We start from the raw sequence: 57671 nt of genomic DNA, 5'->3' as shown, positions 1-57671 counted from the left end.
AACTGGCCGTCTTGCAGCAGGGGCGACGAAGCCAGCAGGAAATACCATTCGAACTGATGTCCCGGCTCAAACCAGTTATCCACAGCCTTGAGCGGTTTCTCCATTATCACGCCCAGCTTCGGCTCAATGAAGTGCTTGGACATCCCGTCACACAGACTCAGCAATGCCTGGCGAACGTTGGCATCGTCGCGGACCGCGAGGGTGGCGAGGAAGGCTTCTGCCAAGTGCATCAGGGGGTTCTGCAACGGGCCGGTTCCGAGCGTTGACCAATCGCGCTTGAGGCTGGCCTCGTAGAGACCGTCGCCGGTGGCAAAGCGCCGGGCAATGACTTCCAGCGCAGCGTTGAGCACCGATTCCACCAGTGGCTCGCGAACCTTGTCCCAGTAATGGGCGCAGGCGAACAGGATGAAGGCGTGGGTGTAGAGGTCTTTGCCGGTGTCCAGCGGGGCGCCTTGCGGGTCGATGCTGTAGAACCAGCCGCCGTGTTCGCCATCGTGAAAGTGGCGCTGTAGCGAACGGAACAGCGCCGCGGCCCGTTCTTCGGCCCCTGTTACTTCGCCGATCAGGCTGGCGAACACATACAGTTGTCTTGCGCAGGCCATCGCCCGGTAGCGTTGGGGTGGCAACGGCGTGTGGGCCGCATCCAGGGATTCGTAGGGCAGTGCCAGTTCGGCATTCCAGCCCGGGCCTTGCCACATGGGCACGATCACCTCGTGAAAATGCTGGCGCACTGTTGCGAACAGGGCGATCAATTCAGGTGAAGGAACGGGGCGGGAAGCATCGGGCATGGGCGGACGTCGTCACGGCAAGGGGCGATTGCGCGACATGGTAGCAGAGTGGCAGGGGCGAGAGATGCAGTGCCTTCTAGAGCCCCTTCGCGGGCAAGTCCGCTCCCACAGGTCCGGTTTACGCCGATCAAATTGTGGGAGCGGGCTTGCTCGCGAAGGCGGTCTTGAAAGCGCCGAAAATCAACCTGCCAACAACCAGATCCCAACCCCCGCCGAAGCCGCCCCCGCCAGCCGTACCAAGGGCGCAGCTGCCCGTGGCAGCGCGCGAACCAGGACGAAACCTGCGCCATGCAGCGCCGCCGTCGCAGCGACGAACCCGGCTGCATAAGCCCACGGGCTCGACATGTCCGGTAGTTCCAGCCCATGGGCCACACCATGGAACAGCGCAAACAGTGCAGTCGCAGCAACCGCCAGACTCAATGGCGGACGGACTGCCAGCGCCACCGCCAGGCCCAGGGCCAGCACCGAGGCGGCAATCCCGCTCTCCAGCGCCGGCAACTGCAGACCTTCGAAACCGAGCAGACCGCCGATCAGCATCGTACCGATGAACGTGCAGGGCAGCGCCCAGCGCGCAGTGCCTTGTTGCTGTGCCGCCCACAAGCCGACCGCGAGCATGGCGAGCAGGTGGTCCAGGCCGCCGATGGGATGCCCGAGGCCGGCGATCAGGCCGTTATCGCCGTGGCCGGGGTGGGCGAAGGCCAGGGTTGGGGCCAGCAGCAGGGCGAGGGTGCCGAGGATGCGTTTGAGTGTCATGAGAGGCTTCCTTGTTGAGAGTTCGAAAAATCAGGCAGCAGTCAGCAGACCCTGGCGCTCGATGAAAGCGATGATCTCCTCCAGGCCCTGGCCGGTTTTCTGGTTGCTGAAGACGAACGGCTTGCCGTTGCGCATTCGCCGGGTGTCGCTGTCCATCATCTCCAGGGAAGCACCTACCAGCGGTGCCAGGTCGATCTTGTTGATGACCAGCAAGTCGGACTTGCAGATGCCCGGCCCACCCTTTCGCGGCAACTTGTCCCCGGCCGAGACATCGATCACGTAGAGGGTCAGGTCCGACAGCTCCGGGCTGAAGGTCGCCGAAAGGTTGTCGCCCCCGGACTCCACCAGGATCAGGTCCAGCCCCGGGAAGCGCCGGTTCAACTGGTCTACCGCTTCGAGGTTGATCGAGGCGTCTTCGCGAATGGCTGTGTGCGGGCAACCACCGGTTTCGACACCAATGATCCGCTCCGGCGCCAGGGCTTCGTTGCGGACCAGGAAGTCGGCGTCTTCGCGGGTGTAGATATCGTTGGTGACCACCGCGAGGTTGTAGCGCTCGCGCAGGGCCAGGCACAGGGCCAGGGTCAGGGCGGTCTTGCCGGAGCCCACCGGACCGCCGATGCCGACGCGCAGGGGTTGTGTGTTCATGTTTGTCTCCTAGGAACGGAACAGACGGCTGTACTGGCGCTCATGGGCCATACACGCCAGGGACAGGCCAAACGCGGCGCTGCCGTAATGCTTGGGGTCGATGTTCGAGGCGTTGTGCTGGGCCTGTTGCAACAGCGGCAGCAGCTCGCTGGTCAGGCGCTGGGCGGCTTGCTGGCCGAGGGGAAGGGTTTTCATCAGCACCGCCAGCTGGTTCTCCAGCCAGCTCCACAACCAGGCTGCGAGGGCGTCCTGGGGGCTGATGTTCCATGCGCGGGCGGCCAGGGCCCAGCCCAGGGCCAGATGTGGTTCGCTGCGTTGTTCGAGAAAATGCCGTGCGGCGCCGTCGAGTTCCGGCAGGCCGCCAAGCAGTTGTTGCAACGAATAGCCCATTTGCCGGCTCTCCTGGTACAACTCGCGGGTTTCCCGGCTGGCGCGGTGTGCTTCGCAGTGTTGCCCCAGGGCGCTCCAATCGTCGGCCGCAGCGGCGCTGCAATGAGCGAGCAGCAGGGGAGCTTCGAAGCACGCCAGGTTTAGCAGCAATTGATCGCTGATCCATCGACGGGCGTCGTCGGATGTCTTGATCTGGCCGTTATCCACCGCCATCTCCAGTCCTTGGGAATAGCTGTAGCCGCCGATTGGCAACTGCGGGCTGGCCAGACGCAACAGCGCCCAGGCCGGGTTCATGTACGCAAGCCGAACTGATGCAGGCGCGGTGCATAGTTGAAGTCTTCGTCGCCGTGCCGAGAATGATGATGGCCGCCGCCATAGGCGCCATGTTCGGGTTGAAATGGGGCTTCGATGGGGGCGACGGTCGCGCCCAGTTGTTCGAGCATCGCCTTGAGCACGTAATCGTCCAGCAGGCGCAGCCAGCCATCGCCCACTTGCAGCGCAACATGGCGATTGCCCAGGTGATAGGCTGCACGCGTCAGCTCGAACCCATTGGCGCAGGTGACATGCAGCAGTTGCTCGGGGCGGGCACAGACACGCACGATACGTCCGTCTTCGGCCTGGAGGTATTCGCCGTCATGAAGCGGCGGCTGGCCCCGCTCCAGAAACAATCCCACGTCTTCATCCTCGGCACTGAAACAGCGCAGGCGACTTTTGCTGCGGGCATCGAAAGTCAGATGGAGTTCGGCGTCCCAGCGGGGTTGAGTGTCGATTCTGCGATGAATCACCAGCATCGGAGTGCTTCCAGCAATGAGCGATGCTGTGTTTAGAGCAAGGGGCTTGCCAATCGAAGATGGCGTAGGAAATAGGCGTGGGATGCTTGGCGCAGCCTTTTAGGTCGCTCCGAACCAGTGCGCGCAACGAGAGGGGCGCACTGTTTTGTGGCGTTCGGCGAACCTGTGGGAGCCTGCTCGCTCCCACAGGGGGATTACTCGGTGCTGCCCAAGCCTTGCCAATGTTTGAGGCCGATAAAGATAAACCGCAGTTGCTGGGTGATCTTCGCCTGGGGCGTGAGGTGATCGGGGGGCGCTTCGGCGGGAGGGTCGATGATGTCGGGCAGGGTGGCGAACACGCTCTTGACGATGAGGTCGGCCATCACGCTCAGCCCGGCAAGGTCCAGATGCTGCAGTTTCGGCATCAATGCCAGGTCGGCGGCCAGGTCCGAACTGATGGCTTCGCGCAGTTGTGCGATGGCTTGGCGTACCGGCAGGGAGCCGCCGTATTGTTCGCGGGCAAGGAACAGGAACTGCGACCGGTTGACTTGCACTACATCAAGAAAGATCCGCACCGATGCATCAATGATGCCGCCCATGACGAATTCATTGTGACGCACCAACCGGATGGTTTCGCGGAAGGTCTGGCCTACTTCGCTGACCAGCGCCAGGCCCAGTTGATCCATGTCGTCGAAATGCCGGTAGAAGCCGGTGGGTACGATGCCCGCCGTCTTGGCAACTTCGCGCAGGCTCAGGCTGCCGAATCCCCGTCCGCACTCCATCAAATGACGGGCCGCGTCCATCAGGGCATTTCGGGTCTGTTGTTTCTGTTCGGCGCGGGGCAACATCGCAGGACTGACTTCCGAGTCATGGGAGCGACGCACTTTAGCAAATCGGCTTTGTCGACGTCGAACGGTAGCAGGGGATCAAATGGGAAAACGCAATGCCTGAAAAGTCAAAAGCCCGATTGTGATAATCGGGCTTTTTTTCCAGGACCATGGGCTCAGCTCACAGCGCTGTTGCGTTGGATCACCCGGTCACTACCATCGGCTGCCAGGGTCTGGCCTTGTGTGGTGCGATCGTAGCCGTTCTCAACCAGGCCTTTATCTTCCAGGCGATCACGGCCGCCTTCAGCGACTTCGCGGCCTTGGAAAGTGCGTTCCGAACCGCCTTCAGCGACTTCGCGGCCCTGGAAAGTGCGTTCCGAACCGCCTTCAGCGACTTCGCGGCCCTGGAAAGTGCGTTCCGAACCGTCCTCAGCGACTTCGCGACCCTGGAGAGTGCGTGCCGAACCGTTTTCGGTGACTTCGCGACCTTGAAGGGTACGTTTGGTACCGTCTTCAGCAACAGTCTGGCTGTAGACCGAGTGGCTGTCCTTGACCTGTGGTGTAGCCTGTTCGGAAGCTGGCAGGGCGAAAGCAGTGGAGGCCAGCAGTGAAAGGGAAAGGCTCATCAGTAATTGGCGTTTCATGATCGTTGCTCCTCGGGAGGGCTAAAAAGTGGGTACGAGGGCAATGCTACTCTCGATAAGTCGATATAAAAGTTCATAAACGCAATGGTAATAATCAACGGAATTGATTGTTCGCTGGGAAGGCTCTAGAACGGGCGTTTCCGAGGTGCGGTTTCGCACCATGGTGGGTATTTTGTACCCACTCACGCCACGCAAATGTGCGCGGGCGGTAACAGCTTGCTGGCGGATTGGTCAGGTTTTTCACCCTGGAGGGTAAACCTGTTGGTCGTTTCACCAGTCTCATTCATACAACGAGCCGGCTACAGGTTCGGTTTTTCAGGTGTTGCGGTACGGACGCCGATTTGTCATCAGGAGCCTTGCGCATGACTCGCACTTCAAAAATCCTTGCCTGGAGCTTGGCCAGCCTTGCTGTTCTGTTGGCCGTGTTGGTGTTGGTCATCGTGTTCTTCGATTGGAACCGGATCAAGCCGACGCTCAACGCCAAGGTGTCCGAGGAACTGCATCGCCCGTTCGCCATCAACGGCAACCTGGCCGTGGTCTGGCAACGTGAGTCCGAAGAGGGCGGCTGGCGGGCCTGGGTGCCCTGGCCCCACGTGATGGCCGAGGATCTGAGCCTGGGCAACCCCGAGTGGTCGAAAAAACCGCAGATGGCCACGCTCAAGCGTGTCGAGTTGCGCATCTCCCCCCTTGCCTTGCTGGCTCGGCGTGTGACGATTCCCAGAATCGACCTGACCGAACCCGACGCCAACCTGCAGCGCCTGGCTGATGGACGCGCCAACTGGACCTTCCAGGTCGATCCGAAGGACCCGGACGCCAAACCGTCGAGCTGGGTCGTGGACATCGGGGCCATCGGCTTCGACAAGGGGCACGTCACGCTTGACGACCAGACCTTGAAGACTCGACTCGACCTGCTGATCGACCCGCTGGGGAAGTCCATTCCGTTCAAGGATATCGTCGGCGAAAAGGCCGCGAAAAAGGTCCAGGATCAAGGCGCAACGGCTCAGGACTATGGGTTCGCCTTCAAGGTCGACGGGCAGTATCACGGACAGAATCTCAATGGTTCCGGTAAGGTCGGCGGCCTGCTGGCCTTGCAGAATGCATCGCAACCCTTTCCGTTGCAGGCTCAGGTAAAGACCGCCGATACCCGTGTCGAACTGGCTGGTACGCTCACCGACCCGATGAATCTCGGCGCCCTTGATCTGCGCCTGAAACTGGCCGGCACCAGCCTCGCTCATCTGTATCCACTGACCGGGGTGACCTTGCCGGATTCGCCGCCCTATGAAACCGACGGTCATCTGATTGCCAAACTCCATGAGCCGGATGGGGCGCTGTTTCGCTATGAGGCGTTCAACGGAAAGATCGGCGACAGCGACATCCATGGTGACCTGGCCTATGTCGCCAGCCAGCCACGGCCAAAACTCAGCGGCACGCTGGTGTCCGACCAACTGTTGTTCAGCGATCTGGCACCGCTGATCGGCGCCGATTCCAGCACCGAGCAGCAGGCCCGTGGCAGCGCCAGCAAGCAGCCGTCAGACAAGGTGCTGCCCGTGGAAGAATTCCGCACCGAGCGCTGGAGCGCGATGGACGCCGACGTGGAGTTCACCGGCAAACGCATCGTCCACAATGCGCAATTGCCGTTCACCGACCTCTACACGCACCTGGTGCTCAACGACGGACAACTGAGCCTCGAGCCCCTGCGTTTCGGCGTCGCCGGTGGCCGACTCGATGCGCAGATCCGTCTCAACGGGCAGGCCCATCCCCTGGAGGGCCAAGCGAAGTTGACGGCGCGAGGATTCAAGCTCAAGCAGCTGTTCCCCGGCTTCGAACCGATGAAAACCAGTTTCGGCGAGCTCAACGGCGACGCCGACATCAGCGGTCGTGGCAATTCAGTCGCGGCGTTGCTGGGCACCTCCAACGGCACCTTGAAAATGCTCATCAACGACGGCGCCATCAGTCGCGAGTTGATGGAGTTGGCGGGGTTGAACGTGGGTAACTACGTGATGGGGAAAATCTTTGGCGACAAGGAAGTGAAGATCAACTGTGCAGCGGCGGACTTCGACATCAAGGCCGGCCTGGCAACCACTCGCCTGTTCGTATTCGATACTGAAAACGCAATCATCTACATCGACGGCACGGCAAACATGGCTACCGAACAACTGGACCTGACCATTTCGCCGGAATCCAAGGGCTGGCGGCTGATTTCCCTGCGCTCGCCCTTGTACGTACGGGGCAAGTTCGCCAAGCCCTCCGCCGGGGTCAAGGCCGTGCCACTGATGTTGCGCGGTGCCGGGATGGTGGCGCTGGGTGTGATCGCCGCGCCGGCGGCAGGCTTGCTGGCCCTGGTGGCGCCCAGCGGTGGCGAGCCGAACCAGTGTGCGCCGCTGCTGGAGCAGATGAAGGCGGGCAAGGCGCCGGTGACGGTCAAGCCGACACGGTGATTCGGGGATTTGCGGTGAGGCGGCTGGCCTCATCGCGAGCAGGCTCGCTCCCACATTGAGGGTGTACACCTATCGAATGTGGGAGCGAGCCTGCTCGCGATGGGGTCTTACAAATCGGCCAGGATATCGGCCATGTCATCGGCGTGCTCTTCTTCCTGGGCCAGGATGTCCTCGAAGATGCGTCGGGTGGTCGGGTCTTTATCGCCAATGTACTGGATGATTTCCCGGTAGCTGTCGATGGCTATCCGCTCGGCCACCAGGTCTTCGTAGACCATTTCCTTGAGGGTGGCGCCTGCCACGTATTGGGCGTGGGAGTTGCGGCTCAACAGGTCGGGGTTGAACTCCGGCTCACCGCCCAGTTGCACGATGCGCTCGGCCAGTCTGTCGGCATGTTCGGCTTCCTGGTTGGCATGTTCGAGGAACTCACTGGCCGCCACGCTGGCTTTGAGGCCGGTGGCCATGAAGTAATGGCGCTTGTAGCGCAGCACGCATACCAGCTCGGTGGCCAGTGCTTCGTTGAGCAGGCGCACGATTTCCTGTCGATCCGCATTGTAGCCCTCGGTCACTGCGCCGTTTTGTACGTTCTGCCGCGCACGTTCGCGCAGGGTCGTCACATCGGATAAGTGCATGTCGCTCATCTCGTTCTCCTGGAGGCTGATCCGGTTGGGGGCGTCACGCTCTCGAGGCGCGATCGCTTACAAGGTTGGGAGTGATGAGCGAGGCAAAAGTTTTATGGGATGTGCAGCCCCTACAATGACGACCAGGCGTCATGAAGCGCGCCTAGACTGCTCTTCAACCCCATCATCGATCACAAGGACGTCCATATATGTCGCAACGCTGCGCCACTCGCTACCCGCTGGTGCTGGTCCCTGGCATGCTCGGGTTCATCCGCCTGGTGTTGTATCCGTACTGGTATGGGATCGTTTCGGCGTTGCGCCGCGGTGGTGCGGTGGTGGTGGCGGTGAAGGTTTCGCCGCTGCATTCGTCCGAGGTGCGCGGCGAACAATTGCTGGCGCGGATCGAGGAGGTCCTGCGGCAAACCGGCGCGGCCAAGGTCAACCTGATCGGCCACAGCCAGGGCGCCCTCAGTGCCCGCTATGCGGCGGCCCGGCGCCCGGACCTGGTGGCCTCCGTCACGTCGGTGGCCGGTCCCAACCACGGTTCCGAACTGGCCGACTACCTGCTGGCCCACTATCCGTCGAACAGTGCCAAGGGGCGCATGCTCAGCGCGGTGCTGCGGTTGATCAACGCGGTGATGAACCTGCTCGAAACCGGCTATCGCGGGCCGAAGCTGCCGGTGGACCTCCATGCTTCCCATGAATCCCTCACCACTGCCGGGGTGGCGCACTTCAATGAGCGTTATCCACAGGGGCTGCCTGAAACCTGGGGCGGGCAGGGGGCTGAAGAAGTCGACGGCGTGCGTTATTACTCCTGGTCCGGGATCCTGCAACCCGGCAAGACGGACAAGGGGCGCAACCTCTTCGATGGCACGAATCGCAGTTGCCGCCTGTTCGCCCGGACATTCGTGCGTGAGGCGGGGCAGTGCGACGGCATGGTCGGACGCTTCAGCTCGCACCTGGGTACGGTCATCGGCGATGACTATCCACTCGACCACTTCGACATCGTCAACCAGTCCCTGGGGTTGGTGGGCAAGGGAGCCGAGCCGATCCGGTTGTTTGTCGAGCATGCAGAGCGCTTGAAAGCGGCGGGTGTATAGGGCTGCGTTGTCTACACTGGATTCATCGCCGTCACGCTCGTGCGGCATTCAGGAGAAGACGTCATGATGATGCTGCGTGTCCCTTTGTTGATGATCGGTTTGCTGCTGTGTTCCCAAGGCTTCGCTGCGACGGCCCAACAGACCAGGATGACCACCTGCAACGCCGATGCCACCGCCAAGGCGCTCAAGGGCGATGAGCGCAAGGCCTTCATGAGCACCTGCCTGAAGACCAAGCCGCCTGAAGTACGGGGAGGAACGCCGCAGGAGCGCATGAAAACCTGCAACGCCGACGCGACCACCAAGGCGCTCAAGGGCGACGAGCGTAAAGCGTTCATGAGCAATTGCCTGAAGAACAAGTAACGCAGTGCCTGTCGCGAGTTTCTGTGGGAGCATGGCTTGCCCGCGATGCAGGCGCCTCGGTTTACGTTGAGACCGAGGTGACCCTGTCGCGGGCAAGCCATGCTCCCACAGGGCCCTCACAGGCACTGCAAAACTCTCTTGAACCCCGACCAACGTCGGCCGATACAATTCCTAGTGCTGCCAGCGGAAGGCTGGCAGACTGCCGATCCTTTCACGCCGTTTTTGTTCTGAGGCTGTATGCCAACGTTTTCTCAGCGTCATGTGTTGTTGGTGATCAGTTGGGTGATCATTTTTGGTGGGTTGTTGCTGGTGTTGCCGCTGCGCCTGTTGCCAAGCCTTATGGCCGGGCTGCTGGTGTTCGAGCTGGTCAACATGCTCACCCCGCAATTGCAGCGGTTGATCGAAGGCCGGCGTGCCCGCTGGCTCGCGGTGGCGTTGCTGGGCACCCTGGTGGTGACTGCCCTGTCGTTGATCTTCGCCGGCGCAATCAGTTTCCTGCTGCATGAAGTGGAAAACCCCGGTGCATCCCTGGACAAGTTCATGGCCGTGGTCGACCGCGCCCGTGGACAGTTGCCACCCTTCATCGACGCCTACCTGCCGGCCAGCGCCGCCGAGTTCCGGGTGGCAATCAGCGACTGGATGGGCAAGCACCTGAGTGACCTGCAATTGGTGGGCAAGGACGCGGCCCACATGTTCGTGACATTGCTGATCGGCATGGTGCTGGGAGCGATCATTGCCTTGCAGCGCGTCCCCGACCTGACCAAGCGCAAGCCCCTGGCCGCGGCACTGTTCGATCGCCTGAACCTGTTGGTCAAGGCGTTCCGCAACATTGTCTTTGCCCAGATCAAGATTTCCCTGCTCAACACTTTTTTCACCGGGATTTTCCTGGCAGTGGTGCTGCCGTTGTTCGGCATCAAGCTGCCGCTGACCAAAACCCTGATCGTGATGACCTTCCTGCTGGGGTTGCTGCCGGTCATCGGCAATCTGATGTCCAACACCTTGATCACCATCGTCGGCCTGTCACTGTCGGTCTGGGTTGCCGTGGCGGCGCTGGGTTACCTGATCGTGATCCACAAGCTCGAATACTTCCTCAACGCCCGCATCGTGGGTGGACAGATCAGTGCCAAATCCTGGGAGCTGCTCATGGCGATGCTGGTGTTCGAAGCGGCGTTCGGCCTGCCGGGGGTGGTGGCGGGGCCGATTTACTATGCATATCTCAAGAGCGAGTTGAAGCAGTTGGGGATGGTTTGATTCTGGCGGATTTGTAGCCTGATCCGGCGCCTTCGCGAGCAAGCCCGCTCCCACATTTGATCGCATTGCTCCTGAGAGACCCGGTCAACTGTGGGAGCGGGCTTGCTCGCGAAGGGCGCGCCGCTGTGCTGCTCAGCCTTGGGTCCCGTAGCGCTTCATCGCCTCGATCGCCAACCCGCTGCCGATGCTCCCGAAGATGTTCCCTTCCACGTGCCGCGCCTTGGGCAGCATGGCCGAGACGCTGTTGCGCAGGGCCGGGATGCCACTGGAGCCGCCGGTGAAGAACACCGTGTCCACCTGATCGACGCCGACATTGGCGTCATTGAGCAGTTGCGTGACGCTGGCGCGAACCCGTTCCAACAGGCCGTCGATAGCCGATTCGAACAGCGCCCGGCTCAGGTCCACGCTCAAGCCCGGCTCGATCCGGTCCAGGGCCACATGGCGCTGGTCGGCGTGGGTCAGCTGGATCTTGGTTTCTTCCACTTCCATCGCCAGCCAATGCCCGGCGCGCTGTTCGATCAACTTGAACAGCCGGTCGATGCCGCCGGTGTCTTCGATGTCGTAGCGCATGCTGTTCAGGGCCAGAGTGGATTTCTGCGCATACACTGCGTTGATGGTGTGCCAGGTCGCCAGGTTCATGTGGTGGCTGGTGGGCATGTAGGCGCCGCTTTTCATTCGGCTGCCATAGCCGAACAGCGGCATCAGGCCCTGCAAGCTCAGTTGCTTGTCGAAGTCGGTCCCGCCGATGTGCACGCCGCCGGTGGCGAGGATATCGGCGTGGCGGTTGTCGTGGGTACGGCGTTCAGGGGACAGGCGCACCAGGGAGAAGTCCGACGTACCGCCGCCGATGTCGACGATCAGCACCAGCTCTTCTTTTTCGATGGTCGATTCATAATCGAATGCCGCCGCGATGGGTTCGTACTGGAACGAGACTTCCTTGAAGCCGATGGCGCGGGCCACATCCACCAAGGTATTTTCGGCCTCCTGGTCCGCCAGCTCATCGTCATCGACGAAAAACACCGGGCGACCCAGCACCACTTCCTCGAACTCCCGACCGGCGGTGGCCTCGGCGCGTTTTTTCAACTGGCCGATGAACAGGCCGAGCAAGTCCTTGAACGGCATCGCTGTGCCCAGCACGCTGGTGTCGTGTTTGATCAGCTTGGAACCCAGCAGGCTCTTGAGCGAGCGCATCAGCCGGCCTTCGTAGCCTTCCAGGTACTCATGCAGCGCCAGCCGGCCGTAGACCGGACGGCGTTCCTCCAGATTGAAAAACACCACCGAGGGCAGGGTGATCTTGTCGTCCTCCAGCGCGATCAGCGTTTCCATGCCGGGGCGCAGCCAGCCGACGGTGGAGTTGGACGTGCCGAAGTCGATGCCGCAGGCACGGGCCGGGGATGCGTTTTTCATGTCTTTCAGGTTCCGGTTGAAAAAACGGCCGCGCAGTGTATGCCAGTGCGGCGCGGATTCGAAGGCCGGTTATCCGCTAATTCGCACTCTCAGCCTTGAAAGACAGCGTTGGACCCCCAAACTTGTCGGCATGAGACTGGCAGCCACAGGGCGGACACAAGAACCGCCACCGGTTGCCGATAAACTTCTGAAGCGCCGCCAGGTCCCAATCTTGAGATGGATCAACCCGGTGCCCGCTGATCCGGGCATGCTGTGGACGGTGGTGCGACATCGATAACGGGTGGTGATGCTTAGATGGACTTCAAAGACTATTACAAGATCCTGGGTGTGGAACCAACGGCTGACGACAGCACGATCAAGGCTGCCTATCGCAAACTCGCGCGCAAATACCACCCGGATGTCAGCAAGGAAAAAGACGCCGAGACCAAATTCAAGGATGTCTCCGAAGCCTATGAAGCGCTGAAAAGCGCCGACAAACGCGCCGAATACGACGATCTGCGTCGATATGGCCAGCATGGCCAGCCGTTCCAGGGCCCCCCGGGCTGGCAGAGCCGCGGTGGTTTCGGGGGGCAGGATACCGGGGATTTTTCAGACTTCTTCAGTTCGATCTTCGGCAATCGCGGGCCAGGATTCGGGGGCGCACAGTCAGGTCGCAGCGCCGGCCGTCGGGGGCAGGACGTGGAAATGGAATTACCGATTTTCCTGGAAGAAGCCCTGTCGAATGAGTCGAAAAAGGTCAGCTTCCAGGTGCCGCAGTACAACGCGGCGGGCCAGCACGTCAGCAACACCAGCAAAAGCCTGAACGTGAAGATCCCGTCAGGCGTGACCGACGGCGAGCGGATCCGCCTCAAGGGCCAAGGCGCGCCGGGTATTGGTGGCGGGGCCAATGGCGACTTGTACCTGACCATTCGCTTTGCCCCGCACCCCAAATTCGATGTCGAAGGCCAGGACCTGATCATCACCCTGCCGCTGGCGCCCTGGGAGTTGGCGCTGGGCACCGAGGTGGCCGTCCCGACCCTCACCGGCAAGATCAACCTCAAGGTCCCGGCCGGCAGCCAGAACGGCCAGCGCATGCGTGCCAAGGGTCATGGCCTGCGCAACAAGGCCGGTGAGCGCGGCTACTTGTTCATCCAGCTCAAGGCCGTGATGCCCAAGTCCAACGACGAAACGGTCAAGGCTTTGTGGGCAGAGCTGGCGAAGAAAGCCGCGTTTGATCCACGGGAGAATTTCTGACGGCGGGGCCTTTGCCAGCCCTGCCCTGTCAAGGTATTGGGAGAAGCACACCATGAGCAACCCGATCATTGAACTGAGCCTGACGGAGTTCTGCGAGGCCGCCGCGTTGCAGGATGTCCATGTGATAGAAATCGTCGCCCATGGCATCCTCGAACCCCACGGGTCGGCCCCGACGGACTGGCGTTTCACCGACTACGAGCTGGTCCTGGCCCGTCGTGCCGCCAAGCTGCGCCGCGAGTTGGAGCTGGAATGGGAAGGCGTCGCCCTGGCGTTGGATCTGTTGGAGGAGGTGCAGCAACTGCGCACCGAGAACCGCATGCTCAAGCAGCGGTTGGGGCGGTTGGTGGAGTGATGCAGTTCATTGGGCGAAGGGAGCAGGCTTTGTGTGGGAGCAAGGCCTGGTGTTGGAGCAAGGCTTGGTGTGGGAGCAAGGCTTGCCCGCGATAAATACAACGCGGTTTCCCTGATGTTGAGCTGCTTGTATCGCGAGCAAGCTATGCTCCCACGGAGTTTCTTCGCCACTCAATCAAAACAGAAAATACCGCTGCGCCATCGGCAGCGACTCGGCCGGCTCGCACCACAGCAACACGCCGTCGGCCTTGACCTGATAGGTCTGTGGATCGACGTCGATGTCCGGCAGGTAGTCGTTGTGGATCAGGTCGGTTTTCTGCACATTCCGGCAACCCTTGACCACGGCGATTCTTTTCTTCAGGCCCAACTGTTCCGGCAGACCGGCATCGGCGGCCGCCTGGCTGATGAAGGTCAGGCTGGTGGCATGTCGCGAGCCGCCGAAGCTTGCGAACATCGGTCGGTAGTGCACCGGTTGCGGTGTCGGGATCGAGGCGTTGGCGTCGCCCATCAGGCTCGCGGCAATCGCTCCGCCTTTAAGAATCAGCGTCGGCTTGACGCCGAAGAACGCCGGGCGCCACAGCACTAGGTCAGCCCACTTGCCCACCTCGATTGAGCCCACTTCATGGCTGATGCCATGGGTGATCGCCGGGTTGATGGTGTATTTGGCGATGTAGCGCTTGATACGGAAGTTGTCGTTGCCTTCGCCGTCGCCGGGCAGGGCGCCACGCTGTTTCTTCATTTTGTCCGCCGTCTGCCAGGTGCGGAGGATGACTTCGCCGACGCGGCCCATGGCCTGGCTGTCGGAGCTGATCATCGAGAACGCTCCGAGGTCATGGAGGATGTCTTCGGCGGCGATGGTTTCGCGGCGGATACGGCTTTCGGCGAACGCCACGTCTTCGGCGATGCTCGGGTCCAGGTGGTGACAGACCATCAGCATGTCCAGGTGTTCGTCGATGGTGTTGCGGGTGAACGGTCGTGTCGGATTGGTGGAGCTGGGCAACACGTTAGGGAAACCACAGGCCTTGATGATGTCCGGCGCATGACCGCCGCCGGCGCCTTCGGTGTGGTAGGTGTGGATGGTGCGCCCCTTGAAGGCGCCCAGGGTGGTTTCCACGAAGCCGGACTCGTTGAGGGTGTCGGTGTGGATCGCCACCTGCACGTCGTACTGGTCGGCCACGTTCAGGCAGTTGTCGATGGCTGCCGGGGTGGTGCCCCAGTCTTCGTGCAGCTTCAGGCCGATTGCACCGGCCTTGACCTGCTCGATCAATGGCTCCGGCAGGCTTGCGTTACCCTTGCCGGTGAGGCCGAAGTTCATCGGGAAAGCGTCGGCGGCCTGGAGCATGCGCGCCAGGTGCCATGGGCCGGAGGTGCAGGTGGTGGCGTTGGTCCCGGTCGCCGGGCCAGTGCCGCCGCCGATCATGGTGGTGACGCCGCTCATCAAGGCCTCTTCGATCTGCTGCGGGCAGATGAAGTGGATGTGGGTGTCGACGCCGCCGGCCGTGAGGATCATGCCTTCGCCGGCAATCACTTCGGTGCTGGCGCCGATGGCGATGGTCACATCGGGCTGGATGTCCGGGTTGCCGGCCTTGCCGATGGCCGCGATGCGCCCGTCCTTGAGGCCGACGTCGGCCTTGACGATGCCCCAGTGGTCGATGATCAGCGCGTTGGTGATCAACGTGTCCACCACCTCCGCGGCCAGCAGCTGGCCCTGGCCCATGCCGTCGCGAATCACCTTGCCGCCGCCAAACTTCACTTCTTCACCGTAGGTGGTGAAATCCTTTTCCACTTCGATCCACAGCTCGGTATCGGCCAGGCGGACCTTGTCACCGACGGTGGGGCCGAACATGTCGGCGTAGGCTTGTCTCGAGATCTTCATGTGCTTGCCTTGGAATTCAATGTCGGAATATGAAGCTAAACCTGTGGGAGCACCGCTTGCTGGCGATGAACGATGCCGCGGCCTGACAGGACACTGCGGCGCCTATATCGCGGGCAAGCCTTGCTCCCACAGGTTACAGATCACCCATGACCCGCCCGGCAAACCCGAACACCCGGCGATGCCCGGCCAGGTCCACCAGTTCCACCTCGCGGCTCTGCCCCGGCTCGAAGCGCACGGCAGTGCCGGCCGGGATGTTCAGGCGCATGCCGCGGCTGGCGGCGCGGTCGAAGGTCAGGGCGTCGTTGGTTTCGAAGAAGTGATAGTGCGAGCCGACCTGGATCGGCCGGTCACCGCTGTTGGCGACGGTCAGTTTCAGGGTGCGGCGACCGACGTTGAGTTCGATGTCGCCGGGCTGGACCTGGTATTGGCCTGGAATCATTGCGGTTGTCCCAAAAGCTTGTAGTAGATGGCGGTCGGGGTGTACGTCCCGTCCGGGCTCTGGCAGTAGTCGGGCAGTTCACCGACACGGGTGTAGCCCATGGCGCGGTAGAACGCCTCGGCCTCGGAGCCGGCCTCGGTGTCGAGGTACAACAGACCACGCTTGTGCTGGCGGGCGCCGAGCTCCAGGGCACTCATCAACTGCTGGCCCAGGCCCCGCCGGCGGGCCTCGCCCCGGACCAGCAGTTTCTGCACTTCGGCGCGGTTCAGGCCGTTGGGCTTCTGGCAGAGGGCGAGCTGGACGCTGGCCTGCACCTGTTCGTCCTTGACCACGACCCACAGCAACAGGCTGCCCTGGTTGAGACTGGCCTGGACTTCATCGAAGTAGGCGCGGGCCTGGACCCCATCGAGGTCGGCCATGAATCCGACACTGGCGCCGTACCCCACGGCGTCGAGCAACAGATCGATCAGGCCCTGGCGGTAATGCGCAAAGCTTTCGGCGTGGACTCGACGCAACTGGGCGGCGTTCATCTGATGTCACTCCTTGTTGGAAACAGGTGCAGGCGCCCCTGGATTGAGGATCAACTGCATGAAAGTCAGGTCCAGCCAGCGACCGAACTTGGTCCCCACCTGGGGCATCTGCCCGGTGATGACGAAACCGGCCCGCTCGTGCAAGCGAATCGAAGCCGCATTGCCGCTTTCGATGGCGGCGACCATGACGTGTTTGCCACACGCCTTTGCGCGCTCGATCAACGCCGTCATCAACCGTGGACCGAGGCCATTGCCACGCTGGTCGCTGCGCACGTACACCGAATGCTCCACGGTGTGCCGGAAGCCGTCGAAGGGGCGCCAGTCGCCGAAGGCAGCATAGCCGAGTACATGTTCTTCGCCGTCGACGATCACCAGCACCGGGTAGCCCTGGACCTGCCGCGCATCGAACCAGGCCTGGCGGTTGCCCAGGTCCACGGCCTGTTCGTTCCAGATCGCCGTGGTGTTGAGCACGGCGTCGTTGTAGATGTCGCGGATGGCGGGCAGGTCCGCCGGGTGCGCGTCACGAATCCGATACGTCATGGCACGTTCCTCAGGCGATCGGCTGGTGGACGGTGACCAGCTTGGTGCCGTCGGGAAAGGTTGCCTCGACCTGGATCTCCGGGATCATTTCCGGGATGCCTTCCATCACCTGTTCGCGGCTCAGCAGGGTGGTGCCGTAATGCATCAGCTCGGCCACGGTCTGGCCGTCGCGGGCGCCTTCGAGCAGGGCCGCGGAAATGTAGGCCATGGCCTCCGGGTAATTGAGTTTCAAACCACGGGCCAGCCGTCGCTCGGCGACGAGGCCGGCGGTGAAGATCAGCAGCTTGTCTTTTTCGCGTGGGGTCAGGTCCATGTGCAGTCCATAAAAGGCAGATAAATAATTCGCGCTGAGCTCAACCCTTGGATGGGAACCCGTGGGAGCAAAGCTTGCTCGCGATAAACAATAACGCGGTCTTCTTCTGTGTCGAGGCGCCTGCATCGCGAGCAAGCTTTGCTCCCACAGAACTCACTACTCCCACAGAAAAGCAATTCATGTGCTCCAGATTCTCGGTGGCACGGCTTCTCGACCCAGCAACGCCGGGCGCAGCAGTCGCCACAACTCAACCAGCCATCCCCGCGCCAGCAAGGCCTCGCTCGCCAGGCACCGCGCCACCACCAGCCCAGGCAATTGTGTCAGGTCGCCACGCACGGCGTGGGCCAGGGATCGGCACCGGTCCAGCAGTTCGCCGTCGATCTCTCCGGTCACCAGCAACGTCGCAAACACCGGGTCGCCGTCCAGCCCGATAGGTGAGTCCAGCAAACCGTCGCCACCGACGATGCGCTGGCGCTCATGCCACAACAACTGCCCGTCGCGGCGAATGTCCAGCCGCGATTGAAAGTGTCCCAGGTCGAAGCGCTCGCCGCTGGCGGGGCGGCCGAGGGCAACCATGTCCCAATAAAACAGGCGCCCGTCGCCCTGCAGATCAATGGAGGTGTCGAGTTCGGCCTGGGCGGCGCTGAATACAATGGTTTCCTGGGGCAGCCACTCCAGTGTTGCCCCGGCTGCGACGCTCAGCCTCAGTTGCTGATAGGCAGGCGCCGTGGCGCGGTACCACTTGGCGGCGCCGGGGCTGGTCAACTGTGCCCAGGCGCCGGAACCGACGCGAGCCGAGATATCCAATCGGTCACCGCCAGCAATGCCCCCGGGCGGGTGGACGATGATGTGTTGGCACACCTCGGGCCCTTCGGCATACAAATGTTTTTGCACCCGCAGCGGACCTGTATGGCGGCGCTGGACCGGGCGCGTGCTGTCGCCGAAGCGGGCATAAGCCAACTCCAGCTCGGCGTGCCAGCAGGGCGTGAACAGGGCAGGTGCAGAGAGAGGTAGATTCATGATTTCTGATTATTGTCCGGACGCTACAGACTAGATGGTAACCAGCCCGCGCACACCTTCGGCTTCCATGTTTTCTCCGCGCCCCTGCTGCACGATCTCGCCCCGGGACATCACCAGGTACTGATCGGCCAGCTCGGCGGCGAAGTCGTAGAACTGCTCCACCAGCAAAATCGCCATGTCGCCCCGGGCCGCGAGTTTCTTGATGACCGCGCCAATTTCCTTGATGACCGACGGTTGGATGCCTTCGGTGGGCTCGTCGAGGATCATCAGTCGTGGACGGCTGGCCAACGCCCGGCCAATGGCGAGCTGCTGTTGCTGGCCGCCGGACAGGTCACCGCCACGGCGCTGTTTCATCTGCTGCAATACCGGGAACAATTCGTAGATGAACGCCGGCACCTCCCGCGCCTCGGAAGCGGGAAAACGCGACAGGCCCATCAGCAGGTTTTCCTCCACGGTCAGCCGCCCGAAAATCTCCCGCCCCTGGGGCACATAGGCGATGCCTGCGTGGACCCGCTGGTGCGGCTTGAAGGTGGTGATCGGCTGGCCCTCCCAATTCACCGCTCCCTCCCTGGCCGGCAGCAGCCCCATCAGGCATTTGAGCAGGGTGGTCTTGCCCACGCCGTTACGGCCCAGCAGGCACGTCACTTCGCCGACCTTAACGTCAAACGACAGGCCCCGCAGGATGTGGCTACCGCCGTAGTATTGGTGGAGCTTGTCGACTTGCAGCATGGTTTGAATTCCCCTCAGATCCTCTGTGGAGCAATGGCTTTCTGTGGGAGCAAAGCTTGCTCGCGATAGCAGCACCTCGGTCTAGCAGAAGACCGCGTTATCGTTCGTCGCGAGCAAACTTTGCTCCCACAGGCCCTCTTCCATAGAGGTAATGTGTTCACAGCTCTACCGACCGAGGTACACCTCGATCACCCGCTCATTGTCCTGGACCTGTTCCAGCGACCCTTCGGCCAACACGCTGCCCTGATGCAGGACGGTGACGTGGTCGGCGATGGTGCCGACGAAACCCATGTCATGTTCCACCACCATCAGCGAATGCTTGCCCGCCAGGGATTTGAACAGCTCGGCGGTGAAGTCGGTTTCGGCGTCGGTCATGCCCGCCACGGGTTCGTCGAGCAACAGCAATTGCGGGTCCTGGACCAGCAGCATGCCGATCTCCAGGAACTGCTTCTGTCCGTGGGACAGCAGCCCGGCCGGGCGATTGACCGATGGCACGAGGCGGATGGTCTCCAGTACTTCACCGATGCGGTCATGCTGCTCGCCGGTCAGTTTCGCCCGCAGGCTGGCCCACACCGACTTGTCGGTTTTCAATGCCAGTTCCAGGTTCTCGAACACGCTCAGGGCTTCGAACACCGTGGGCTTCTGGAACTTGCGGCCGATGCCGGCCTGGGCGATCTGCACTTCGCTCATGCCGGTCAGGTCGAGGGTCTCGCCGAACCAGGCCTTGCCGTGGCTGGGGCGGGTCTTGCCGGTGATCACGTCCATCAGTGTGGTCTTGCCCGCGCCGTTGGGGCCGATGATGCAACGCAGCTCGCCGACACCGATGTACAGGTTCAGATCGTTCAGGGCCTTGAAGCCGTCGAAGCTGACGCTGATGTCTTCCAGGGTCAGAATCGTGCCATGACGGGTATTCAGGCCAGCGCCGGCAGCCCGGCCGAGGCCTATGGCGTCGCGGCTGCTGCCGGCGTCCTTGTTGGGTTCGGTGGGGAAAAAAGCCGGCTCGAGCATGAATTCGGCACTCGCTGTGATTCTCATTGTTCGCCTCGTTTCTTCAGCAGACCCACCACGCCCTTGGGCAGGTACAAGGTCACCACGATGAACAGCGCGCCCAGGAAAAACAGCCAGTATTCCGGGAAAGCCACGGTGAACCAGCTCTTCATGCCGTTGACCACGCCGGCGCCCAGCAGGGGGCCGATCAGGGTGCCGCGTCCGCCGAGCGCTACCCAGACGGCAGCCTCGATGGAGTTGGTCGGCGACATCTCGCTGGGGTTGATGATGCCCACCTGAGGCACATACAACGCCCCGGCCAGCCCGCACAGGACCGCGCTCAATACCCAGACGAACAGTTTGAAGCCCCGTGGATCGTAGCCGCAGAACATCAGACGGTTCTCCGCGTCCCGCAGAGCGGTCAGCACCCGGCCGAACTTGCTGCGCGCCAGCCGCCAGCCGATGAACAGGCTCGTCACCAGCAACAGCACGGTGAGCAGGAACAGCACGGCGCGGGTGCCGGGTTCAGTGATGCCGAAGCCCAGGATCGAGCGGAAGTTGGTGAAACCGTTGTTGCCGCCGAAACCGGTTTCGTTGCGGAAAAACAGCAGCATTGCGGCGAATGTCAGGGCCTGGGTCATGATCGAGAAATACACACCCTTGATCCGCGAGCGAAAGGCGAAGAAACCGAACATCAATGCCAACAGCCCTGGCGCCAGGACCACCAGGCACAAGGCCCAGAGGAAACTGTCGGTGCCGCTCCAGTACCAGGGCAATTCGGTCCACGACAGGAATGTCATGAACGCCGGCAAACCATCACCGGCCGCCTGGCGCATCAGGTACATGCCCATGGCGTAGCCGCCCAGGGCGAAGAACAGGCCGTGGCCCAGGGACAGCAAACCGGCGTAACCCCAGACCAGGTCCAGCGCAAGGGCAACGATGGCATAGCAGAGAATCTTGCCCACCAAGGTCAAGGTATAGGCCGAGACGTGCAGTGGATGGTCCGCCGCCAGCAACGACAGCACTGGCAGGCTCAGCAGTACGGCCAGGATCAGCACGCCGACGGCGAGGGTGACTTTAGGCCCGGCCTTTTGCGTGGCCGTGAGCATCAGGGGCTGGTTCATCAGTCGATTATCCGTCCTTTGAGCGCGAAGAGGCCTTGCGGACGCTTCTGGATGAACAGAATGATCAGCGCGAGGATGAGGATCTTGCCGAGCACGGCGCCTATCTGCGGTTCGAGAATCTTGTTGGCAATGCCCAGGCCGAACGCGGCGGATACGCTACCGGCCAACTGACCGACGCCGCCAAGCACTACCACCAGAAACGAATCGATGATGTAGCTCTGGCCCAGGTCCGGGCCGACGTTGCCGATCTGGCTCAGGGCCACGCCGCCCAGCCCGGCGATGCCTGAGCCGAGGCCGAATGCGAGCATGTCCACGCGCCCGGTGGGCACCCCGCAGCAGGCCGCCATGTTGCGGTTCTGGGTCACGGCGCGCACGTTCAGGCCCAGACGGGTCTTGTTCAGCAACAACCAGGTCAGCAGCACCACGAACAGTGCGAAGGCGATGATGACGATGCGGTTGTACGGCAGCACCAGATTCGGCAGCACCTGGATCCCACCCGACAGCCAGGCCGGGTTGGCCACTTCGACGTTCTGCGCGCCGAATACCAGGCGCACCAGTTGGATCAGCATCAGGCTGATGCCCCAGGTGGCGAGCAGGGTTTCCAGTGGCCGTCCGTAGAGATGGCGGATCACCGTGCGTTCCAGGGCCATGCCGATGGCGGCGGTGATGAAGAATGCCACCGGCAGGGCGATCAGCGGGTAGAACTCGATGGCATTCGGCGCGAAGCGCTGGAACAGCATCTGCACGACGTAGGTGGAATAGGCGCCGAGCATCAGCATCTCGCCGTGGGCCATGTTGATCACCCCCAGCAGGCCGAAGGTGATGGCCAGGCCAAGGGCCGCGAGCAGCAGGATCGAGCCCAGGGACATGCCACTGAACGCCTGGCCCAACAACTCGCCCACCAGCAATTTGCGTTTGACTTGGGCGAGACTGGTTTCGGCGGCGGTGCGTACGCCCGTATCGGGTTCGGCGCCTGGTTCGAGCATGCCTTCGAGACGGGTACGAGCCAGCGGGTCGCCGGTTTCCCCCAGCAACCGGACGGCCGCCAGGCGCACGCTTGGATTGGCGTCCACCAGTTGCAGGTTTGCCAGGGCCAGGCTCAGGGCAGCGTGGACATCTTCGTCTTGCTCGCCAGCCAGTTGCCGGTCGAGAAAAGCCAGTTGCGCCGGACGCGCGCTTCTTTGCAACTGCTGCGCTGCACCCAGGCGCATGCCGGGATCGCTGGCAAGCAGTTGATGACTGGCGAGCGCAGTTTCGATCAGCCCACGCAAGCGGTTGTTCAAGCGCAGGGTCTTGGGCTGGCCGTCGACGGTCAACTGGCCTTGCTGCAAGGCGTTGAGCAGTTCGACACGTGCGGGCTCGGGCTGCGCGGCCCAGGTTTGCAGCAGTTTGGCCTGCTGGGTCGGGTTGGCGGCGACGAAGTCTTCGGCGTCGCCCGCGTGGGCGCCCAGTGGCAGTAACAACACTAGGGCGAGAATCAGACGGTAAAGGGCGGTGGGCATATGCTCGGCCTTGCGCAGTGCTTTTTGTGGGAGCGAGCCTGCTCGCGATAGCGGCGTACCCGTCACGTTTGCGCTGACTGATCCAGCGCTATCGCGAGCAGGCTCGCTCCCACAGGAGTCGTGTGTCGGTCCCGGGATCCGGGGCCGACACCCATGGGCTCAGTTACCCTTCACCGCATAGTCGGGCTTCTTGTCGTTGCCGGCGATGAACGGACTCCACGGCTGGGCACGGACCGGCCCCTCGGTCTGCCAGACCACGTTGAACTGGCCATCGGCCTGGATCTCGCCGATCATCACCGGCTTGTGCAGGTGGTGGTTGGTCTTGTCCATGGTCAGGGTGTAGCCCGACGGCGCGGCGAAGGTCTGGCCGGCGAGGGCTTCGCGGACCTTGTCGACGTCGGTGGACTTGGCCTTTTCTGCCGCTTGGGCCCACATGTGGATACCGACGTAGGTGGCTTCCATCGGGTCGTTGGTAACGGCCTTGTCGGCGCCCGGCAGGTTCTTGGCCTTGGCGTAGGCTTTCCAGGCATCGACGAATTTCTTGTTCGCCGGGTTATCCACCGATTCGAAGTAGTTCCATGCCGCCAGGTTGCCCACCAGCGGTTTGGTGTCGATGCCGCGCAGTTCTTCTTCGCCTACCGAGAATGCCACCACCGGTACGTCGGTGGCTTTCAGGCCCTGGTTGGCCAGTTCCTTGTAGAACGGCACGTTGGAGTCGCCGTTGACCGTGGAGATGACCGCAGTCTTGCCGCCGGCCGAGAACTTCTTGATGCTCGCCACGATGGTCTGGTAGTCGCTATGGCCGAACGGGGTATAGACCTCTTCGATGTCCTTGTCCGCCACACCTTTGGAATGCAGGAACGCCCGCAGGATCTTGTTGGTGGTGCGCGGGTAGACGTAGTCGGTGCCCAGCAGGAAATAGCGCTTGGCGCTGCCGCCTTCTTCGCTCATCAGGTATTCCACCGCCGGAATCGCCTGCTGGTTCGGTGCGGCGCCGGTGTAGAACACGTTCGGCGACATCTCTTCGCCTTCGTATTGCACCGGATAGAACAGCAGGCCGTTGAGTTCTTCGAACACCGGCAGCACCGATTTGCGCGACACCGACGTCCAGCAGCCGAACACCACGGCGACCTTGTCCTGGGTCAGCAACTGCCGGCCTTTTTCCGCAAACAGTGGCCAGTTCGAGGCCGGGTCCACGACCACCGCTTCGAGCTGCTTGCCGTTCACTCCGCCCTTGGCATTGATTTCGTCGATGGTCATCAGCGCCATGTCCTTGAGGGACGTCTCGGAAATCGCCATGGTCCCGGACAGCGAATGCAGGATGCCGACCTTAATGGTTTCGGCAGCCTGGACAGTCCAGGCCATGCCCATCGCGGCAATGCTGGCCGAGAGTGTAAAAGCCTTGATCAAGCTACGACGTTTCATGGTGCGATCTCCGTGAATTGGTGTTTTTTTCGAGGGCAGATGCAGACGCTGAAAAGAGCTTTTGCAAGGGGTGTGCCCGGTCGTGGAAAGGCCGGGAAATGTGGGGGGCGGCGCGCTGGGGACGACGGGGTGACGCACCACGAGCGACCGTCGCTTGTGCGCTGGTGCGATCAGATGCGCCACATCGGTGCGCAGAAATCGCAGGCCTCGAATGCCTTGATGTGGGAGCGAGCCTGCTCGCGATAGCGGTGGGTCAGCCAGAGACGATGGGACTGATCCACCGCTATCGCGAGCAGGCTCGCTCCCACAAGGAGGCTACTGTGGACAGAGGATTCGGGGGCTCAGCGCCGGCGCATCAGGCCGATGAAAAACAGCCCGCCAATGGCTGCCGTCGCCACGCCAATCGGCAGGTCCTCCGGTGCGATCAGGGTTCGGGCGGCCACGTCCACCCACACCAGGAACAGGCTGCCCAGCAGTACGCATGCCGGCAGCAAGCGACGATGCTCGGCGCCCACCAGGCGCCGGGCGATGTGCGGCACCATCAGCCCGACGAAACCGATCGAACCGCTGATGGACACCAGCACGCCGGTCATCAGCGACGCGATCAGGAAGATCCACAGCCGCACCTTCGCCGCGTTCAGGCCCAGGGTCACGGCGGTCTGTTCGCCCGCCATCAGGGCGTTCAGCGGTCGAGCCATGCCCAGCAGCAGGACCAGTCCCAGCAGGACACTGGCGGCGGGTACTGCCAGCAGTTCCCAGCGCGCCAGGCCCAGGCCGCCGAGCATCCAGAACATCACTGCGGAGCTGGCGCGATGGTCACCCAGGAACAGCAGCAGGTTGGCCGCCGCCATCATCACGAATGACACCGCCACGCCGCACAGCAACAGACGATCACTTTCCAGGCGACCCTGGCGGCTGGCAATCGCCAGCACCAGCAGCATGCTCAGCAACGCGCCGATGAACGCGGCGAGGGGCAGGGTCAGCAGGCCGATGATCTCACCGACATGCAGCACCACGATGACCGCCCCGAGGGTCGCGCCCGAGGTGACTCCGAGCAGGTGCGGATCGGCCAGCGGATTGCGGGTGACCGCTTGCAGCACTGCGCCGATCAGCGCCAGCCCCGCGCCTACCAGCGCCCCGAGCAGCAGGCGCGGCACGCGGATCAGCCAGACGATGTGTTCCTGGCCGGGCGTCCAATAGACCTCCCCCATGCCGAAGGCCTTGTTCAGCAGAATGTCCCAGACCACGGCCACTGGCACCCGCGCCGGCCCGAAGCCCAGGGACACCACGCACGAGATCAGCATCAGCGCACCGAGGAAGGCCAGCAGTCCGGCATAGCGACGAGGGTTCATCGGTCGTGAAAACCCTTCGCCAGGGTCTGTACCGCCACCACATTATCGATACCTGGCGTGGCCTGGACGTAGGGAATCACGATGAAGCGCCGGTCTCTGATCGCATCCACCGATTGCAAGGCCGGGTTGTCCAGCAGGAACTGCTGTTTCTGCTCGGCGCTGACTTCGCCGTAATCGACGATCACGATGACCTCCGGGTTGCGCTCAACCACGTTTTCCCAGTTCACCCGGGTCCAGCTGGTTTCCACGTCATCCAGGATGTTGCGCCCGCCCGCCGCGTCGATCAGGGCTTGGGGCATGCCCAGCCGACCGGAAGTCATGGCCCGGTCTTCACCGCTGTCATAGAGGAACACCCGGGGCCGATCGGCCGGCAGGTGTTTGCGGACTTCGGTCACCTGGGCCTGCATCGTGGCGATCAGTGCATTGGCGCGGTCCTGGACGTCGAAAATCTTCCCGAGATTGCGCAGGTCGTTGTAGGTGTCCTCCAGCGAAGCCGCCGGGCGTTTCATCACGAACGCGCAGGATTCAGTCAGTTCGTAAACAGGGATACCCAGCGGTTGCAGGGTCTGTGGCGTCAGGTCACCGCCCACCCGCATGCCGTAGTCCCAGCCGGCGAAGAAGAAGTCCACGTTGGCGTTGAGCAGGGTTTCCACCGAGGGGTATTTGGCCGCCAGTTCCGGCAGTCCATCGAGAATCTTCGCCATCTCCGGCGTCACCGATTTCCAGCCGCTGATGCCGCTGTAGCCGACCATGCGTGATTTGAGCCCGAGGGCGAGCATCATCTGGGTCATGTTGATGTCGTGGCTGACGGCATGCCGGGGGGCGTTGTTGAACACCACCTGACGGTTGCAGCTCTGGATCGTCAGAGGATAACGGGTGGCTTCGGCCAGGGCGTGGGCGCTGCACAGCAGCAGCGGCAGGAGCAGCAAGGAACGCAGGGTCATGGTTGGGTTATCCAGGTGATTCGTGGGTAGCCGGCGAGGGGATGTTCATCCACCAGGGCTTCGACGCCGAAGACTTCATGCAGCAGCGCGGCCGTCAGCACATCCTTGGGGGGGCCACTGGCGACGATGCGGCCGTGTTCGATGACGTAGAGCCGGTCACAGAAGGCGGCCGCCAGGTTCAGGTCGTGGATGCTGGCGAGGGTACCGATCCCCAGGCGCTTGATCAGTTGCAGCAGTTCGAGTTGATAGCGCGGGTCGAGGTGATTGGTCGGCTCGTCGAGGATCAGCAGTTGCGGTTGCTGGGCCAGGGCGCGGGCCAGGATCACCCGCTGTTTTTCACCGCCCGAGAGGGTAGCGAAGGCATGTTCGCCAAAACCTTGCAGCCCTGCCGCTTCCAGGGCCTGGATGACCAGGCGCCGGTCCTCGTGGTTATCGCCATCGAACAGGCCCTTGTGGGGCGTGCGGCCCATGGCGACCACTTCCTCGACCGTCAGGCCAAAGGCGTCGGGAAACTCCTGCAGTACCACGGCGATACGTTGTGCGCACCAGCGCGATGACTGACGCCAGACGTTGTGGTGGTCGAGTTTCACCTCACCGCTCTCCGGCGGGTTGAACCGATAGGCGCAACGCAGCAGGCTGGTCTTGCCACTGCCGTTGGGCCCGATCAACCCGACGAACTCCCCGGCCGCCACCTGCAACGAGGCGTCACGCAGTTGGAACTGGTGATGGCAGTGACCGTGGCCCAGGGGTGTCCAGGCGAGGTGGGAGAGGGTCAGCGAGGTCATGCGTGTACTCAAATGATCGGGTTAAGACACAATCCCTGTGGGTTATGTCTACAGTTCGGCAGCGGGCGCGATTGTAGAGGTTTCGCGCCGCCTTCCGTTAACGCACTGTCTTCAGCATGAAAATGAAACCTCCTCAGGCCGGTGTGTCCAACAACTCCCCAGGCAAGCCAACCGAATGGACGCAGACCTGTCAGACCTGACAGTAGCCCCAGGGGGCGACGCAGGTTAGCCTGCTTGTTCCCACTAAAGGGAAGAAACTCAATGACCACGACCCAGCTTGTGACTTCTATTGGCGCACTGGTCTTTGGGTGTATTGCCATTCGCTTGGCCGGCGCTTCCGGGCCTCCCTGTGAGCAAGCATGGAGGGATAACCCGATCAGCTCCAGTTGCAAGGCAACGGTGAGTGCGATGGACGCCGGACGCCCGCCCCGGGCGATGAGCGAGCCTCAGGGCAACGGGCGGTGCCGGATCACGGTGACCTGCAGGAATGCCTACGGCGGAGGCACGCCCAACGAGATCGAAGACGCCAGTGTTGACGACGTGAAACATTTTCACGTCTGCAATGGCGTCCTCCAGTCGCAGTCCTGTGGCGATCTGTTCCGACCTTGACCGTCGAAGCCTCGCGACCCAGTCGCCCCATTACTCAGGACATTGCATCGCCGCGAATGCCTTGGGCCCTGCGCGAAATCAACAGGCGGTCGATCATCCATACCACCGCCAGCGACGCCCCCACCAACGGAAACACCACCGCCAGGATCAGCATGATGAAGACCCCGGTCTTCCACGTCGGCAGGTCGTGACGCATGGGCGGTACACCGAGCCTGCCTTGTGGCCGGCGCTTCCACCAGATCACCACGCCGCTCACAGCGCTGAGAAGGATCATCAGGCAGATCAGCAGCACGATGATCTGATTCGCCGGGCCGAACATCTTGCCTTCGTGCAACATGACGCCGGTTTCGGTGGCGCGGGCGACGACGCTGTAATCGGCCCAGCGCACATCGGCCAGGACCTTGCCGGTGTACTGGTCCACGTGGAGGGTGGCGTCATTGCGCGGATCGTCGGCGAACACGGCAATGGTGAACACTCCCGTGGCTGTGGTCGGCAGGGTGATGCTGTAGCCCGGCGTGACCTTGTGTCCGGCGGCGATGTCCTGCACCGCTTGCAGGCTGATGGTCGGCGCCGCGGGGCCCTCATGCATGCCACCGTGGGCCATGTGCTCGGCGTGATCGCCGGACATCGGCATCGGCGTATTCTCCATGGCCCAGGGCACGGTCTGGCGGTGGGCACTGTTGAGGCTGCCGGCGTCGACGTCGGACTTGGGCACGTCGTTCCACATTGCGGCCGGGAAGCGATTCCAGAGCTCGGCGTATTGTTTGCCCCAGAAGCCGGTCCAGGTCATGCCGCTGAGCAGCATCACCAGCAGCAACGCCGCGCCCCAGAAGCCGATGACCACATGCAAATCGCGCCAGAACAGCCGACCGCGAGCGCTCCAGCGCGGCCACAGGACCCCGGCCGAGGATTGCCCGCGAGGCCACCACAGGTACAGCCCCGACACCACCAGCACCACGCCCCAGCCGGCGGCCATTTCCACCAGCCGATCACCGACGGTGCCGATCAGCAGTTCGCCGTGGATCGCCCTGGCCATGGCTTGCAAGTTGTTCTTGGCGTCCTGTTCGCCGAGGACGTCACCGTGATAGGGATCGATGAAGACGTTCAGCTCCCGACCTTTGTCGATCACCACGAACTGTGCGCTGCGCTCGGCGTCTGCCGGTGGCAGGTACTGTTTGACCCGCGCTTCGGGGTAGGCCTGGCGAACCTTCTGGAGCAAGTCGTCCGCGGCCATCGTGTGATGACCGGGCGGTACGTTCAGCAGGCTGCCGTACATCAGTGGATCGAGTTGCGGTTTGAATAGGTAAATGATGCCGGTCAAGGCCAGCATCACCATGAACGGCGCGACGAACAGCCCGGCATAGAAATGCCAGCGCCAGGCCAGGTTGTAGAAATTCGGTTTCGGTTGGCTCATCGAAAAGCGCTCCGCTTGGCAAATGTGTTTGTTATGTAGTCGCTGTGCGACCGAGCGCGGGCAAGCCTTGCTCCCACAGGGTTGGGTAGTGCCTGTGGGAGCGAGGCTTGCCCGCGATGTTGTCAGAAACTCATGTCCACCTTGGTCCAGAGCGTGCGCCCCGGTTCGTTGATGGCTTGGGGATCACTGGCCGGATAGCCGAATCCGGCGTTGCCGGCCAGGTTCAAGTGTTCCGTGTAGGCTTTGCCGAACAGGTTGTCGACGCCGCTGCTGACCTTCCAATGCGTGTTGATGCGATAGGCGCCGTTGAGGGAGAAGACCCCGAAGCCCGAGCTCGTGCCGTAGTCCTTGCCCACCACGTTGCCCCTGTTCTCATCGACCCGGTGCTGCGCCGCCACCACGCGCCACAAGGCTCCGGCGCTCCAGCGGTCGGCGCTGTAGGTCAGGCCCAGGCGCGCATCCAGCGGCGGCATCTGTGCCAGGGCACTGCCGTCGCTGCTGTTCTTGCCCCAGGCATAGGCCAGGGTGGCGTCGGCCTTCCAGCGTTCAGTCAGTTGGTAGGCCGCCCCCAATTCGCCGCCCATGATCCGTGCGTCGATGTTTTCGGCCCGGGAGGTACTGCCCATCATGCCGGGCGTGTAGTCGAACAGGATGTAGTCGCGCACCTGCCCGACATAACCCGAGGCCCAGGCTTCGAGGGTTTCGGTCTCGTACTGCAGGCCGAAGTCGAGCTGGGTGGTTTTTTCCGGCTTGATCGAATCGAAGGCATTCAGCGAGCTGGTGGGTCCGTCATCCGGCGAGAACAGCTCCCAGTAGTCAGGGAAGCGTTGCGCGTGGCCCAGGCCGGCATAAACCGTCGTGGGGCTGTCGGCCAGGTCGTGTTCGTAGCGGACGAAACCGCTGGGCAGGGTATCGGCGCGGGTCTCGTCGGCAGTGGGGTTGGGCTGAACCATCATGCCGGAGCCTATGCTCTGCCGGTAATCCTTGGCCGAAGCCCGGTCGAGACGGGCGCCGGTGACCAGCCTGTCGCGGTCGGCTGCGTACCAGGTCAGTTCACCGAAAACACCGTAGTTGTGAAAGTCGGCATCCTTGGTGCGCGGCAGTTCCTTGTAGGTGTCGACGCCCATGCTGCTGCGTTGGCGATGTTCGTTGGTCTGGGCATCCAGGCCGCTGATCAACTGCACATCGGCCCAGCGCCAGGTGGCCTTGATACGCGCGCCGAGTGTGCGTCGGTCGACGTTGGACGCCATGGGCCCGGCCATCATCCCGGTGCCCGAGGGGGTGCGCAGCGTGTAGTTGTCCATCACATGGTCGGCGTAGTTGTAGTAGACCTGTGCCTCGATCTTATCCAGCACCTCGCCGAGATTCGACCGTTCGAAACGCAGCCCTAGGCTTTCACGCTTGAACTGTGCGCCGTCCATGCCTCGCCCGGCATAGCGCGCCTCGCCGTCGCCCTTGCCGGCGGTCAGCTCCAGCAGCGTATCGGTATCCGGCGTCCAGCCAAGGGTGACGTCACCGTTCCACTTGTCGTAGCGCGACGGCACCGTGTCGTTGTTGCCATCGCGGTAATCGTCCGAATGAGCGGTGTTGCCGATCACTCGTACGTAGCCCAACGACCCGCCCGCAGCAGCGTCCAGCACTTTGTCGAAACGACCGTTGGAGCCGGCCAGCACACTGGCGTTGACCCTTGTGCCCAACTCGCCGAACTGTTCCGGCTTGCGGTCGAACAGGATGGTTCCGGCCGACGCTCCCGGGCCCCACAGCACGGTTTGCGGGCCCTTGATCACCGTGAGCTGATCGTAGGTTTCCGGTGAGATGTAGGAGGTGGGCGCATCCATCCGGCCGGGGCAGGCGCCCAGCAGCGTGCTGCCGTTGGTGAGGATATTCAGTCGCGAGCCGAACATGCCTCGCAGCACCGGATCGCCATTGGTGCCGCCGTTGCGCACCAGGGCGAAGCCGGGAATGGTCTTGAGGTAGTCACCGCCGTCACTGGCCGGGACCGGTTGGCGCGGGTCCTTGGGGTTGGTGACCACGGTCAGAGGGGAGCTGGGCGCGATGGCGGTGATGACCGTCGGGCTCAGTTCCTCGACTTGGCTTTCATGATGGTCGTGCTCATCGGCCAGCGCATGAGACGTGAGCAACAGGCCGCAGACGGCGGCGACGGCAGGGTGAAAACGCACCCGAGCCTCATTTGGAGGGCAACTGGCCTGGGCAGTACCCAAAGCGATGCCGGCAGGAAACCTGGACATGATAATTCCATCGAACAGACGTAGACGACACGGTCGGGCAGCCTGGGCTGTCTTGTGCGACCGGGTTGGTAAGTGTCGGGCTTACGCGTCGAGGGGCGGTGCGCGGGTACGGGCACCAGGGAAGAAGGACGGCCGGGCATGACCCAGGCGCGGGGACGGAGTGGTGTAGGTGTTGGCCGTTGGGGTGTCGAAAAAGGCGAGGGACTGCTCTCCGGGCAAAGCCGGACAGTTGAACAGCAGGCTGCAATAGCCACACTTCTCCCACAGCGCGTGATGCCCGTTCTGGGGCGGGCAGTGTTCGGCTGTCGTTGCCTCATGTCCGGCAAGAGCTCCTGCGGACATGTCCATGCTCATCGTCATGGACGCAGGCATGTGCTGATCCATCGGCATCGACTGAGAAATCAGTGGACCGACAAAGATCATCAGCATGGCGAACAGGCTGATCCAGCTGCCGCGTGCCAGGCTCATCGGCTGGCGGCGGGGCATGTCAGGCCTGGCGCGGGGAAGACCCATGGGCAGCTATCAGTGCATGTGGGCTTCGGTCATGGTGCCTTCGGGGGCTTTTTTCTGCACCGCAACGTCGACCGTGACATCCCCGGCTTTCTCGAAATGCAGAGTCATGGCGAAGCGCTTGCCGTCGCTCAGCAGGCTGCGGTCCTTCAGGTCCAGCAGCATGACGTGGTAAGCCATGGGGGCAAAAGTGACGGTAGCGCCAGGAGCAATCGCAACCACAGGCACGGGTTGCATCTTCATCAGGTCGTCCTGCTTCACGTGTTCGTGGAGCTCGGCCTTGCCGGCAATCGGCGTGTCGACGCTGAGCAGTTTGTCCGTCTTTGAGCCCGTATTGTGGATCACGAAATAAGCAGCCACGGTAGGGGCGTTGGGCGGCAGTTCCTGGGACCAGGGATGGGCGATCTCAAGGTCGCCGACCTTGTACTGATGAGCGTGAGCGAAGCCGACGGGAAGCAGCAGGGCAGCCAGCAGGATAAGTCTGTTCAACATGGGTGATTCTCCGGAACGATTCAGGACGCAATTGTTTTTATGCGGTGGGAATCAGACCAGAGGCGAGGCGCGGGGGTTGAGGCTCGGCCATTGCTGGCGTGGCGTGGGGCTGTCGAACGCCAAGTGGACAAGGCCGTGATGGGCAGGCTGTGGAGTCAGATACAGCCGCGGAGCCTGTCCAGTGAGCGCCACCAACGACGCCGAGCCTGCGCAGCACCAGCAATGCTGCATGGTCGAATGGTCGTCGTTGCGGGGCGTGCCCTGTTCGAGCTTGCCCAGGGAAATCGCCACCAGCTTCGTGCCACTGGAGGAACAGAAACTGCCCCACAACAGCTGCTCGACCGGCGCGTTCTTCTGCACTGCCCCGCTGCCGGAAAGCGGCATGGCAAGCATGTTGAACAGCACTGCGAAGCAGGCGATCCAGGCAAATGCAAGCCGTTGTCGGGACATGGGCGAATCCGCTCGGTTGGGCGATCAGGTGGCGGTATTTAGCCTGATCGCAGGCTGGAAGTAAAAAAGCCATGTGCGGTGTAGGGTCGCAGGGCTGGGGTTAACAATAGCAACAGATCGCCAGATGAGCGCTGTCGTGGCGAGATATCAGTCGACGTTCAATTGGTCACCATCCGCATCGAGGGCAATTGGCGTCATGTCTTTTGCTCGAGCGATATCGTCGAGAGCCGCTCGTACCAGTACGGCGTCGCCATCGTCCTCGTCGAAACAGGCATCCAGATACGCGGTCATTTCCTCAGGCGTTTTGAGATAAATAGCAGCATCGAAGCGTGTGAATGTTCCGGTCATTGAGGGCGCCTCCTCCAACAGTAGCTGAGCAAACTCAGGGTCACGCCTGGCGCGTTCGACAATCGTGTGTTTGTAGTTTCGTGTGAGGGCCATGGGACTACCTTCAAAGACTCCAATAGCTAGTGAATATTTGTGGCGAGAAGATTTATTCCCCATTGGGTTGAGTCGACACTGTGGGAGCAAGGCTTGCCCGCGATGAAGCCGACGCGGTTTATCTTGGAACCGAGTCGCGTTCATCGCGGGCAAGCCTTGCCCCCACAAAGCGCAGTGGTGTGACGTTTCGCTAAACCCTCCTCGCCACCGCAACGGCTTCGCGACTAAACGAAGGGAGGCGGCTGTACGCAGGTTAGTCGACCGGGGAGTTCAGCATTACCGGCGCGCCCGAGGGCGCCCTGCGCACAACCACCATCAAGTGCAGGTTGAATACCTGACTGGACGGAGCTTATGAACCAGCTGAAAGCCACGGGCGACTAAACCCGATCACTGAGGGGCAGTGACGGAGTCCAAGCTACCGATGCGCTCCCAGGTCCACAAGCCGGCGGATTCTGGCGCAGTTGTAGGCAGCGGCGCAAGGCGATGTAGTCTGGGTTCGTAGTCTCAGTGCGGCCGGATCGTGAAGGTCGGTAGAGTTACATCGACAGCGCCGACAACATCTCATCCAGCGTCCAGAATTCCCGATCCACCCCCGCCAACACCGGCCGCCTCAACACCAACACCGGCACCCCACGCTCCCGCGCCACCTCCAGCTTCGGCTCGGTTGCGGTGCTGCCACTGTTCTTGCTGACCAGCACATCGATCTGCCGCCGCTCGAACAGCGCTCGTTCGTCGTCGAGGTGGAACGGCCCGCGGGCGCCGATGACTTCGCAGCGTTCGTTGCCGGGGTACACGTCCAGGGCGCGCAGGGTCCAGAATTGCTCCGGGGGAATTTCATGCAGATGTTGCAGTGGTTCGCGGCCGAGGGTGAAGAGGGGGCGGTGGAAGGGTTTCAGGGCCTGGATCAGTTCGGTCCAGTCGGCCACTTCGCGCCAGTCATCGCCATGGCGGGGCTGCCAGGCCGGGCGGCGCAGGGCCCAGCAGGGGATGTCACAGGCGCGGGCTGCGTGGGCGGCGTTGTGGCTGATCCGGGCGGCGTAGGGATGGGTGGCGTCCAGCAGCAGGCTGATGCCCTGGTCGCGGATGAATTGCGCCAGGCCCTCAGCGCCGCCGTAGCCGCCGACCCGTACCTGGCAGGTCAGGTCAGCGGGGACACGGCCTACGCCCGCCAGGCTGTAGATGTGTTCAGGGCCGAGGGTGCGCGCGATGGCCAAGGCTTCGGTGACGCCGCCCAGCAGCAGAATGCGTTTCATGTAAAGGCTCCGGCGTGGCCGACGATCCCGCCTTGGCGGTCGATGGCGAAGACTTCGACTTGAACCTGGGACGGCACGACGCTACGGGCGAAGGCCAGGGCGTGCTCGCACACCGTGTCGCCGAGGGCGATGCCGGCGGCGCTGGCCATCGCCAGGGCCTGTTGGCTGGTGTTGGCCTCGCGGATGCCTTTCTGCAAGACCTCGTCGGCGCCGATTGCGGCCGCCCAGTCGGCCAGTTGTGGCAGGTCGATGCTCGAATGACGGCTGTGCAGGTCCATGTGACCGGCGGCGAGTTTGCTGATCTTGCCGAAGCCACCGCAGAGGCTGAGTTTGTCGACTGGGACCTTGCGCACATGCTTGAGCACGGCCCCGACGAAGTCGCCCATTTCGATCAAGGCGATTTCCGGCAAGTTGTAGACCCGGCGCATGGTGTCTTCGCTGGCATTGCCGGTACAGGCCGCGATGTGCAGGTAACCGTTGGTTTTCGCCACGTCGATGCCCTGATGGATCGAGGCAATGTAGGCCGCGCAGGAGAAGGGCCGGACAATGCCGCTGGTGCCGAGGATCGACAGGCCGCCGAGGATGCCCAGCCGTGGGTTCATGGTTTTCAAGGCCAGGGCTTCACCGCCCTCGACGTTGACTGTGACTTCGAAACCGCCGGTATAGCCGGTTTCTTCGGCCAACCGGTCCAGGTGATCGCCGATCATCTTGCGCGGCACCGGGTTGATCGCCGGCTCACCGACCGCCAGTACCAGACCCGGTCGCGTCACCGTGCCGACGCCGCGCCCGGCAACGAAACGCACCCCCGGTTCGGCGGTCAGCCGCACCTGGGAAAACAACAGCGCACCGTGGGTCACGTCGGGGTCGTCGCCGGCGTCCTTGATCGTCCCGGCCTCGGCGCCCTGGCCGGTCAACCGGCAGAACTCCAGGCGCATCTGCACCTGTTTGCCCTTGGGCAACACGATCTCCACGGCATCGGCGCAATGGCCTTGCAGCAACAGGCGCGCCGCCGCGAGGCTGGTGGCCGTGGCGCAACTGCCAGTGGTCAGGCCGCTGCGCAGGGGGGCGGGTTGTTCAGCGGTTTCGTCACGCATCGAGGGGCTTTACCAGGTCCAGCAGGGTAATCGGCAACGCCTGGCGCCAAGTGTCGAACTCGCCCAATGGTTGGGCCTGGGCGATGTGGATGCGGGTCAGTTCGCCGCCATGGAGTTCGCGCCAGTTCATGAGCGTCATCTCGCTTTGCAGGGTCACGGCATTGGCGACCAGCCGGCCGCCGGGCTTGAGTTGGGCCCAGCAGGTGTCGAGCACGCCTTCACGGGTGACGCCGCCGCCAATGAATACGGCATCCGGTCGCTCCAGGCCCTCGAGTGCCTGGGGCGCTCGTCCGCGAATCAGTTGCAGGCCGGGTACGCCGAGGGTATCGCGGTTACGTTCGATCAAGCCTTGGCGGCCGTCGTCGGCCTCGATGGCCAGGGCTCGGCAGGCCGGGTGCGCGCGCATCCATTCGATGCCGATGGAGCCGCTGCCGGCGCCGACGTCCCAGAGCAATTCGCCGGGCATCGGGGCGAGACGGGCCAGGGTGATGGCGCGTACGTCGCGCTTGGTCAATTGGCCATCATGTTCGAACGCGGTGTCCGGCAAACCGGCCAGGCGTGACAGGCGCAACGCCGAGGGTTCGGCCCGGCATTCGACGGCGATCAGGTTCAGGTCGCTGACGTCCGGCTCGGACCAGTGCGCCGCGCAGCTCTCGATCCGTCGTTCTGCCGGGCCGCCAAGGTGTTCCAGCACCCTCATGGGGCTGGGGCCGAACCCGCGCTCGCGCAGCAATGACGCCACTGCAGCGGGACTGTGGCGGTCATTGCTCAGCAACAACAGCCGGACGCCTGTGGATAAATGGGCATTGAGCGCTGCCAGAGGACGCGCCACCAGCGACAGCGTGACCACCTCCTGCAGCGGCCAGCCCATGCGCGCTGCCGCCAGCGAGCATGACGATGGGGCCGGGATGACCAGCATCTGGTCGCTTGGCACATGTTTGGCGAGGCTGGCGCCAACGCCATAGAACATCGGATCGCCGCTGGCCAGCACACACACCGGCTCGTCCCGTCGCGCCAGCAGTGGCTCCAGGGAAAACGGGCTTGGCCACAGCTCCCGTTCGCCGCGAATGCACACCGGCAATAACGCCAGTTGGCGAGCGCTGCCGAGAATCCGCGTCGCCCGCAACAGGGCATGGCGAGCCGTTCGGCCCAGGCCCTTGAAGCCGTCTTCGCCGATGCCCACTACGGTCAGCCAGGGGGTCATCTCTGTTCCTCGAATGGGTAGGGTTGCTCGACGGGCACATCAGTCCCGCGAACCGGGCCGCCATCATACCGCGCCGGTGGGAGCAAGGCTTGCCCGCGATGGCGGTGCCCATTCAACATCACCGTCACAGACAGACCGCTTCGCGAGCAGGCTCGCTCCCACATTGGAGTGAGGTTGCCCACTTGATTTGTGCCAGCCACAGATCCCCTGTGGGAGCAAGGCTTGCCCGCGATGGCAGTGTTCCGTTCAACATTATCATCAGAGACGGCCTGCTATCGCGAGCAGGCTCGCTCCCACATTGGAGTGAGGTTGCCCACTTGATTTGTGCCAGCCACAGATCCCCTGTGGGAGCAAGGCTTGCCCGCGATGGCAGTGCTTCATTCAACATCACCGTCACAGACAGACCGCTTCGCGAGCAAGCCCGCTCCCACATTGGAGTGAGGTTGCCCACTTGATTTGTGCCAGCCACAGATCCCCTGTGGGAGCAAGGCTTGCCCGCGATGGCAGTGCTTCATTCAACATCACCGTCACAGACAGACCGCTTCGCGAGCAGGCTCGCTCCCACATTTGAATGAGGTTGCCCACTTGATTTGTGCCAGCCGCGGATCCCCTGTGGGAGCAAGGCTTGCCCGCGATGGCAGTGCTTCATTCAACATCACCGTCACAGACAGACCGCTTCGCGAGCAGGCTCGCTCCCACATTGGAGTGAGGTTGCCCACTTGATTTGTGCCAGCCACAGATCCCCTGTGGGAGCGAGCCTGCTCGCGATGGCGTCGGTCCATTCAGCCCCACCTTGCCAGCCAGACCGCTATCGCCAGCCAGCTCGCGCCTCACATTCCTGGCGGCGCTGCACATAATCCGACGGGCAAGCTTTTCATGCCCCCTGGCAAAGCAGGCATAATGGCGGTCCTTCGCCGATGCGGTGTGTCCCATTGACCGGTTTTCCCTTGAACGAACGTCGATCCTCCAACGTCATACGCCCCTCGGGTTGCCCGGGGTTGCTGCGTGTCGTCCAGGCGCTGGACGGTGGCATCTGCCGGATCAAGCTCGATGGCGGCGCTATCCAGGCGGATCAGGCCGAAGCCGTAGCGTCGGCGGCCGAGCAGTTCGCTGGTGGCGTGATCGAGGCGACCAACCGGGCCAATCTGCAGATTCGCGGAATCGGCACTGAACACGCCGCCCTGATCGAGTCATTGCTGGTCGCGGGTCTCGGTCCTCACACGCCGGCCGGCGACGATGTGCGCAACCTGATGCTCAGCCCCACGGCCGGCATTGACCGGCAGATGCTGCTGGACACCCGCCCGTTGGCCGCGCAGATTCTGCTCAGCCTGCAGACCCACGATCGATTCCACGAGCTGTCGGCCAAGTTCGCCGTGCAATTGGACGGCGGCGAGGCGCTGGCGATGCTCGATCATCACCATGACCTGTGGTTGTCGGCGTTCATGCGTCACGGCGAGTCCTGGCTGGCGTTCGGGTTGGCGGGCTCGCCCCTGGATGAGCCGGCAGGCGCGGTCCCCCTGGCCGAAGGACATGGGTTGGTGCTGGCGGTGCTGGAGCTGTTTCTCGACCTGGCTCGCCCGGACCAGATTCGCCTGCGCCACCTGCTGGCCGAACTTCCCGACACTGAATTCATCCAGCAACTGGCCCGCCGGATCCCACTGCAGCCGTGTACTGGTTGGCAGCGCGTCGGGTCCATAGATGGACTGCACCTCGGCATCCAGTCCCAACATGACGAACGTGTCTACGTGGGCGCCGCGGCGCCCCTTGGCCGACTCGACGCCGTCATGCTGCGAGGCCTGGCGCAACTGGCCCGGGAGAAGGGTGACAGCAGCCTTCGTTTCACCCCATGGCAAAGCCTGTTGTTGCCCAACGTACACCGCGAGGACGCGGATGAAGTGCTGGCGCGGCTCGAAGGGTTGGGCCTGCTGTGTTCGGCGGAACAACCGTTGGCACACCTCATCGCCTGCACCGGCTCCAGTGGCTGCGGCAAGGCCCTGGCCGACACCAAGGCCGATGCCCGGCGATTGGCCGACGTGCTGCAATCCCAAGGTCATGGGATGAAGATCCATTTGTCCGGCTGCCCGCGCTCCTGCGCGGCGGCCCATATCGCGCCCGCCACCTTGCTGGCGGTCGCTCCCGGTCGTTACGACCTCTATTTTCGCGATGCCACGCAGCCGGGTTTCGGCGCGTTGCAGGCGCACAATCTGACTATTGAAGCGGTCGGCCAATGGCTCGACGCTCGCCCCCGGAGCCCCCTTTGATGCTTGATTACATCCGCGACGGTCAGGAGATCTATCGCAACTCCTTCGCGATCATTCGCGCCGAGGCCAACCTGGCGCGCATTCCTGCCGATCTGGAAAAACTCGCGGTACGGGTGATCCATGCCTGCGGCATGGTCGAGGCGGTCGATGGGCTGCAGTTTTCCGAAGGCGCGGGCACGGCCGGGCGTCAGGCCCTGGCTGCCGGTGCGCCGATCCTGTGCGATGCGCGGATGGTCAGCGAGGGCGTGACCCGCGCTCGCCTGCCGGCCAACAACCCGGTGATCTGCACTTTGCGCGACGAGAGCGTGCCGCAGTTGGCCCGTGAATTGGGCAACACCCGTTCGGCGGCGGCCCTGGAACTATGGCGTCCACATCTGGAAGGCAGCGTCGTGGTGATCGGCAATGCGCCCACCGCGCTGTTCTACCTGCTGGAGATGCTCGACGCCGGCGCACCGAAACCCGCGTTGATCCTGGGCTTTCCGGTGGGGTTCGTCGGCGCCGCCGAGTCCAAGGCGATGTTGGCGGCCAACAGCCGTGGCGTGCCGTTCGTGATCATGCAAGGTCGACTCGGCGGTAGCGCCATGGCTGCGGCCGCCGTCAATGCCCTCGCCACGGAGATTGAATGATGCAGCAGCGTGGACGTCTGATCGGCCTCGGCGTGGGCCCCGGTGATCCGGAACTGATTACCCTCAAGGCCCTGCGCCTGCTGCGCGAATCCCCCGTGGTGGCGTACTTCGTCGCCAAGGGCAAGAAGGGCAACGCCTTCGGGATCATCGAGATGCACCTGCAGGAGGCGCAGACGCTGATGCCGCTGGTGTACCCGGTCACTACTGAGGCGTTGCCGGCGCCGCTGTCCTATGAGCAGGTGATTGCCGACTTCTACGACACCGCCGCCGAACAGGTGGCCGTGCATCTGGATGCCGGTCGCGACGTGGCCGTGATCTGCGAGGGTGATCCGTTCTTCTACGGTTCGTATATGTACCTGCACGATCGCCTGGCCGAGCACTACGACGCCGAAGTCATTCCCGGCGTCTGCTCGATGCTGGGCGGAGCCTCGGTGCTCGGCGCGCCGCTGGTGTACCGCAACCAGAGCCTGTCGGTGCTCTCGGGTGTGCTGCCCCATGACGAACTCAAGCGCCGGTTGGCCGATGCCGATGCCGCGGTGATCATGAAGCTGGGGCGCAATTTCCCCAAGGTCCGCCAGGTGCTCGGGGAACTGGGCCTGGATGGCCGGGCGTTGTACGTCGAACGGGCGACCATGGCCAACCAGAAAATCGTGCCGCTGGATGAAGTCGAGCCAATGTCCTCGCCGTATTTCTCGTTGATCATCGTGCCGGGCGAACGGTGGCAGGGATGACGTTCAAGGCACCGGCAATCGTTATCCTCGGTCCGGGCAGCCTCGCAACGGCCCGGCGGGTCCAGCAGTGCTATCCCGATGCCTTGATCCACGGCCTGGCCGGGCGGGTCGAGGGCGTGGACCGTCACTACCTGGAGTTCGGCGCTACGCTGCGCGAGCTCTATCAGCAGGACACCCCCATCATCGCCCTGTGCGCGGCGGGCATCGTTATCCGCACCCTGGCGCCGCTGCTGCTGGAAAAAGGCGCCGAGCCCGCCGTGCTGGCCGTGGCCGAAGACGGCAGTGCCGTGGTGCCCTTGCTCGGTGGCCTGGGCGGGGTCAACGTCATGGCCCGGGACATCGCGACCGCCCTGCAAGTCGCCCCGGCGATCACCACCAGCGGCGAATTGCGTTTCGGCACTTGCCTGCTCAATCCTCCGAGCGGCTACCGTCTCGACGATCTGGAGCAGGGCAAGCGCTTCGTGTCCGATCTGCTGGCCGGCGAGCCGGTGCGCATCGAAGGGGCCGCGCCGTGGCTGGATCAGGCGCACTTGCCCCAGGATCAACAGGCACGTCTGGCCATCCGCGTCGACTGTGCTGCCGGAGTGCCCGCGACTGATGAGCTGCGTATCTATCCGCGTAACGTAGCGGTGGCACTGGGCGCTGGGGCGACGGACGTAGCGGTCGCCATTGGCGATGCCCTGGGTCACGCCGGCCTTGCGCTGCAATCGCTGGCCTGCCTGTTGGCAGCGGATAGCGACATGACCCGTGCAGAGCTGCACGAAGCCGCTTCGACCCTGGGCGTGCCACTGCGCTTTGTCTCCGCCAGCGACGACATCGAGGGAGGGTTGAGCGAGGCCCTCGGCCAGCCGGCAGCGATTCGGGTCATGGGCAGCCTCGCCATCGCAGTGGCCGAACAGCCCCTGGATTCGCAACGGATCGGCCGTCCACGGGGGCGCCTGGCGGTGATCGGTCTGGGCCCGGGGGCGGCCGAGTTGATGGTGCCAGCGGTGCGCGCCGAACTCGACCGCGCCAACGACGTGCTGGGCTACGAAACCTACGTGCGCATGGCCGGGCCGTTCCGGGCCGATCAGGTGCAACACTGCACCGACAACCGCGAAGAGCTGCAACGCGCCCGCCATGCTTTCGAACTGGCGGCCCAGGGACGCTCCGTGGTGGTGGTGTCATCCGGCGATCCAGGGGTGTTCGCCATGGCCGCCGCGGTGCTGGAAGCGCTGCATGAGTCGACGAATACCCATTGGCACGCTGTCGATCTGCAGATCCTGCCGGGTGTCTCGGCTTCCCTGGCCACGGCCGCCCAGGCCGGTGCGCCGCTGGGTCATGACTTCTGCGTGCTGTCGCTGTCGGACAACCTCAAGCCCTGGTCGATCATCGAGAAACGCCTGGACCTGGCGGCACAAGCGGATCTCGCGCTGGCGTTCTACAACCCCATCTCACGTTCCCGGCCCTGGCAACTGGGGCGGGCGCTGGAGATTGTCGCCCAGCATCGAACCGCGCAGACGCCAGTGGTCCTGGGGCGTGATATCGGCCGTCCGGGCCAGACCCTGCGCGTCACGACGCTGGGGCAGTTGACCCCGGACCAGGTCGACATGCGTACCATGGTCCTGGTCGGGTCTTCGACCACCTGCGTATTTCCCCGTGCCGACGGCGGCGAGTGGGTATACACGCCGCGCTGGTATGGCAGCAAGCCGCTCTGACGCAACCCGGCAGCCCGCTCGGGCTGCCGTCGTTTCTCGAATCTGTTATCTACTGACTGTCTTTGGTTATATATAACCGCTCTATGACATCAAGTTACGGGCATGCTGTGCCTGTAACATGAAGTTGTTTCTTATTTGGAAATTTATTGGTTTTCTTATTGGTTGAGTCGTGGCTGGGCGCTAGGTTACTTTTATCCGCGCTTATCGAGAGTGTCACTCTTTAAAGTTTAATGCCCGGATGCCTGAGTGCATGTGTGGGCTGCCGTTGCCTGGAAGTGGCTTCGGCTATTCATATACGATAAATGGAAGTGTTGTTATGAGTGAGAGCAGATTTTCATCGGCTGCGGGTTATGTCGATTTCAAGGGTGTACTAAAACTTAAGGATCTTGAACAGGCGTTAGTGCCCTACAAGGGTGATGATCAATATGATGCGGTGCTCCGATATTACTCCGGCTGCATTGCCGTGCAGGATGCGTCAGACCTGTTGGAACCGCTGGGACTGCTCAAGCAGGCGTTGACGGCATTGCGGGGCAGCCGTCGGCGCCGCGCGGCTGAGCTGACGCCAACTGGCGGCTCCGCTCCTGTGGATCTGGTGCACATTCAAAACCAGGTAGAGGATTTTGAAGCGCGCCTGCAAAACAGTCTCGATCAATTGAAAGTAGCGGCCACGGAAGTGCCGAAAAAACTGCACTTTGCCTGGCTCGGCGGAGGCGTTGGCGACATTCAGCGCGACTACATCAATATCTGGAAACACGTGATGGGTGCCGAGGGGCATCAACTTTATCTCTGGTATGACAGTGATGCACTGCTGGCCTATGAAACCAACCGGATTATTGTCGAAGCCGCCAAGGCGGATGCCATGTCCAGCGGTGGGAAGGATAGTACCGATGCATCTGAACTGGGTGACCTTTATGAAGAACGTGCCATCGTCCTCAAGCAACAGATGTATGCCCATATCAAGAAGGCCGTGGAAAACGGCGGCAGTGCCGATGATGCGCGAGTGGACCTGCTGGTTCGGGCCTACGGCCAGGACAAGGCGCGGCTCCATACCCTGAAGGCCGATAACCGGCGCAGCCTGCAGGTATTGGCCGAAGGGAACTTGGCGCTACGTGATCTGGCCCGGGGTGAAGGGCTCCAACTGAAAGACATCTACGAACGCGAGATCAGCCTGCGTGGCAATTTTGCCTCAGCCTCCGATGTCGTGCGCGCCGAGGCGCTGTTCAGGGAGGGCGGCCGATATGCCGACGTCGACTGTCTGCCACCCTTGCTGGAAAAATTGGGGTCAGTCGACATTCGCGGGTTCAAGACCGACGCGCTCCTGGGCACGCTGCAGTTGTTGCTTGATCGAAATCCCGACTGGATGCCGGGTCGCCAGACCTTGCGCAACAAGTACATGGATTATCTGGAGCAGATCCCATCGCAAAGTCGTGAGGCACTCAAGGGCTTCGCGGACAGCAAACCCGAGTTGAACCGCGTTTTTCGCATGCCGGTGGAGCGTTTGGCTCGCCCATACGAGCTGCGCGCCGTTGTGGTACGGAACTCGTTGAGCAACGCGTTTCTGATGGCCCACCCAGGTTCGGCAATGCTCGAGGCCGTGCTCGATCGTTTCAGGCTCAACTATGAAATCGTCGATGCCACCGCTCGCCTGGCCGATGAACAGAACGTTGCCTTTACCGATGTCGACGCCATGGCCCGTGTTGCAAAGCAGGCGGCGACCCAGGTGTTTGGCGTTTTGCATGAGTTGCCACCGGAGGTGGAAATGACCACGTCTTTGTTGGTGCAGGCCGCCGCTACCTACTACAGCGATGGAATCCGCCCCCAGAGCGAAGTGACGATCTACCTGACCGGACCTGGCGCCATGCTCGAGGGCATGGCGGCTCACCTGAGGGCGCATTTCACGCCTCGAACGGCTGAACGGTGGCGAGCGGAAGCCGCCATCCCGGCGGTCACCAGCGTTAACCTGGCCACCGAGGAAGAGCAGGACCACTCCTGGAAGGAGAACGAAAGCGATACCGCGCAATGGCTCGCCAACGAGCAAAAGCGCTGGAAGGAAGGCCGCTTCAAGGCCCGTTATGCCGGTGACATGGCAGAGCTGCTCAAGTACCGCTCGCTCCAGTTCGACGAAGGCTGGCCGGTACTGGAGGGCCGCCATTTGCTATCCACCGAGTTGCTGCAGCGTCTGGCCGATGAGTTGGGTGACACCTTCATGAGCACGATGAATCGCAGTCATACCGGCGTGGTGTCTTTTGATAAGGCCATCGTGTTGAGTTTTGCGGAGCGCCAGTCGATCCGCGACCAGGCCGCGAAGTTGCTGCCCCCCGCCTCCTTGAGCGATGCGCAGACCCAGCGTTTGTCTATCGTTGAACTGTTGGGCCGTCTGGCCAAGGGCAGTTTCGAAGTGGCTCAACTGAGCCCGTTGCAACGCCTGCTGGTGGGGGCGTTGATCGGCGCGCAGGCGCTGGATAACCGCAGCTTCGAGGCGGCTCGCCCCCAATTGGATAACCTGGCCAACAACCTCGACGAGCGCGGCATCGCGGGTAACTACGCGACGATTGAGCGTGTCTTGTTCAAGCTTCAAGCGTCGGCTTTCCAGGCCGGGTTGGCCGACCCGAGCGGTGGGCCGCCCGGGCATTCCGACACCGCCCTGGGCTTGAAGAAGCAGGCGCTGGAGCAGCCCCTGACACTGCGCCAGTGGGGGCGGCATGTTGCCCGGATCCAGCAGGTGGCGAAGCTTGAGTACCGTGACCGGATCACCGAGCGCCTGGCGACTGTCCTGGACGGCTTCGAGGCTGACACGATCAAGCTTGTTCCCCAGGATTTGCTGCTTCAGGGCGAAGGCGACACGGTGGGCGGACGCTGTTATCCACTGGCCCTGGTCATGGCGGCAGCCATGGCGACGGGGAAGGCGGCGCTCACCACCCTGCGCGAGCGCTTCTACCTGGGTGCCATCGAGCCTGAGGCAAGCGATTGCGTGACGTTCCTGCAAGGTGTGGAAGCGTTGCGTGAAGTGCAGCTCAGTGATGTCGGCAATGCCTTGGGGCGCTCGGATCTGAAGCGGGTCGTGGAGACGCTGCAAGCCAGGACAAACACCGGCACGTTGATGCTCAATTCCGACAACCACGCCATGCTGGTGGCCAGGACCTTCGACGGCGAGCGCAGCACCTATCACTTCTACGATCCGAATTTCGGCGTCTTCGAATTCGAGCATGCCACTCGATTCAGGCAGGCACTGGAGCGGTTCTTTATCCAGCAGGAAATGGCCATTCACTATGCGGCGTACGGTGATGCGGCTCGTCCGGCGTTCGAGCTGATCGAGCTGGACGGTGAACGCGTGTCGAAAGCCCTGCTACCCGGTTCGATCCGGGTCTCGGAACTGCTGCAACCGGGTGCCTTGCCTGGGCATACGCAACCCCCTGTCAGGCAGCGCTTGGCCAGTGCCCGCGGGCAATCGCTCATGAACAATCCTCGACTCGGCAGCAGTCTGTTGGCGCTGGATGGTCACTGGTGGGGACAGCGCATTGCAGAAGTCACGGCCCAACTCCGGCAGCAGAACCAACTGGCACCGCAACTTGTGCCGTTGTTCGAAACCCTGGAGATCACCTCGGACGGGTCGTATCGGATCAACCTGATCGATCCGAAAGACCCCGGGCAACTGGTGCGGGTCATCTCCGACGACCATCGACTCCTGCGCATCAAGAACTACCTCTCGGAGCGTTTCCTGGCCCTGGCCAACAAACCCTTGGTCCCGAGCGAGCCTGCCGAAGTGGGCAGCGTTCACACCCTCAACGCCGGCTTCAGCATACAGGCGCTGATGTCCGCGTTGACTGATCGGGAAGGTCCGGATCGTCCTTTGTCCCTGGCGGTCCGGTTGCATGGCTATGTCAATTACGCACAACTGGTCCATGGCAACGTGGCCGATGTAGCGGGCTTGGTAGGTTTGGTCCGACAGGCGTTGGCGGAAGAAAAGCTGATTGCCCGTACTGTTGCGCCTGTGGTCAGGGCGGCGGTGGGTTCCAGCGTGAGCGAGGCGACCGGAGGCGTGCTGCAACTGGCGAATGTCGGGTTCGATATCTATCAGTTGGCGACCGCGTCCAGCGAGATCGAGCGCGCCCGGTTCGGTACTCAACTGGCTTTCGATTCGGCCGGGCTGATGTTGTCGGCGGGAGCGCTCACGGTCGGCGCCACCACTGCCGGTGCGTTTCTTGGCGGGGCCGCCGTGATCCTGGGCGGCTTGGCGGTAGGGGTGACGGCAGTGGCCCAGGGATTTGCCGCCATCGCCGAAGAGGCCAAGCAGGTCGGGCTGTTCTTCGATGAACTGAGCAAGGCCCATCTCCAGGCCTACCGGTTTGACGCCCACAGCGAAGCCTGGTTGCCACGTCCGTCACTGATTGTCGGCACGTTGGATCTGGTCCGCGGCGAACTGGTCCTGGACAGCCCGAGGCTGTATCCGTTGCGAGATCATTTCGGCGTGCCGACGTTCGATGACGATTATGACCGGGCGATCGATATCCGTCGGGAGCTGCGCCTGACCGAGCGAGTCAGGTTCACCCCGTCCGCCGGCCAGGCCATCGTACTGCCTTGCATGCCGAGAACCTGTTATCGCTATGAATACAAGGCGCTGCCATTCGCGGGATTGCGCCATGACACCGGGTTCGACACGGCACGGCGGCTGGAAAAAAAGAAGGCAGATGGTGGATGGCTGTTCCTGTTTTCGTTCTATTCGTTTCCGAGCGACTACATCCTGTACCGCATGCTCCCGGATTACCGGCCAACCGTGATCGACGTGTTGCTCGATGAGACCGAGCGTTCACTGGTGGTGCCGGTGCTCCCAACGGTGTGGCACGGAAAAGTCAGCTACCGGATCAGAGGCGCGGGCAAGCGTTGCGCAGTGGGCCTCAATCCCGGCGTGAGCCTCACATGCGAGTCGTTGAACCGACAGCGCTCGGGTTGGGTGCTGGATGCGCCCTGGGCCACTGAGGGCGATATCCGGATCGAGCGCTACGCGAAACTGTTCGTGGGCGCCGTCCAGGTGAGCTTCACGGGAACGGGCTTTCATGACGTGCTGCTGCGGATCGCTGGCAACCAGGTGTTCCAAGTCGAGCTGAGCGAACGCAAACTCACGCTTATCGAGCAGGACGTGCCTGCGGGCATGGATCGACAGGCGTTGCAGCCACACCTCAAGCGCCTGGCGCAAGGTCACCGCCTGGCGATGCCCTACACGCCGGTCCACCGCTACCTGATTCCCTTCGAGAAGCCCGACGAGCCCCGTTACGTCACGGCCTGGTATGACGCGAAGGAGGACCGTTTCCTGTACATCCGTAACGAGATCCCCGGTACCGATGACGCACTGCTGGGGGCGGTGGCAGGCGACAGTGCCTATTTCCATGAACCGGAGGGCCTGATCATCTGGCAGGTCGATGCGAACACCGGACTGTTGAGTCATCGCTATTGGCTACGGGGCGCAAAGAATGCGGCGACCAGCATCCGCAGCGTCGAGGCCGACGCCCAGGGGGTGATTCATATCGAACAGCAAATCACCCGTGCGGACCAGACCCGCGATGTGCTGGTCTATGTCATCCATGATGGGCAATTGCTGCTCAGTTCGGTGACTCGGGAGGAAGGGCCGGCGCTGGAATCGGTCTTCAGTGCCAGCGAAACATTGGCCGACTGGACTCAGGTTCTGGGCAGCGGCTACCCCTTCACACCGTATGTCGATAATGATGCGACTTACGTCACCGTCAATTGGCGGCCAGCCCCCTTTGTGTCGGTCTGCTGGAAAATCGACGCGCAGTGGCGGGACATGGCCTGGGTTCGTCGCAGCGACCGACTGATCATCCGCCCCGCGCCGAAACACAACCATCTGCGTGGTTGGCCGGACTCGATCAAGAACATGACGGATCTGACTTTGCTCACGCCGAAGGACGGCAGCGATGTGTTCATCGTGTACGACAGGCCCGCGAAGGAACTCTGCCGCCGGCGACGCACCCTGGTGGCGGACAAGTGGCAGTGGTCAAGCAAGTGGAAGCAGCACGAGAAGCTGGAAAATATCATCGCCATCGACAATGGGTATCTGGTGCTGACTGCTGACGGTCTGTTCTACACCCTCACGGACCAGGGTGACCTGAGCCTGGAGGGGATGAACGAGCCATGGTTCCGGAATCGGACACATTGGTGGTCTGCACTGCAACCGCTGGCCCGACGACACGCCGCCGAGTGTCTGACCCTTGTCGGCCTGACCAGCTTCAGCGGTGACGCGACGTTGTGTGCCTGGTACATCGGCAGCAGGCTGCTGCTGGCTGAACCGGGGCATGGGAAGGAAATGCGCCTGCTGAGCGTCACTCCGGATGGCGAGGCGGCCTGGTTATTCGATGTATCCAAGGGGCAAGTCCATCGCCAGGCGTTCATCGATCCGCAGCAGCTTGAGTCGGTCTTTGGACTGGGCACGCAAGTGTTGCAGGCTGACGCGTTACCCAAGGCGCAGCGTGAATGGGCACCCTGGCGATTTGTCGAGGTGACGGTCGACGGTACCGGACTGCGTGGCGTGACGCCCGAAGGTGTCGTGGTTTCGTTGCGGAGTCGGGAGCCAGCGTTGATCACGGGCGTGACTCGTGAGTGGGTCACTGCCCAGGATGGCCGGAAGCAGGAGATGCTCGAGCGATTGGCGGACCAGCCGTTTCGCAGTGCTCTACTGACCGTGGAAGATCCCGACGACCTGAAATGGTTCGTCACTGAGCACAAGCGCTTGATTCGAATGCCCAGGGCCGAATTCACAGGGACCTTCGATGTACTGGGAACCCGGCGACCGGACAACCTGCTGTTCCATGAACACAGTAATGGCAGGCTGCTGAGCTATCCGGCCATGCAAGAGACAGGACCCCTTGGCTACGTCCAGCGTGACGGCGAGGTGCTGGTCGTCGGCGGGGAGAAGATGAAGATCGGTGATCTGCTGCCGGACGATGTCACGACCTTGATCCTGCGCATGGGGCAGGGGAGTGTGAGTTACCGGCTGACGAAGGTGGCCTGGCTGAGGCTCGAATCGGTCGTTCTCGACTGCCGACCTTCCCTGAACGGAGCACCTGTCGAACCTGGCAAGTTGATCTGGGAACTGTCTGACCCGGCCAGACTGTTGTTGAGCATTGTCGATGAGCACTTGGTGATCATTGATCCTGACAATGGACACAGTGTGATTATTCGTGAAGTTTACGCCAGCGATATCAACCTGCGCGGGGAGGTGTTGCTCAGTTTCGAGAATCATCGACGCTATGCCGTTTCAAAGTTGATACAGCGCCTGGACGCCCAGCCGGATCCGCGCAATAGCATCACGCTTAAGGCGTTGCTGAGCGTCTCGAAGGCGCTGGAAAACAATGCGGTGAATTAATCAGACCCATCTATAGATGGGCCAGATGAATGGATGCTCATGGGGCGACTCTTCTCAGGTTGAATCGCCTCATGAGGTGTTCATTCAACTTCTTTTTGATCAGGGCTCTTTTGTTGTTCAAATGATTCCTGTCCAGTTTGAAGAGTGCCTGTTGCTGGATGATTTCTGCCGAGCGCTTTTCCCAGTCCCAAAACAGAAATCTGTGCTTTTTTATATCCATATTGAGTTCGAGCTTATAGACGGCAATATGGACGTTGTTCCGTGAGTCGTAGCGGGCCGGGATGATCTGAAACGTTTCGCCATGCCGGGTTTCCCTGTCGAAGGACAGCATTGCCGGTTGATTGGCTTTCAGGGCGTCGAGGGTATCGATCATTGCATTCGCCTGTCGGGAGTCCGTCATGGTCTGGGCGCCCTGAACCAGGAAATCTGCCACCGAGCCCGTGACGAAGTGCCGAGTGCGGGTGAGGATGGTGTCGTCATAGAGCGCCCAGCCGAGGAAATTCAATGTGCGGACATACTCTTCGAACCAGCTTTTAGAGTCTGTATAGCGGTTATGGCCAAGGTCGGCTGATCGGGTGGCAATGCTATTGCAGTCCGCGATGTCGTTGTGATCCTGCGGGGAAAGCATCTCGATATAGGAGAGCAGGTTAGGGCCCGTGACCAGGCCGGTCAGTAATGGGTTGTTCATGGAAATCTCCGTCAAAGTTGTCTTTTATAAATACAACGGTGGCCGGTGAATTCAAGTGAGTGGATGGGTTGATTTAAATCCGGATGTTTGTCGGGGGGGTGAGAAGAGCTAAATATGTTGCAATAAGCTGAAAGTTGCAGTTTGCCTGAAGGGTAAATTAGATTGCTGTTTGATCGCAGGAGTGGTCATTACATAACCAGGGAAGTTATATATGGAACAGTTTGAAAGTGAAGTAAGTGTCGAGCAGAGTATTGAGCTGATCGGTGCACGCATCAACAGGCGCAAGGCGCTGGTCTCTGCCGGCCGGCGTATGCGTCGGTCCGCTGCACTGCAGGACAGCCCGACCCAGGACCTGGACGCGCTGATGTTGGGAAACGCGCTGGTAGGCTACGGCGCCAACATGTCGCTCACCAACATGGCGATCATGGAGAACCTGATGACCATGGCCATCATGGAGGCCAACTTTGAAGTACCTGGCGGCAAGAACACCTTGGCGTGGTATGACGCGTTTATCCGGTGTCTGCATGACCTCGGATGTTTCGTTGCCGATGACGGCTACACCCGCTACTCCGAGCGTTCCCAGCGCGTAGACATGGACTTCGTGATCAGCGACATCGTCAAGGGAATCATCGATGGGGTGAAAGCCAGTGTCCCGGCAGCGTCGGTGCTCGGTGCGGTGGTGAACACCACGATTGACGGGCTGAAGCAGGATAAGCAAACCCTCAATCTGTACAACAGCCAGGTCAAGACGCCCGAGGGCGCCCGTCTCTCCGTCATTCCCTGCGAGCAGTTGGCCAACGGTATCCTGATTGCCTCGTCTGCCTCCATAAGGCAGACCGGAACCTCGAATAACGGCGGGGTTCTTTTCGTGAACTGGCAATCGTCGGCGCGGGAAATCTTTCGCGGTAAATCCTTTGTGACGTTCAACCCGGCTCGTTACGAAGAGTTCAGGTCGGACATCGAGCAATACCTGGGCGAACATCGCAAGGAGGTGCTGCGAAAGCGCTTCAACCGCCGCAAGCAAGGGTGACCGGTCAGCGGTGCTACGGCATCAGGTAGCCCTTCACCCCGGTGAAGATGATCTGTGCCGCCAACGCACAGACAAATAACCCCATCAGGCGGCTGACGATCTGCAAGCCCTGGTCACCCAGAATCCGTTCGATGCGGCTGGACAGATAGAGCACGACCCCGACGGTGAAGCTGGCCAGGGCAATGCTGATAATGGCCATGAGTTTGTCGTCCCAGTGCGGCTGGCTCACGCCCATCACCAGCAGCGCGCCGATGGTACCGGGGCCGACGGTCAATGGAATGGTCAGCGGGACGATGGTCACGTCCTGCTGGACATTGTCGGTCTGTACGGCCGACTTGCCCTGGGCCATGCCCAGCGCCGAGATGAACAGTACGCTGCCGGCACCGATACGGAACGCATCCACGGTAATGCCGAATACGCTGAAAATCACCCGACCGAACAAATACAGCAATACGCTGGAGACCAGTGTCGCGATCGCGACCTTCCAGGCCAGGCGTCGCTGCTCCTTGCGCGAGTAGCCACGGGTCAGGCCGATAAAGCACGACAACACGAAGAAGGGGCTGTAGAGCACCAGCATCTTCAGATAAACGCTGAACAGCACATGGAGCATGGTTGGGGCTCAAGGCGGAGGAAGACGACGGGAGTCTATCAGGCGGTGTGACGTCTGTCGGCTCAGGACGTTTGCACCGTGCGGTTCTGTTGCTCGCGTTGGGCGACCCAGTGCTCGATCAGCTCGCGCAGTTGCGACAACTCCACCGGCTTGGCCATGTGGCCGTCCATCCCGGCTTGGCGGGCCCGTTCCTTATGCTCGGCCAGGATGTGGGCCGTGAGCGCTACGATGGGCGTACGGGTTCGCTGGTTGCTCATTTCCCAGGCCCGCAGCTGCTGGGTGGCGGAGAACCCGTCAAGGATCGGCATCTCACAATCCATCAGGACCAGGTCGTAGTGCCGTTCCTTCATGGCCTTGAGGGCTTCCTCGCCGTTGCTGGCGGTGTCGGGTTGCAGGTTGAGCTTGCCGAGCATACCGCGGATGACCTTGGTGGAAATGCTGTTGTCTTCGGCCACCAGGATGCGGAAGTCACTCGGGACTTTCACCGGCGCGGCGGGACCGGCATTCAATGGGACATTGGGGGCATGGCCTTTGTTGCGCTGGTTCAGTTCGTCCGCGAGGGTGGTCTTGAGGGTATAACCGGCCACCGGTTTGGCGAGGATGCGCTTGACTCCGCTGTTGCGCGCCACGATCTTGCTCGGTGCGTTGCTGATGCCGGTGAGCATGATCAACAGGATGTCGTGGTTCAGGCTCGGGTCTTCCTTGATCTTGGCCGCCAGTTGCATGCCGGTCATGCCGGGCATGTTCTGGTCCAGCAGCACCACGTCGAAATAGTCCCGCAGGTGAGCCTTGGTGCGCAGCAGCGCCAGGGCTTCCTTGCCCGATGGCACCGCGCTGACATTCAAGCCCCAGGCGCTGCATTGCTGCACCAGCACCTTGCGGCAGGTCTCATTGTCGTCGACGACCAGTACCCGCGCGCCTTGCAGCGGGCTGTCGAGATCGGAGGTCGGATGCTCCAGGCGATCCGGGTCCAGCGGCAGCGTCAGCCACAAGGTGTTGCCCTGGTTGCTTCCGCTCTTGATGCCGAACTCCCCGTGCATCAGCATGATCAACTGCCGGGCGATGACCAGGCCCAGGTTGCCGCCCAGGCGCGTGGCCGACAGGAAGTTCTTGCTATGCAGTTCCGCATGCATGAGCGTGTCGCGCTCTTCGGCGTCCATGGGCAAGCCGCTGTCCTGCACGGCGATGCGCAGGCGTGGCTCGCTGCTGCGCTCGTCGAGGGCCACGACGATCAGCACCTCGCCTTCGTCGGTCTTCTTCAAGGCGTTTTCCAACAGGCTCAGAAGCGCCTGGCGCAGCCGTGTCGGATCACCGCTGATCACCCGTGGTACCTGGGGCTGGATGAAACTGATCAGCTCGACATTCTGCTGCTCGGCCTTGGCGCGGAAGATACTCAGGCAATCCTCGATCAACGCATTGAGATCGAACTGCACATCGTCCAGTTCGATCTGACCGGATTCGAGCCGGGAAATGTCGAGGATCTCATTGATCAGCGTCAGCAGTTCGTTGCCGGCACTGTGGATGGTCTGCACGTAGTCGCGCTGCTTGACCGACAGCGGCGTACCCAGCAGCAGCTCGGTCATGCCCAGCACGCCGTTCATCGGGGTACGGATCTCGTGGCTGATCTTGGCCAGGAATTCCGCCTTGGCATTGATCTCGGCATTGCTCGCGGCGAGATCGCGACTGATGCTGAAACGGCTCTCGTTGATGGATCGCTGGCGTTCACCCAAGGCGACGCTCATCAGCAGGCCGCTGATGCAGATGAATACCAGCAACGTGACGATCAGACCTTGGGGAGCGACCTCCGTGAGGCCTTGCAGGGCGGGCAGAATGATCAGTGTGCCAAGGTTGAAAACCACCATGGCCGCGACAAACAGGCGTGCCGGGCGGTAGCCCTTCTGCCAGTGCCAGGCGCTGACGAACAGCATGCTCAAGCCCGCCAGGGCCACCAGTGCATAGGTCATGATATTGAGCGGCAGGGTGTTGACGAACAACAGCAACAGGCAGCACAGCATGACGAATACGATGTCCCCCAGCAGCAGCCGGTTCAGCGGATGCGGTCCCAGGGGTGCAAAGAATCGGTAGGCGAACATCAGGCCGCAAGGTGCGGTCAGCAACAGAGCCAGATAGGCGCCCGGCGTCTGCACCGCCGGCCAGTCGGGCAGCCAGCCCCCCGCCAGGTTCAGCAACAAGGCCAGGCTCAGCATCAGCAGCCCCTCACAAGCCGCCAGCCACAGGCAACTGCGTGAGCGGGTGTAGGCGTAGCGGGTGAGGTTGTGCAGGATCAGCATGGTAATGCAGCCGAACAGCAAGCCATAGATCAGGGTCTGGTTCTGATCCGCTGCCGCTGTGATTGCCGGTTGCAGGGTGATGTACGGGCGCAGCTCGTGTCGGGATGCCAGTCGCAGGTAGACGTCCAGCGGTTTATCGCTGCGGGGCAGGGCCAGCATGAAATCGCTGCTCGGCACCGAGTGTTCACTGCGTGGCAGGGCATTGCCGGTGATCTGCTGGTCGACCAGGGCATCGCCGTCCAGCACATAGAGATTCAGGCGCGACAAGTCGGGCGCGAAGATCCGCAGGATCTGTTCATGCTTGTCGGGAGCAAGTCGGAAGCGCAGCCACAGTGCGCCGTCGGGCTCGGCGGCCTGGAGACGGTCGAGGTCAATGGGGCTGAATTGGTTGGTGTAGCGGGCCGAGCGGATGTCGCTCAGCGTCAGGTCGCCCTGTTCGTCGAGCAATACCGCCCAGCCACTGCCTGGCGCGGCCTGGGCCGGGAGCATGCAGAGCAGCGTCAGCAAGGTGACGGTAAAGCCTATGGCGATCCTGAGCCAGCGCACGGCGAAATCCCTTCGTAGGTTGATGCCATATTATAACTATGCGCGGCGCCCTGACAGACAGGCAAGGGCCACGGAGCCCTGCCTGGCTGAAAGGCCGGGTTATTCCAGATTTTCGCCACGCTCGCGGGCAATGGCACGATAACCAATGTCCTTACGGTAGAAGCAACCTTCCCAATCGATCTCGGCGGCAAGCTTGTAGGCCTGCTGCTGAGCGGCGTCGACACTGGTACCCATGGCGGTGGCGCACAGCACGCGACCGCCGGCGGTGACGACCTGGCCGTCCTTCAGCGCGGTACCAGCGTGGAAAACCTTGCCTTCCTGCTGGGCCGCAGCCTCCAGACCACGGATCACGCTGCCCTTGGCATAGTCTCCCGGGTAGCCGCCGGCCGCCAAAACGACGCCAACGCTCGGGCGTGGATCCCACTGCGCTTCGACCTTGTCCAGCGCCTGGGCCAGTGCGGCTTCGACCAGCAGTACCAGGCTCGATTGCAGGCGCAACATCACCGGCTGGGTCTCAGGATCGCCGAAACGGCAGTTGAATTCGATGACTTTTGGGTTACCAGCCTTGTCGATCATCAGGCCAGCATAGAGGAAGCCCGTATAGACGTTGCCTTCCTCAGCCATGCCGCGCACGGTTGGCCAGATCACCTGGTCCATGACGCGCTGGTGTACCTGGGCAGTGACTACCGGGGCCGGGGAGTAGGCGCCCATGCCGCCAGTGTTCGGCCCGCTGTCGCCGTCGCCGACACGCTTGTGGTCCTGGCTGGTGGCCATGGGCAAGACGTTCTTGCCGTCCACCATGACGATGAAACTGGCTTCTTCACCATCGAGAAACTCTTCGATCACCACCCGGGAGCCTGCATCACCGAAGGCATTGCCGGCCAGCATGTCGCGTACGGCGTCTTCGGCTTCGGCCAGGGTCATGGCCACGATCACGCCTTTACCGGCGGCCAGACCATCGGCCTTGATCACGATCGGAGCGCCTTTCTCCCGCAGGTAGGCCAGGGCCGGCTCGATTTCGGTGAAATTCTGGTAGTCGGCGGTCGGGATCTTGTGCCGGGCGAGGAAATCCTTGGTAAAGGCTTTCGAGCCTTCCAGCTGTGCCGCACCGGCAGTCGGGCCGAAGCAGTCCAGACCCCGGGAGCGGAACAGGTCGACGACGCCGGCGACCAGCGGCACTTCCGGACCGACGATGGTCAGCGAGACGTTCTTCTCGGCAAAATCGGCCAGTTGTTCCAGGGCCAGCACGTCGATCGCGACGTTCTCGCACTTGGCTTCGATGGCGGTACCGGCATTGCCCGGCGCCACGAAAACCTTCTGCACGCGCGGGTCCTGGGCTACTTTCCAGGCCAGGGCATGTTCACGGCCACCGCTGCCAATGATCAAAACATTCATTTCAAAAACCTCGGATGACGCTGATTCTGTATGCAGCGCTGAAGCTGCTCTTCTGTGGAAGCGAGCTTGTGTGGGAGCAAGGCTTGCCCGCGATGCAGGCAACTCGGTTTATCAGGCGCACCGAGGTGATGCTATCGCGGGCAAGCCGTGCTCCCACACAAACTCAGCGCCCACATCGATCGATATTAGTGACGGAAATGGCGCATGCCCGTAAAGACCATCGCGATGCCTGCCTCGTCGGCGGCGGCAATCACTTCACTGTCACGCATCGAACCACCCGGCTGGATCACGGCGGTGATACCAACCTTGGCCGCGTTGTCGATACCGTCGCGGAACGGGAAGAACGCATCGGACGCCATGACCGCGCCCTGAACCTGCAGACCGGCGTGTTCAGCCTTGATCGCGGCGATACGGGCCGAGTTCACTCGGCTCATCTGGCCGGCGCCGACACCGATGGTCTGGCGGTTCTTGGCGTAGACGATGGCGTTGGACTTGACGTACTTGGCGACTTTCCAGGCGAAGATCAGATCGTTGATTTCCTGCTCGCTCGGGGCGCGCTGGGTCACGACTTTCAGGTCGGCGCTGCCGATCATGCCGATGTCGCGGCTCTGTACGAGCAGGCCGCCATTGACGCGCTTGTAGTCCCACGCCGGAGCACGGTCCGCCGACCATTGGCCGCAGGCCAGCAGGCGCACGTTGGCCTTGGCGGCCACGATGGCGCGAGCTTCTTCGCTGACCGAAGGCGCGATGATCACCTCGACGAACTGGCGCTCGACGATGGCTTTGGCCGTCTCGGCATCCAGTTCACGGTTGAAGGCGATGATGCCGCCGAAGGCCGATTCGGTGTCGGTGGCGTAGGCCAGTTCGTAGGCCTGGCGGATACCGCCCTCGGCGTCCGGGCTCACGGCCACGCCGCACGGGTTGGCATGCTTGACGATTACGCAGGCCGGCTTGACGAAGCTCTTCACGCATTCCAGCGCGGCGTCGGTATCGGCCACGTTGTTGAACGACAGCTCCTTGCCTTGCAACTGGGTGGCGGTAGCAATGCCGACTTCGGCAGGCTTGGCTTCCACGTAGAACGCCGCGCTCTGGTGCGGGTTCTCGCCATAGCGCATTTCCTGGGCCTTGATGAACTGTGTGTTGAAGGTGCGCGGGAATTCGCTGCGGCCTTCGGTCGACAGGGTTTCAGCGGCCTGGTTCACGGTGCCCATGTAGTTGGCGATCATGCCGTCGTAGGCGGCGGTGTGTTCGAAGGCCTTGAGCATCAGGTCGAAACGCTGGGCGTAGGTCAGGCCGCCGGCCTTGAGGTTTTCCAGCACATTGGCGTAGTCGCTGGCGTTGACCACGATGGCCACGTCTTTGTGGTTCTTGGCCGCCGAGCGGACCATGGTCGGGCCGCCGATGTCGATGTTCTCGATGGCGGTCGGCAGGTCGCAGCCCGGCTTGTTGATGGTGGCTTCGAACGGGTAGAGGTTGACCGCCACCAGGTCGATCGGCTTGATGCCGTGTTCGTTCATGATGGCGTCGTCGATGCCGCGACGGCCCAGGATCCCACCGTGGAT

Annotated in this window: 49 protein-coding genes (2 of these 49 running past the window's edge); 12 read left to right on the top strand and 37 right to left on the bottom strand. The window is 62.3% G+C overall.

Features of this window, described 5'->3' with window-relative positions:
* The 7 genes from AD665_RS24455 to AD665_RS24425 form a co-directional block, all read right to left on the bottom strand.
* Positions 1 to 788 carry the 5' portion of an AGE family epimerase/isomerase gene (locus tag AD665_RS24455; RefSeq protein WP_053194239.1) on the bottom strand. Its footprint begins 346 nt before the window's first position, so 788 of the gene's 1134 nt are visible here — the first part of the coding sequence; its start codon is at positions 786 to 788; its stop codon lies beyond the left edge, outside the window.
* 180 nt (positions 789 to 968) lie between these two features.
* Entirely contained in the window at positions 969 to 1541 is a 573-nt protein-coding gene (locus AD665_RS24450; protein WP_024779197.1) for a HupE/UreJ family protein, read from the bottom strand.
* A gap of 30 nt (positions 1542 to 1571) precedes the next feature.
* Positions 1572 to 2186, bottom strand: a complete 615-nt coding sequence (ureG, locus tag AD665_RS24445) for an urease accessory protein UreG (protein WP_053194237.1) — start codon at positions 2184 to 2186, stop codon at positions 1572 to 1574.
* Between the two features lie 9 nt (positions 2187 to 2195).
* Complete coding sequence (locus AD665_RS24440; protein WP_053194235.1) at positions 2196 to 2870, bottom strand: urease accessory protein UreF; 675 nt, start codon at positions 2868 to 2870, stop codon at positions 2196 to 2198.
* Positions 2867 to 3367 (bottom strand): urease accessory protein UreE, encoded by a 501-nt coding sequence (gene ureE / locus AD665_RS24435; RefSeq protein WP_053194233.1) that lies wholly within the window; start codon positions 3365 to 3367, stop codon positions 2867 to 2869. Before ureE ends, AD665_RS24440 begins: the two co-directional genes overlap by 4 nt.
* 194 nt (positions 3368 to 3561) lie before the next feature.
* Entirely contained in the window at positions 3562 to 4194 is a 633-nt protein-coding gene (locus AD665_RS24430) for a TetR family transcriptional regulator (protein ID WP_024779201.1), read from the bottom strand.
* 155 nt (positions 4195 to 4349) lie between these two features.
* Positions 4350 to 4817 carry a hypothetical protein gene (locus tag AD665_RS24425; protein ID WP_024779202.1) on the bottom strand — a complete coding sequence of 156 codons (468 nt, stop codon included), beginning with the start codon at positions 4815 to 4817 and terminating at the stop codon, positions 4350 to 4352.
* A gap of 362 nt (positions 4818 to 5179) precedes the next feature.
* Between AD665_RS24425 and AD665_RS24420 the strand changes: the two genes are divergently transcribed.
* Positions 5180 to 7255: an AsmA family protein gene (locus tag AD665_RS24420; RefSeq protein WP_053194230.1), complete on the top strand. Its 2076-nt coding sequence runs from the start codon at positions 5180 to 5182 to the stop codon at positions 7253 to 7255.
* Positions 7256 to 7362: 107 nt separating this feature from the next.
* On the opposite strand, the gene AD665_RS24415 is transcribed toward AD665_RS24420, so the two are convergent.
* The gene (locus AD665_RS24415; protein ID WP_024779204.1) at positions 7363 to 7893 is read right to left on the bottom strand and encodes a ferritin-like domain-containing protein; all 531 of its coding nucleotides are present in this window, start codon (positions 7891 to 7893) and stop codon (positions 7363 to 7365) included.
* 188 nt (positions 7894 to 8081) lie between these two features.
* Between AD665_RS24415 and AD665_RS24410 the strand changes: the two genes are divergently transcribed.
* The 3 genes from AD665_RS24410 (at position 8082) to AD665_RS24400 (ending at position 10583) form a co-directional block, all read left to right on the top strand.
* Positions 8082 to 8972, top strand: a complete 891-nt coding sequence (locus AD665_RS24410) for an esterase/lipase family protein (protein WP_053194228.1) — start codon at positions 8082 to 8084, stop codon at positions 8970 to 8972.
* A gap of 63 nt (positions 8973 to 9035) precedes the next feature.
* Positions 9036 to 9332 (top strand): PsiF family protein, encoded by a 297-nt coding sequence (locus AD665_RS24405; protein WP_024779206.1) that lies wholly within the window; start codon positions 9036 to 9038, stop codon positions 9330 to 9332.
* Positions 9333 to 9569: 237 nt separating this feature from the next.
* A complete protein-coding gene (locus tag AD665_RS24400; RefSeq protein WP_053194226.1) occupies positions 9570 to 10583 on the top strand; it encodes an AI-2E family transporter in 1014 nt (337 codons plus the stop codon).
* Positions 10584 to 10715: 132 nt separating this feature from the next.
* Here the strand turns inward: AD665_RS24400 and AD665_RS24395 are convergent, their stop codons facing one another.
* The gene (locus tag AD665_RS24395) at positions 10716 to 11990 is read right to left on the bottom strand and encodes an Hsp70 family protein (protein ID WP_024779208.1); all 1275 of its coding nucleotides are present in this window, start codon (positions 11988 to 11990) and stop codon (positions 10716 to 10718) included.
* 294 nt (positions 11991 to 12284) lie between these two features.
* Between AD665_RS24395 and AD665_RS24390 the strand changes: the two genes are divergently transcribed.
* On the top strand, positions 12285 to 13223 hold the full coding sequence (locus AD665_RS24390) for a DnaJ C-terminal domain-containing protein (protein WP_024779209.1): 939 nt from the start codon (positions 12285 to 12287) through the stop codon (positions 13221 to 13223).
* A gap of 52 nt (positions 13224 to 13275) precedes the next feature.
* Positions 13276 to 13575, top strand: coding sequence for a chaperone modulator CbpM (locus AD665_RS24385; protein ID WP_024779210.1), 300 nt, complete (start codon positions 13276 to 13278; stop codon positions 13573 to 13575).
* A gap of 174 nt (positions 13576 to 13749) precedes the next feature.
* Here AD665_RS24385 and ureC read toward each other — a convergent pair whose 3' ends face one another.
* From ureC to AD665_RS24265, 23 genes are all read right to left on the bottom strand, one after another.
* Positions 13750 to 15450 carry an urease subunit alpha gene (ureC, locus tag AD665_RS24380; protein ID WP_053194224.1) on the bottom strand — a complete coding sequence of 567 codons (1701 nt, stop codon included), beginning with the start codon at positions 15448 to 15450 and terminating at the stop codon, positions 13750 to 13752.
* A gap of 133 nt (positions 15451 to 15583) precedes the next feature.
* Positions 15584 to 15889 carry an urease subunit beta gene (locus AD665_RS24375; protein WP_024779212.1) on the bottom strand — a complete coding sequence of 102 codons (306 nt, stop codon included), beginning with the start codon at positions 15887 to 15889 and terminating at the stop codon, positions 15584 to 15586.
* Complete coding sequence (locus AD665_RS24370) at positions 15886 to 16419, bottom strand: GNAT family N-acetyltransferase (protein WP_053194222.1); 534 nt, start codon at positions 16417 to 16419, stop codon at positions 15886 to 15888. The genes AD665_RS24375 and AD665_RS24370 overlap by 4 nt, the downstream gene beginning before the upstream one ends.
* Before the next feature lie 6 nt (positions 16420 to 16425).
* Positions 16426 to 16959, bottom strand: coding sequence for a GNAT family N-acetyltransferase (locus AD665_RS24365; protein WP_024779214.1), 534 nt, complete (start codon positions 16957 to 16959; stop codon positions 16426 to 16428).
* A 10-nt stretch (positions 16960 to 16969) separates the two neighbouring features.
* Complete coding sequence (ureA, locus tag AD665_RS24360; RefSeq protein ID WP_003197350.1) at positions 16970 to 17272, bottom strand: urease subunit gamma; 303 nt, start codon at positions 17270 to 17272, stop codon at positions 16970 to 16972.
* Between the two features lie 177 nt (positions 17273 to 17449).
* Entirely contained in the window at positions 17450 to 18292 is an 843-nt protein-coding gene (locus tag AD665_RS24355; protein WP_053194220.1) for an urease accessory protein UreD, read from the bottom strand.
* A 30-nt stretch (positions 18293 to 18322) separates the two neighbouring features.
* Positions 18323 to 19021 carry an urea ABC transporter ATP-binding subunit UrtE gene (gene urtE / locus AD665_RS24350; RefSeq protein WP_053194218.1) on the bottom strand — a complete coding sequence of 233 codons (699 nt, stop codon included), beginning with the start codon at positions 19019 to 19021 and terminating at the stop codon, positions 18323 to 18325.
* A gap of 165 nt (positions 19022 to 19186) precedes the next feature.
* Positions 19187 to 20056, bottom strand: a complete 870-nt coding sequence (gene urtD / locus AD665_RS24345; RefSeq protein WP_053194216.1) for an urea ABC transporter ATP-binding protein UrtD — start codon at positions 20054 to 20056, stop codon at positions 19187 to 19189.
* Complete coding sequence (gene urtC / locus AD665_RS24340) at positions 20053 to 21132, bottom strand: urea ABC transporter permease subunit UrtC (protein ID WP_024779218.1); 1080 nt, start codon at positions 21130 to 21132, stop codon at positions 20053 to 20055. Before urtC ends, urtD begins: the two co-directional genes overlap by 4 nt.
* Positions 21132 to 22634 (bottom strand): urea ABC transporter permease subunit UrtB, encoded by a 1503-nt coding sequence (gene urtB, locus AD665_RS24335; protein WP_053194214.1) that lies wholly within the window; start codon positions 22632 to 22634, stop codon positions 21132 to 21134. Before urtB ends, urtC begins: the two co-directional genes overlap by 1 nt.
* Positions 22635 to 22793: 159 nt before the next feature.
* Positions 22794 to 24059: an urea ABC transporter substrate-binding protein gene (urtA, locus tag AD665_RS24330; RefSeq protein WP_024779220.1), complete on the bottom strand. Its 1266-nt coding sequence runs from the start codon at positions 24057 to 24059 to the stop codon at positions 22794 to 22796.
* A gap of 341 nt (positions 24060 to 24400) precedes the next feature.
* Positions 24401 to 25411, bottom strand: coding sequence for a FecCD family ABC transporter permease (locus AD665_RS24325; RefSeq protein WP_024779221.1), 1011 nt, complete (start codon positions 25409 to 25411; stop codon positions 24401 to 24403).
* Positions 25408 to 26355, bottom strand: coding sequence for an ABC transporter substrate-binding protein (locus AD665_RS24320; protein ID WP_024779222.1), 948 nt, complete (start codon positions 26353 to 26355; stop codon positions 25408 to 25410). The genes AD665_RS24325 and AD665_RS24320 overlap by 4 nt, the downstream gene beginning before the upstream one ends.
* A complete protein-coding gene (locus AD665_RS24315; protein ID WP_024779223.1) occupies positions 26352 to 27140 on the bottom strand; it encodes an ABC transporter ATP-binding protein in 789 nt (262 codons plus the stop codon). Before AD665_RS24315 ends, AD665_RS24320 begins: the two co-directional genes overlap by 4 nt.
* A gap of 643 nt (positions 27141 to 27783) precedes the next feature.
* Entirely contained in the window at positions 27784 to 29163 is a 1380-nt protein-coding gene (locus AD665_RS24305) for a PepSY-associated TM helix domain-containing protein (protein ID WP_053194210.1), read from the bottom strand.
* Between the two features lie 122 nt (positions 29164 to 29285).
* A complete protein-coding gene (locus tag AD665_RS24300; protein WP_053194208.1) occupies positions 29286 to 31412 on the bottom strand; it encodes a TonB-dependent copper receptor in 2127 nt (708 codons plus the stop codon).
* An 81-nt stretch (positions 31413 to 31493) separates the two neighbouring features.
* Entirely contained in the window at positions 31494 to 31880 is a 387-nt protein-coding gene (locus tag AD665_RS24295) for a DUF2946 domain-containing protein (protein WP_122319401.1), read from the bottom strand.
* Between the two features lie 54 nt (positions 31881 to 31934).
* Entirely contained in the window at positions 31935 to 32414 is a 480-nt protein-coding gene (locus AD665_RS24290; protein ID WP_024779228.1) for a copper chaperone PCu(A)C, read from the bottom strand.
* Positions 32415 to 32465: 51 nt separating this feature from the next.
* A complete protein-coding gene (locus AD665_RS24285) occupies positions 32466 to 32864 on the bottom strand; it encodes a DUF2946 domain-containing protein (protein WP_024779229.1) in 399 nt (132 codons plus the stop codon).
* A 147-nt stretch (positions 32865 to 33011) separates the two neighbouring features.
* Complete coding sequence (locus AD665_RS27950) at positions 33012 to 33305, bottom strand: helix-turn-helix domain-containing transcriptional regulator (RefSeq protein WP_231995002.1); 294 nt, start codon at positions 33303 to 33305, stop codon at positions 33012 to 33014.
* A 536-nt stretch (positions 33306 to 33841) separates the two neighbouring features.
* Positions 33842 to 34558, bottom strand: a complete 717-nt coding sequence (locus tag AD665_RS24275) for a cobalt-precorrin-6A reductase (protein WP_053194206.1) — start codon at positions 34556 to 34558, stop codon at positions 33842 to 33844.
* On the bottom strand, positions 34555 to 35652 hold the full coding sequence (locus AD665_RS24270; RefSeq protein ID WP_024779231.1) for a cobalt-precorrin-5B (C(1))-methyltransferase: 1098 nt from the start codon (positions 35650 to 35652) through the stop codon (positions 34555 to 34557). Before AD665_RS24270 ends, AD665_RS24275 begins: the two co-directional genes overlap by 4 nt.
* The gene (locus AD665_RS24265; protein ID WP_053194204.1) at positions 35645 to 36856 is read right to left on the bottom strand and encodes a bifunctional cobalt-precorrin-7 (C(5))-methyltransferase/cobalt-precorrin-6B (C(15))-methyltransferase; all 1212 of its coding nucleotides are present in this window, start codon (positions 36854 to 36856) and stop codon (positions 35645 to 35647) included. The genes AD665_RS24270 and AD665_RS24265 overlap by 8 nt, the downstream gene beginning before the upstream one ends.
* 947 nt (positions 36857 to 37803) lie before the next feature.
* Between AD665_RS24265 and cobG the strand changes: the two genes are divergently transcribed.
* From cobG to AD665_RS24240, 5 genes are all read left to right on the top strand, one after another.
* Entirely contained in the window at positions 37804 to 39117 is a 1314-nt protein-coding gene (gene cobG / locus AD665_RS24260) for a precorrin-3B synthase (protein ID WP_033035306.1), read from the top strand.
* Positions 39117 to 39743, top strand: a complete 627-nt coding sequence (locus AD665_RS24255) for a precorrin-8X methylmutase (protein ID WP_024781417.1) — start codon at positions 39117 to 39119, stop codon at positions 39741 to 39743. Before cobG ends, AD665_RS24255 begins: the two co-directional genes overlap by 1 nt.
* Complete coding sequence (locus AD665_RS24250; RefSeq protein WP_053194202.1) at positions 39743 to 40474, top strand: precorrin-2 C(20)-methyltransferase; 732 nt, start codon at positions 39743 to 39745, stop codon at positions 40472 to 40474. The genes AD665_RS24255 and AD665_RS24250 overlap by 1 nt, the downstream gene beginning before the upstream one ends.
* Positions 40471 to 42171 (top strand): precorrin-3B C(17)-methyltransferase, encoded by a 1701-nt coding sequence (cobJ, locus tag AD665_RS24245; protein WP_053194200.1) that lies wholly within the window; start codon positions 40471 to 40473, stop codon positions 42169 to 42171. Before AD665_RS24250 ends, cobJ begins: the two co-directional genes overlap by 4 nt.
* A gap of 316 nt (positions 42172 to 42487) precedes the next feature.
* Positions 42488 to 49549, top strand: a complete 7062-nt coding sequence (locus AD665_RS24240; RefSeq protein WP_053194199.1) for a TcdA/TcdB pore-forming domain-containing protein — start codon at positions 42488 to 42490, stop codon at positions 49547 to 49549.
* 37 nt (positions 49550 to 49586) lie between these two features.
* Here the strand turns inward: AD665_RS24240 and AD665_RS24235 are convergent, their stop codons facing one another.
* Positions 49587 to 50237: a hypothetical protein gene (locus AD665_RS24235; RefSeq protein WP_053194196.1), complete on the bottom strand. Its 651-nt coding sequence runs from the start codon at positions 50235 to 50237 to the stop codon at positions 49587 to 49589.
* Between the two features lie 211 nt (positions 50238 to 50448).
* Here AD665_RS24235 and AD665_RS24230 point away from each other — a divergent pair, with 211 nt between their 5' ends.
* Positions 50449 to 51267: a hypothetical protein gene (locus AD665_RS24230; RefSeq protein ID WP_024781412.1), complete on the top strand. Its 819-nt coding sequence runs from the start codon at positions 50449 to 50451 to the stop codon at positions 51265 to 51267.
* 13 nt (positions 51268 to 51280) lie between these two features.
* On the opposite strand, the gene AD665_RS24225 is transcribed toward AD665_RS24230, so the two are convergent.
* The 4 genes from AD665_RS24225 to purH all read right to left on the bottom strand — a co-directional run.
* The gene (locus AD665_RS24225; RefSeq protein WP_024781411.1) at positions 51281 to 51877 is read right to left on the bottom strand and encodes a MarC family protein; all 597 of its coding nucleotides are present in this window, start codon (positions 51875 to 51877) and stop codon (positions 51281 to 51283) included.
* Between the two features lie 62 nt (positions 51878 to 51939).
* A complete protein-coding gene (locus tag AD665_RS24220; protein ID WP_024781410.1) occupies positions 51940 to 54714 on the bottom strand; it encodes a hybrid sensor histidine kinase/response regulator in 2775 nt (924 codons plus the stop codon).
* A 99-nt stretch (positions 54715 to 54813) separates the two neighbouring features.
* Entirely contained in the window at positions 54814 to 56109 is a 1296-nt protein-coding gene (gene purD / locus AD665_RS24215) for a phosphoribosylamine--glycine ligase (protein ID WP_024781409.1), read from the bottom strand.
* Between the two features lie 185 nt (positions 56110 to 56294).
* Positions 56295 to 57671: the 3' portion of a bifunctional phosphoribosylaminoimidazolecarboxamide formyltransferase/IMP cyclohydrolase gene (gene purH / locus AD665_RS24210; RefSeq protein ID WP_024781408.1), read on the bottom strand. The gene runs 231 nt beyond the window's last position; only the last 1377 of its 1608 coding nucleotides appear in the window; the start codon falls outside the window, past its right edge — the gene reads right to left on this strand; the stop codon is at positions 56295 to 56297.

Source organism: Pseudomonas corrugata, assembly GCF_001269905.1.
Taxonomy (GTDB): Bacteria; Pseudomonadota; Gammaproteobacteria; order Pseudomonadales; family Pseudomonadaceae; genus Aquipseudomonas; species Aquipseudomonas corrugata.
Note: the sequence above shows the minus strand (reverse complement) of the source record. Positions and strands in the feature narration are given on the sequence as shown.

What these genes read in the sequence shown, in the direction of transcription:
- AD665_RS24410 (WP_053194228.1), top strand. Translation starts at nt 8,082, where the DNA reads ATGTCGCAACGCTGCGCCACTCGCTACCCGCTGGTGCTGGTCCCTGGC.
- urtC (WP_024779218.1), bottom strand. Translation starts at nt 21,132, where the DNA reads ATGAACCAGCCCCTGATGCTCACGGCCACGCAAAAGGCCGGGCCTAAA.
- ureE (WP_053194233.1), bottom strand. Translation starts at nt 3,367, where the DNA reads ATGCTGGTGATTCATCGCAGAATCGACACTCAACCCCGCTGGGACGCC.
- AD665_RS24225 (WP_024781411.1), bottom strand. Translation starts at nt 51,877, where the DNA reads ATGCTCCATGTGCTGTTCAGCGTTTATCTGAAGATGCTGGTGCTCTAC.
- AD665_RS24265 (WP_053194204.1), bottom strand. Translation starts at nt 36,856, where the DNA reads ATGACCCCCTGGCTGACCGTAGTGGGCATCGGCGAAGACGGCTTCAAG.
- AD665_RS24450 (WP_024779197.1), bottom strand. Translation starts at nt 1,541, where the DNA reads ATGACACTCAAACGCATCCTCGGCACCCTCGCCCTGCTGCTGGCCCCA.
- AD665_RS24240 (WP_053194199.1), top strand. Translation starts at nt 42,488, where the DNA reads ATGAGTGAGAGCAGATTTTCATCGGCTGCGGGTTATGTCGATTTCAAG.
- urtB (WP_053194214.1), bottom strand. Translation starts at nt 22,634, where the DNA reads ATGCCCACCGCCCTTTACCGTCTGATTCTCGCCCTAGTGTTGTTACTG.
- AD665_RS24315 (WP_024779223.1), bottom strand. Translation starts at nt 27,140, where the DNA reads ATGACCTCGCTGACCCTCTCCCACCTCGCCTGGACACCCCTGGGCCAC.
- AD665_RS24365 (WP_024779214.1), bottom strand. Translation starts at nt 16,959, where the DNA reads ATGACGTATCGGATTCGTGACGCGCACCCGGCGGACCTGCCCGCCATC.
- purD (WP_024781409.1), bottom strand. Translation starts at nt 56,109, where the DNA reads ATGAATGTTTTGATCATTGGCAGCGGTGGCCGTGAACATGCCCTGGCC.
- AD665_RS24255 (WP_024781417.1), top strand. Translation starts at nt 39,117, where the DNA reads ATGCTTGATTACATCCGCGACGGTCAGGAGATCTATCGCAACTCCTTC.
- AD665_RS24425 (WP_024779202.1), bottom strand. Translation starts at nt 4,817, where the DNA reads ATGAAACGCCAATTACTGATGAGCCTTTCCCTTTCACTGCTGGCCTCC.
- AD665_RS24395 (WP_024779208.1), bottom strand. Translation starts at nt 11,990, where the DNA reads ATGAAAAACGCATCCCCGGCCCGTGCCTGCGGCATCGACTTCGGCACG.
- AD665_RS24375 (WP_024779212.1), bottom strand. Translation starts at nt 15,889, where the DNA reads ATGATTCCAGGCCAATACCAGGTCCAGCCCGGCGACATCGAACTCAAC.
- AD665_RS24320 (WP_024779222.1), bottom strand. Translation starts at nt 26,355, where the DNA reads ATGACCCTGCGTTCCTTGCTGCTCCTGCCGCTGCTGCTGTGCAGCGCC.
- AD665_RS24235 (WP_053194196.1), bottom strand. Translation starts at nt 50,237, where the DNA reads ATGAACAACCCATTACTGACCGGCCTGGTCACGGGCCCTAACCTGCTC.
- AD665_RS24275 (WP_053194206.1), bottom strand. Translation starts at nt 34,558, where the DNA reads ATGAAACGCATTCTGCTGCTGGGCGGCGTCACCGAAGCCTTGGCCATC.
- urtA (WP_024779220.1), bottom strand. Translation starts at nt 24,059, where the DNA reads ATGAAACGTCGTAGCTTGATCAAGGCTTTTACACTCTCGGCCAGCATT.
- AD665_RS24270 (WP_024779231.1), bottom strand. Translation starts at nt 35,652, where the DNA reads ATGCGTGACGAAACCGCTGAACAACCCGCCCCCCTGCGCAGCGGCCTG.
- AD665_RS24430 (WP_024779201.1), bottom strand. Translation starts at nt 4,194, where the DNA reads ATGTTGCCCCGCGCCGAACAGAAACAACAGACCCGAAATGCCCTGATG.
- ureC (WP_053194224.1), bottom strand. Translation starts at nt 15,450, where the DNA reads ATGAAGATCTCGAGACAAGCCTACGCCGACATGTTCGGCCCCACCGTC.
- cobJ (WP_053194200.1), top strand. Translation starts at nt 40,471, where the DNA reads ATGACGTTCAAGGCACCGGCAATCGTTATCCTCGGTCCGGGCAGCCTC.
- AD665_RS27950 (WP_231995002.1), bottom strand. Translation starts at nt 33,305, where the DNA reads ATGGCCCTCACACGAAACTACAAACACACGATTGTCGAACGCGCCAGG.
- AD665_RS24300 (WP_053194208.1), bottom strand. Translation starts at nt 31,412, where the DNA reads ATGTCCAGGTTTCCTGCCGGCATCGCTTTGGGTACTGCCCAGGCCAGT.
- AD665_RS24420 (WP_053194230.1), top strand. Translation starts at nt 5,180, where the DNA reads ATGACTCGCACTTCAAAAATCCTTGCCTGGAGCTTGGCCAGCCTTGCT.
- AD665_RS24290 (WP_024779228.1), bottom strand. Translation starts at nt 32,414, where the DNA reads ATGTTGAACAGACTTATCCTGCTGGCTGCCCTGCTGCTTCCCGTCGGC.
- AD665_RS24440 (WP_053194235.1), bottom strand. Translation starts at nt 2,870, where the DNA reads ATGAACCCGGCCTGGGCGCTGTTGCGTCTGGCCAGCCCGCAGTTGCCA.
- AD665_RS24325 (WP_024779221.1), bottom strand. Translation starts at nt 25,411, where the DNA reads ATGAACCCTCGTCGCTATGCCGGACTGCTGGCCTTCCTCGGTGCGCTG.
- AD665_RS24370 (WP_053194222.1), bottom strand. Translation starts at nt 16,419, where the DNA reads ATGAACGCCGCCCAGTTGCGTCGAGTCCACGCCGAAAGCTTTGCGCAT.
- AD665_RS24385 (WP_024779210.1), top strand. Translation starts at nt 13,276, where the DNA reads ATGAGCAACCCGATCATTGAACTGAGCCTGACGGAGTTCTGCGAGGCC.
- AD665_RS24285 (WP_024779229.1), bottom strand. Translation starts at nt 32,864, where the DNA reads ATGTCCCGACAACGGCTTGCATTTGCCTGGATCGCCTGCTTCGCAGTG.
- AD665_RS24415 (WP_024779204.1), bottom strand. Translation starts at nt 7,893, where the DNA reads ATGAGCGACATGCACTTATCCGATGTGACGACCCTGCGCGAACGTGCG.
- AD665_RS24305 (WP_053194210.1), bottom strand. Translation starts at nt 29,163, where the DNA reads ATGAGCCAACCGAAACCGAATTTCTACAACCTGGCCTGGCGCTGGCAT.
- AD665_RS24400 (WP_053194226.1), top strand. Translation starts at nt 9,570, where the DNA reads ATGCCAACGTTTTCTCAGCGTCATGTGTTGTTGGTGATCAGTTGGGTG.
- ureG (WP_053194237.1), bottom strand. Translation starts at nt 2,186, where the DNA reads ATGAACACACAACCCCTGCGCGTCGGCATCGGCGGTCCGGTGGGCTCC.
- AD665_RS24250 (WP_053194202.1), top strand. Translation starts at nt 39,743, where the DNA reads ATGCAGCAGCGTGGACGTCTGATCGGCCTCGGCGTGGGCCCCGGTGAT.
- AD665_RS24295 (WP_122319401.1), bottom strand. Translation starts at nt 31,880, where the DNA reads ATGAGCCTGGCACGCGGCAGCTGGATCAGCCTGTTCGCCATGCTGATG.
- AD665_RS24405 (WP_024779206.1), top strand. Translation starts at nt 9,036, where the DNA reads ATGATGATGCTGCGTGTCCCTTTGTTGATGATCGGTTTGCTGCTGTGT.
- urtE (WP_053194218.1), bottom strand. Translation starts at nt 19,021, where the DNA reads ATGCTGCAAGTCGACAAGCTCCACCAATACTACGGCGGTAGCCACATC.
- AD665_RS24390 (WP_024779209.1), top strand. Translation starts at nt 12,285, where the DNA reads ATGGACTTCAAAGACTATTACAAGATCCTGGGTGTGGAACCAACGGCT.
- AD665_RS24355 (WP_053194220.1), bottom strand. Translation starts at nt 18,292, where the DNA reads ATGAATCTACCTCTCTCTGCACCTGCCCTGTTCACGCCCTGCTGGCAC.
- AD665_RS24230 (WP_024781412.1), top strand. Translation starts at nt 50,449, where the DNA reads ATGGAACAGTTTGAAAGTGAAGTAAGTGTCGAGCAGAGTATTGAGCTG.
- urtD (WP_053194216.1), bottom strand. Translation starts at nt 20,056, where the DNA reads ATGAGAATCACAGCGAGTGCCGAATTCATGCTCGAGCCGGCTTTTTTC.
- ureA (WP_003197350.1), bottom strand. Translation starts at nt 17,272, where the DNA reads ATGGACCTGACCCCACGCGAAAAAGACAAGCTGCTGATCTTCACCGCC.